The organism is Jonesia quinghaiensis DSM 15701, assembly GCF_000423205.1.
Lineage (GTDB): Bacteria > Actinomycetota > Actinomycetes > Actinomycetales > Cellulomonadaceae > Jonesia > Jonesia quinghaiensis.
In genome coordinates this window covers 1-57,490 of record NZ_AUHN01000005.1, presented here as the reverse complement: position 1 = coordinate 57,490, position 57,490 = coordinate 1, and the positions used below count along the sequence as shown (strand labels likewise).

Sequence of the window (57,490 nt, the reverse complement as noted above, 5' to 3'; positions counted from 1 at the left end):
CCGTGTACCGGTCGACGCCGAACAGAAACCCCACCGGGCCACTCAACTCGTTCATGACACCCGCGCATGGATTGATGAAGAACTCCTTGCCAATGGGCTTTTCCAATTCACCAACTCGTTGTCCGCACGGGTTCCAGCGCTAGCGGCGCCCGTCAACATTTTGGCTTCCCGCGCACTCACCGCACGCGAATACGTTGCGCCATCCCATGAGGTTTTCGTCAGCCAACGGCGTGTGAAGTTCGTGGAAATGGAATACGCCATCCCTCTTGAGGCACTCCATGACACGTTTGTTGATGTCATGCGGATCGCCAACCGGAAAGATTTTTCTGTGCAGTTCCCCGTGGAAGTCAGGACCGGCGCCGCAGATGACCTGTGGCTCTCCCCTGCACAGGGCCGCACCACCGCGTATGTGGCCATTCACCAGTACCAGCACAGTCGCTACCGGGAGTACTTCGATACGGTGGAAGAAGTGTTCCGCAGCGTTGGTGGCCGCCCCCACTGGGGGAAGATGCACACCCTAGGCAGTGAGGACTTCGCGCAGCTTTACCCTCACTTTGGCGACTTCCACGATCTACGTGCATCACTTGACCCACGGGGAACGTTCACCAACCACTACACCAATAAGGTGTTTGGCCGCGTTTCGTAGTCTTCCCCGTTATGCTGGACATCGCCGTCCTTTACCTTCGCGAACGGAACAACCATGCCACGAGTGGGTCTCACCCGTAAGAAACTTGTCACCACGGCAATGGCAATGGCTGACGAAGACGGTTTAGACTCCGTCACCCTCCACTCCCTCGCCCGGCACTACGGTGTTGCCCCACCAAGCATGTACAAACACGTCCGCAACCTCGAAGATTTGCAATGCGCCATAGCAGCAGACGCACTCGTCCTGTTTGAACGCAGCCTACGCGCAGCTGACGGCACACTCCGAGGGTTAGCTCACGCTTACCGTTCCTTCGCCACCAACCATCCCGGCCTGTACACAACAACCCAACGCCCCCACCTCTTTCGCACCGAAGAAGCGCAAGACACCGCTCACCGCATTGTTGCCATCATTGCCGCGACGCTCCCTGCTGGGTTGTCACCCACAGCAGTGGTGGATCAGGTGCGGATTATTCGCTCTGCGTTACATGGTTTTGTGTCGTTGGAGCACAGCGGCGGTTTTGGAATACCGCAAAGCCTCGACCGGTCTTTCGAGGAGTTGTGCGCCACGTTAAGTGCGCTGACGGCGCCTGAACGGTCAGTGAGCCGGTTGCGCAACAACAAGGGCAGTGGCGATCGCCGCTAAACCTTCGCCGCGGCCGGTGAAACCCAAAGCGTCTGTGGTTGTGGCGGAGATCCGTACCGGTGCACCGGCCGCCTGGGTCATGGCAGTTTCCATGTCAGCGCGTCGTGGCCCAACTTTGGGTCGGTTCCCCACAAGCTGCACCGCAATATTGCCGATCTGGTAGCCCGCCCCGGTGACACGGTTGGCGGCTTCTTCCAACAGGACAGCACCTGCGGCCCCAGCCCACTGTGGTTCACTGGTGCCAAAGTTTGAGCCCAGATCCCCCAGGCCAGCAGCTGAGAACAGTGCGTCCGCAGCGGCATGCGCGATAACGTCAGCGTCAGAGTGACCATCAAGGCCCGATTCACCAGGGAAAAACACTCCACCCAGCCATAGTTCACGGTGAGCGTCAGGTGACGCGAATGCGTGCACATCGGTGCCAATGCCAACGAGAGGGATCATGGGTGGGTCTCCTGCTGGTAGGTGAGTCGAGCGAGAACAAGATCAGCTGGTGTGGTGACTTTGGCTGCGTGGTGGTCGCCGATGACAGCCAAAACGTTGTGGCCGTGGGCCGCAACCAATGACGCATCATCAGTGAAAGCGGTAATTTCAGTGCGCCCCTCATGGTGAAAAGCGGCGTGAGCCTGAGCTAACACAGGGAACGGGAAAGCCTGCGGAGTTTGTACAATCCGCAGGTCACGGCGGTCTACCGCCCCATCGACGGGGTAGTTCTCTGTGCCGCGTGCTGCTCCCACTCGCACGATGCTGTCTGCCACTGGCAGCACAGGGATGACCGCGTCATGCCCTGCTGCAACCGTGTCAACGAGGCGTTGCATCATGGCGGTGGGTGCTAACACACGGGCGGCGTCATGCACCAACACGATCACGGGCTTAGCCGTGTCGCTGCGCGCTGAACGCGCAGCGAGAGCTTCAACACCACAAGCTACCGATGCTTGGCGGGTGGCGCCCCCAGTTACCACGGTGATGCGTTCACCGTGGTCAGGGAAGCAACGTGCCAGCAGCGTGGCACACAACGCACGATGCTCTTGCGGCGCTGTCACAACAAGCTCAGCCATCCCCTCAACACCCAGCATCCGACGCACTGCCTCAACGACCAGTGCGGTGTCGGGGTTTTCTGGGTCAAGGGGCACGAGGGCTTTAGGCATGCTGTAACCCAACCGGGTACCAGCACCTGCGGCCGTGACGATGCCCACCACAGTGTGGTGGGCATCGTCAGTATGTGGTGTGGCGTGGTGAGGTGCTTGCGTCACGAGACGTAAACCGTCTGCGCCGAAAGAATAGTGGCACGGTACCCTGGTCGCTTCGCGATCACCCGCGCCCAGATGTCATGACCGTAATCCGCTGACGTGATGGTGTAAGTCCATTCGTGTGCGCCACGGATAATGCGGTCATCACGTAGCCATTGGATATCAATACTGCGGGGTGTCTTGTCGAACAACGCGGCATCGAAACCGGTCAGGGCAAGGACATGACCGATTGATGGGGTGCCCTCAATGGTGAGGTCTGGGCCGTAATATTCTTGGGCGTCGGCGGGCAGAACGACACCGAGATTCACTTCAACAAGGGTTTGTAAGTGGCCTTCTTTGCGAGCCAAAACAGCTGCGCTCAGGACTTTACCTCGGTCTTTGGCACGGACCCGGTAGGTCTTTTTGGTTGCGCCTCGCACAGGGCGTGAGTCAACAAGCCATTGCCATGACAGTTCATCAGCGGCTGGAGAGAAATCCTCGGGGCGGATCTTCACCCGCGACTTTTCACCTACTCGCGGCTCAACAAATTGCACGCCACGTTCTGATTCCAAAGCGAGGGTGCGTCCAGCGCGGATGACGCCCACGGTGACGCGGGTGGACCCTAACTCACCGCCGCGTACCCCAGCGCTGATCTCCACCGCAGCCACCGATCCAGATGTTCCTGCTGGTGGTGTCAGGGTGGTGTGAAACATGTCCACTTCACTGCCGTCTTCTGCGAGCAGTGATACTTGGCCGCCAATGTCGTCCAGGCGCACTCGGGCAATGTTTTCTTGGCGTTGCATCACAATGCCGTTCACGACGAGTGCAACGTCGACGTGGTCTACCGGGGTGGAGAAAGCCTGTGCGTCAACTGCAACATTGACTGGCACAAGTTCCCGGACTGCTGGCCCACGTACCTCTTCTTCTGTGGCGTCATCCACAGATGGGCGCGTGCCAGGGAATGTTTGCGCAAAAAATGCTGAGGCGTCCGTTGGGGGCGTACCAGCTGCTGCAGCGGCAAGAAGAGCGTCCTTGAGCGTCTGAGTGGGTTCTTCATCAACTTCTGCAACGGAGTCATCCATTGACGCAACACTCACCAAGGATCTGTCGATGCTAGGCGCCGGAGCCGGAACGACAGCTGCTCGCTCAACTTCAACACGTAGTGGTTCTACGTGAGGTGAAGCGAAAACAGCTACCGCGCGCAGTGTGGTGCCGATGTCCTCTGGCTGCACACGGTAGGTGGGACCAACGTGACCGTTTTCCCATTGCACATGAATATCATCGGCTTGCGGAGAAACATCAAGGGCGCTGAGGTCAATGGTCAACACCTCCCCCACTGTGACGGTGCGCTCTGAAGCGTCATCCACAGGACGGTTCCCCTGGACGGTGAAGCCACGTGGCGTTACGGCCTCGTTAGGCTGCGCGTCAAAGAGGGGTTCGGACTCATAACCTTCACAGTGTGTGGTCATGAACGGTACTCCTCACAATAGTGTGGTCAGCTAGACCTTGCCGGCGTACAACTAAACGTTTGACGCTGGTGGCAAGCACAACAACAGCCGCTCTCCCGGCATTCCCGCAAACGGGGCACGGTGGCGGCTGCTGTCCCTGCGCAGGTGTGACATGCACACGCTGGACATTATGACGAAGCAAGAACCCCATCAAGCATTGTCTCTGCTTCATCTTCACTCGTGCGCTCAGCCAAAGCTAGCTCTGACACGAGAATCTGACGAGCACGGGCGAGCATACGCTTCTCCCCGGCAGAGAGCCCACGATCAGTGTCGCGGCGTGATAAGTCACGAACAACTTCAGCAACCTTGATGACATCACCGGAGGCGATCTTCTCAACGTTTGCTTTGTAGCGCCGTGACCAGTTGGTTGGCTCTTCGGTGTAGGGGGCACGGAGGACCTCAAAGACCTCGTCGAGCCCTTCCTTACCTACGACATCACGCACTCCAACGAGGTCGATGTTGTCGGCTGGAACTTCAATAATGAGATCGCCTTGAGCGACTCTCAGCTTTAAGTACGTTTTGTCTTCGCCTCGGATGGTGCGCGTCTTGATCTCTTCGATCAGTGCAGCTCCGTGGTGCGGGTAGACGACGGTCTCCCCTACTGTGAACGACATCAGCGGTTGTCCCCTTTCGCGGATACCCATCTTACCATGGTAGCCCTTCCACGAGCAGGCGAATCTTGCACTGTCTGTTGCCACACGTCAAGCGACCTGCCCATTCATGCACTCTGAAGTGGTGCAGGTCATAAGTGACCAAGGTCCCGCACAGAGGTACCCACCGGTAGAATTGAGGGCGATCTGGCCACGGCCAGCCCCGCCTACTCTGCTTCCTGGAGCTCCCCATGTTCAGCACCCAGCCCGTCCGTCGTCGCCTTTCCGCTCTCGCTGTTGCGGGTGGACTGATCGTGAGTGTGGCCGCTTGCGCTCCTGCGCAAACAGCCCATTACTACGGCGCATCGGACGGCACCCGGGTGGCCCTCGACAGTGGAACACTCGAAGTAATCAACATGATGGTTGTTGTTGACTCAGACGGCACCGGCTACCTTCTCGGTGCGGTACACAACGATTCCACACAAGACCACACCGCGACGCTCACCACGCAAGATGGTTCCCTCAACGAGGCATACCACATCCCAGCCGGTGGAACCATCAACCTCTCCACTGACACTGAGATTCCAGTTCTCGACACTGTGAGCGTACCGTCAGGCGCGAACCTCACCGTCACACTCAGTGACTCTGCTGGAGACACCCACGACATCCCCGTGCCTGTTCTTGAAGGTTCCCTTCCGGAGTACCAAGAATTCTTGGAAACGCAGAACCTCCCCTCTGAGGCATAACAACAACGTCAAGGCGCTCCTGCCTATCCCCGCGTTTCCTGCCGCATCGTCATAACCACTATGCTCGTGCCCATGGCAACGCAGCAGATGCTCTCGGGGGAACTCGACGACGTGTACTACTCCCGCATGGCATCATCACTGGGAGATAAGGTCGCAATCCTTGACCATATCCTCCCAGGCAACATTGTTGATGTTGGTAGCGGGGGTGGAGAACTTGGGGCGGCTATAGCTCAGGCATTCCCCACAAGCCGCGTCGTAGGGATCGATCCGTTCCCCTACCCACACTCAGCGATCCCTGTGCTGGAAGGATACGCTGACGAACTCCTCTCGATTGTCGAGACGCCTGTGGACACCATTGTGGCCTCCTCGATTCTGCACGAGGTGTTTTCTTACGGGAATAGGGACGCTCTACGCGGCAGTATGCGCAACATCGATCTGACATTGCGCGTCTTCCACCAAGCCTTGGCGCCTGGTGGGCGGCTTATCATCCGCGACGGGGTGACACCGGACAATCCAGAATCCCTCGCCACCATGACACTACTCAACCCTGAAGACGATGCCTGGGTTGAGCGTTACCTCGCTGAGTGCCCGTTTGCGCAACCTGGTTATGACCGCACCGTCGCGCTGGTGCGCCGTGCGCCCGGCGTCTGGGAAGGCACTATTCACTCGTTGACAGAGTTTGCTTTCACGTACACCTGGGGAGCTGAATCATTTGCCCGGGAAAGCCAAGAGTTCTACACCGCCATGAGCGAGGACGACTACGTCGGATTCGCTCATGCAGTGGGATTCACCGTCATTCATTCCCAGCAGTATGTTCAGCCTGGGTACATTGACCACCTCCACAACCGGTTGACCTTTTCGTTTCCATTCCCAGCCACTAACGCGCTGTACGTTTTGGACAAGACACGCTGACGCCGCTGCCGAGGGGGCACGAAAGATAGCCCACATGGCAAGAGCCGCCACCCTGCTTGGGTGGCGGCTCTTATCAATATGGTGTGGGTGGGCTCACCCAAAACGACCGGAGATGTAATCTTCCGTAGCTTTTTCACGTGGTGATGAGAACATCACTGTGGTGTCGTCCATCTCGATGAGCTTGCCTGGCTTGCCAGTTCCCGCAATGTTGAAGAATGCGGTGCGGTCTGACACACGAGCGGCTTGCTGCATGTTGTGCGTCACGATCACGATGGTGTAGTCGGACTTGAGCTCGTGCATGAGGTCCTCAATCGCCAACGTGGAGATAGGGTCCAGTGCAGAACATGGCTCATCCATGAGGAGAACATCTGGCTTCACTGCGATTGCTCGAGCAATGCACAAACGTTGCTGCTGACCACCAGACAGTGATGAACCTGGGCGATCGAGCCGGTCTTTGACTTCATTCCACAAGTTCGCACCGCGTAGGGAGGTCTCAACAGTTTCCTCCGCTTGCGATTTGGAGAGTCGCTTGGAGTTCAACCGCACACCAGCCAACACGTTGTCCGCAATGGACATGGTGGGGAATGGGTTAGGGCGCTGGAACACCATACCGATGTGGCGGCGCACAGCGACTGGGTCAACTTGCGGGCCGTACAGGTCTTCACCATCAAGTGTTGCTTTTCCAGTGACTCGGGCACCTGGAATGACCTCGTGCATACGGTTCAAGGTACGCAGGAAGGTCGACTTTCCACAGCCGGAAGGGCCGATCAACGCCGTGATGGCCTTGGGCTCAATGTTCATGGACACGCCCTCGACGGCGAGGAAATCACTGTAGTAGACGTTGAGGTCGTCAACATCGATTCGCTTTGACATTTCTCAGGTTACCTTTCCACGCCGGCGGTTAGCGTGATGCCTTGGGGGCGTAGTACTTAGCGATCAGGCGGGCAATAATGTTCAGCAGCATCACAATGGCAATAAGGGTCAGGGCAGCACCCCAAGCCCGGTCGACACCGATGCCCCCTTGTTGGTACTGACGGTAGGCGAAAACAGGCAAGGTAGCCATACGGCCCTCGAACAGATCCCAATTCATGTCGGCAGCTAGACCCACCGTCAGTAGCAGTGGGGCTGTTTCACCGATAACACGGGCGATAGCCAGCATCACACCGGTGACAATACCGCCGATTGCGGTGCGCAACACAACTTTGAAGATTGTTCGAGCCTTCGACACGCCCAGCGCATAGGATGCTTCACGCAACTCGTTGGGCACCAATCGCAGCATTTCTTCCACTGATCGGATGACCACGGGGGTCATCAGCACAGCGAGTGCCGTGGCCCCCATAATGCCCGCTCGGAAAGCTGGACCAAAGAGCAAAGTAAACAGGGAGAACGCAAAGAGACCTGCGACAATCGAGGGAATACCCGTCATCACATCGACAAAGAACGTCACTCCGCGAGCGAGCGCCCCACGACCGTATTCCACCAGGTAGATCGCGGTGAGAATACCAATCGGCACAGAGATCGCTGTCGCAGCAAGGGTGATGAGGATGGTTCCCCATATAGCGTGGTAGATACCACCTTCAGTCATTTCACCGTAGACACCAACCATGTTGGTGTTCAGGAAGGTGAAGTTGATGACGCGCGCTCCGTTTTGCAACACAGTCCATAGCAGCGAAATCAATGGAATCAGTGCGATACCAAAGGCTGCGGTGACGACTGTGGTAGCGGTGCGGTCAGCGGCGTACCTTGTGCCCTCAACTCGTAAGGACCACACAGAGATCGCAACAGCATAGAGAACAACTGTCAGTGCCACAACAGCTGGAATTGTCAGCGAATCTGCGAGAAAGAGAACTACTGCGGAAAGCGCAAAAGAAAACCCAATGGTTGATGGTACTGCCCAGCGAGGTAGACGGGGCCGGGAGGCAAGCAAACCGGAAGGTGCTGCCAATGACGGCTCAAGCGGAGTGGTGGCGGCCATTAGTTCGCTCCTGAGAAGTCGCTGCGGCGGCTGACAATCCAGCGGGCCGCCATGTTCACAAGCAGGGTGATCACAAACAGGGCTAGACCTGTAGCGATCAGCACGGAGACGGAAACTCCCGATGCTTCAGGGAATTTTGAGGCGATGTTCGCTGCAATTGTCTGGTGTTGCCCCGGCTTGAGAAGGAAAAAGGAGAACAGGGTTCCTGGGGACAGGATCATCAGCACTGCCATCGTCTCACCAAGAGCACGCCCTAGACCGAGCATCGCGGCTGAGATAACACCGGAACGTCCAAAGGGGAAAACAGCCATGCGGACGAGTTCCCACCGAGTGGCACCCAGCGCAAGGGCGGCTTCTTCGTGGAGACGCGGGGTCTGGAGGAACACTTCACGGGACACAGCGGTAATGATTGGCAGGATCATCACAGCCAAGACAAGTGAGGCCGTCATGATGTTTTTTGCTGGTGGCTGGTAGTCCGCAAACAATGGGATGAACCCGAGGAACGAGGTCAACCACCGGAACACAGGGTCAATCACGGGAGCTAACCAAAGCGCACCCCACAAGCCGTACACCACTGAAGGGATCGCAGCGAGCAAGTCAATGACGTAGCCCAGTGGGCCTGCAAATTTGCGCGGAGCATAGTGGGAAATGAAGAGCGCGATGCTCACTGCTAGTGGCACTGCAACAAGCAACGCAAGGAGCGAGGCGAGGAGCGTGCCGAAGATGAGCGGCGCAACAAAGGCTAAAAAGGAATCAGCGTTAAACCACGAAATTTTTTGCAGTTCGCTGATATCCGCTGTGAGTGCTGGAGTCGCTTCCCATATCAAGAAAGCTGCGACGGCTGCGAGGATCACAAGAATGATGATGCCTGCGCCGGTAGCAACAAACTCGAACCATCGTGCAGCTAGGAGGTTCATGAACGCGCCTCGGCGTTTCATGGTCAACGTGTTGCGTGGCTGCGGTGGCGTGGCAGATTCGCGAGTAGTCCTCGAGTCTGGACTGCGTTCTTCAGGAGTCACTGTCGCTGTTGCCTCTTGACTGGATGTGGATGGTGTGGGCATCGTGCGAGTCGCTTCACTAACGGTTGAGGGGGCGAACGTGGGTCAGTGGGAGACGCTGGTGCGGACCGGTGTGTTGAGACACCGGTCCGCACCCTTGCGCACGTGTTGTCTTATCCAGCAACGCTAATCGAGTCGATTGCTGCCTGCACTTCAGAGCGCAGGGCTGCTGAGATAGGTGCAGACCCGGCGACATCAGCTTCAGCTGCAACAGCCTGGCCTGCTTCGCTAGCGACGTAGGTCAGGAATGCTTTGACGTTGTTGGCGTCAGCTTCAGTCTCGTATACAGAGCATGCCACAGAGTAGGAGATGAGGACCATGGGGTATGCGCCTGATGCGGTCGTCGCACGGTCGAGTTCAACAACAATGTTTGTTGCTGATGCGTCTTCTGCTCGTGGTGACGCGTCAACAACAGCGGCTGCAGCTTCAGCTGAGAATGGAACGTATTCCTCGCCCACCTTCAAAGCCGCGGTACCGAGGCTGCCTGCACGGGAAGCATCAGCGTAGGTGATTGCACCTTCGGTTTGGGTGACTGTGTCGATGACACCAGAGGTTCCGTTACCGGACTGGGTGCCTGAACGGGGCCAGTCGCCTGATGCCTCGTGTGGCCATGCGTCACCAGCAACATCAACGAGGTACTCGGTGAAGTTCTCTGTGGTACCGGACTCATCGGAACGGTTAACAGGGATGATGTCCAAGTCAGGAAGGTCAACGCCTTCGTTCTCAGCGGCGATTGCGTCATCGTTCCACTTGGTGATGTCGCCGTTGAAGATCTTGGCAATGGTCTCTGCTGACATGTTGAGGTTCGCAGCGTCAACGCTTGGCAAGTTGTACACAACAGCGATAGGGCTGATGTACAGGGGAAGCTGGACCGCTTCGCCACCGTAGCAACGCTCTACTGCTGCTTCTTTTTCTTCTGGCTTGAGAGCAGCATCGGTTCCTGCGAACTGAACGCCGCCACCGAGGAACTGCTCACGTCCACCACCTGAGCCAACGGCTTCATAGGTGACGGTGAGGTCTGGAAGTGCGCTGGTGGCGGTGGCGATCCAGCCGCCCATTGCCTTCTCCTGGGAGGAAGCACCGGCACCAGCGATAGCGCCTGAGGCTGCTGCTGTTTCGGTGTTGTCAGAGCCACCGGTTGCTGCAGGTGTTGTTTCGGTCGCATCGGCGCCGCACGCACTCAACGTGAGGGCGAGGACACCGGCTACTGCACCGGACGCCATCAGGCGGTTGTTGAGGTTCTTCACTGTGGTTACCAATCTGGGAAGTTTTGGTCTAAGTAGTGAGGGTGGCAGGCTGCCTGCCAACACACTCGACGTTAAGAGCCCTAAGTGACCATGGATGGGTGACTAGATGAACCGCAGGTGAACAGTGAGCACACGTTGGCGCCCGGCTGGTGTCGTTGAGGTGAACGACGACGCTGGGGTTAGGAGTTCACTTCAGCGAACTTATAACCCAACCCGCGCACCGTCAGAATTAACTGTGGGCTTCCTGGGTCTTCTTCGATTTTTGCACGGATTCGTTTGACGTGGACATCAAGGGTCTTTGTGTCACCCACGTAGTCGCTCCCCCATACTCGGTCAATGAGTTGACCACGGGTCAGCACGCGCCCAGCATTGCGCAGCAGGTACTCCAAGAGGTCAAACTCTTTGAGGGGGAATGCCACGTGCTCATCTCGCACTGACACGACGTGCCGCTCGACATCCATGCGTACTGGCCCAGCAACAAGGACTTGTTCGTCGTCCTCATCATGGAATTCTGGTGCGTCAGTGGTGGAAGTGCTGTGGTGGCGGCGCAGGACAGCCCTCATTCGCGCAAGGAGTTCACGGAATGAGTAAGGTTTTGTGACGTAGTCGTCGGCGCCTAGTTCTAACCCAACAACCTTGTCGATTTCACCGTCTTTTGCCGTCAACATAATCACTGGGACGTTGCCCCGGTTACGCAGTTCCCGGCACACTTCGGTGCCTGAAAGTCCTGGCAGCATGAGGTCCAGGAGGACCAGGTCTGGGCGCTGGTCGTCATAGGCGCTTAGCGCTTCTGTGCCGGTGGCAACAGCAACAACGTCGTACCCTTCGCGGGTGAGTTGGTAGGTCAATGGTTCACGGTATGACTCTTCGTCTTCAACTACCAGGATGCGCGTCACGCGTCATTCTCCTCTTCGTGGTCAGTGTCTGCAGGGGCGCTAGGACCGGTGTGCACCACGCCATCGGCAACGGCGGGAATGCGCAAGGTAAACGTGGATCCGTGTCCCGGTTTGGACCATATGGATACGTCCCCACCGTGATCGGCGGCAACGTGTTTGACAATGGATAGCCCCAAACCTGTTCCGCCGGTTGCTCGGGAACGGGCGGGGTCAACCCGGTAAAAACGTTCAAAGATGCGTTGCTGGTGCTCGGTAGAAATCCCGATTCCTTGGTCAACGACGCTGATTTCAACGAGGTCCTCGTTGCGTTTCACACCAACACCCACGGTGGTGCTTTCAGGGGAGTACGCCACAGCGTTGTCGACGAGGTTTCGCACTGCGGTGACGAGGAGACTGTGGTCGCCGTATACGTAGACTCCGGTGTTTGTGGCGACATTGATGGTGATGTTGCGCCCACCTGCAACAACCCGGGCTCGATCTGTTGCTTCTTCTAGAACAGCATCGAGCGGGACGATTGCCAGGGGTTGCGACGAACTTTCCAGTTGGAGGCGGGACAGTTCAATGATTTCTTGGACCAGTGCACCCAACCTGGTGGATTCTTGTTGCATGCGCCCCGCAAAGTGACGCACTGCGTCTGGGTCGTCGGCAGCGTCTTGGAGGGTCTCGGCAAGTAATCCGATTGCTCCCACTGGGGTTTTGAGTTCGTGGGACACATTCACCGTGAAATCTCGGCGGATCATCTCAACGCGCTTCGCTTCGGTGCGGTCTTCCGCGAGGATCACGATGTATTCGCTGTCTAGATGCGCAACCCGCACCTGCAACATCACTCGCCCGCGCCCAACAGGGCCGCGTGGAAGCTCTAACTCTTCATCAAGGATCAGCCCCGTTTTCCGGGCTTCATCGATCATGTCTTGAATAGCCGGATGCGCAATGCGCTCCCCGCGCACGACACCCAGTGCGTAAGCGGGTGCAGATGCTCGCACGACGGTGTCATCGTGACGCACAACTACCGCCGCTGAACGCAGAATCGCCAACACCCGTATGACCCCCTCGTCGAGCTCTCGGCTCTTACGCTGGGGTAAACGGCGCTGTTGGCGCTCACTGTATTGAAAAGCAATCGTTGCAAGGACTCCAGTAACAAGACCAACTGTGCCGGCAACTATCAAGGACAAACCTTCCACGCCACAAGCGTACGATGTGTTGTCGAGTGGCGAGAGGCAACACGTTCATGGGACCGTTGCATATCGGCGTGTTTCCAGCCTCCTGCTGGAAGAATGCTGTGAAGTGTTCATGGACATGACACCACTTGTTCATCTGAGGGCTTCACAACACACACCTGAGGTTGGCACCCTGTGAAACAGTCAGGTATTGGCTGCCCTGATTCAGCCCCCAGCTGTGCCGGGCACCAAAGCCCTCAACACTGCCGTATAGACAGCCATCGTCAAGGAGTGAAATGCGAAAAATTTTCGAGGCAGAACTACAGGCCCTCGGTGATGACCTCACCCGAATGGCAGAACTCGTCGACAAAGCAATCACCGGCGCAAGCACTGCCCTGCTGAACGGTGACCTCGAAATCGCCCAGCAAGTCATTGCCGACGACCAAGCGATTGACGAGTTAGAAACCTCCCTCGACGAGCGCTGCGTCTACCTTCTTGCCCAGCAGCAGCCCGTCGCAACAGACCTGCGTCTCGTCGTCACAGCACTACGGATGAGCGCCACCTTGGAGCGCATGGGTGACCTCGCACGCCACATTGCCGAGGTAGCGCGCCGCTCCTACCCCACCAGTGCGGTTTCTCCGCAAGGCGCACCGATCTTTGAGGGGATGGCTGCAGCCGCTCAACGTGTTGCGCGGCGCATCCACGGCCTGCTGGCTTCCCACGATCTCGACGTTGCAGACAGCATTGAAAAAGATGATGAAGTTCTCGATGCCTTCCACAACGACGTGTTCACCACGTTGCTTGCTCCAAACTGGCAGGGAAGCACCCAGCAAACCATCGACGCCACACTGCTTTCCCGCTATTTTGAGCGGTTCGGCGACCACGGTGTTTCCGTTGCACGCCGTATCAACTTTGTGGTGACTGGTGACTTCCACAAAGCAGCAACCAACGACGCGTCATCCTGACCACCTAGGTTGAACGCATCAATGAAGCACACTGTGAGTTCACCAGCTTGATGAAGCGCAATAGACAGCGGGCCCCGTGGATTACTCCACGGGGCCCGCTGTCATTCATCTCACCAGGACGGTGATTACTTCTTGCCCTGCGCAGCAACAGCAGCAGCAGCTTCAGCAGCAGCCTCAGGGTCCAAGTAGCGTCCACCTGGGGTGATAGGAGCGAAGTTCTCATCCAGCTCATAAACCAGTGGCATACCTGTTGGAATGTTCAAACCGGCGATGTCGTCATCTGACACACCGTCAAGCAGCTTGACCAGCGCACGCAAGGAGTTTCCGTGTGCGGCAACCAGAACAGTCTTTCCATCCTTGAGGTCAGCCTTGATGTCGTTCTCCCAGTAAGGGATTTCGCGCTCAAGAACGTCCTTCAGGCACTCGGTGCGAACCTGCGACGCACCATCAGCAACGTAACGAGGGTCAGCGTCTTGGGAGAACTCTGAACCAGTTTCGATCACCGGTGGTGGAACATCGTATGAACGGCGCCACAGCATGAACTGCTCTTCACCGTACTCAGCAAGGGTTTGCGCCTTGTCTTTGCCCTGAAGGGCACCGTAGTGACGCTCGTTGAGGCGCCAGTTGCGCTTCACGGGGATCCAGTGACGGTCGGCAGCTTCCAACGCGAGGTTCGCGGTGGTGATCGCACGCAACAGTAGTGAGGTGTGGACAACATCGGGAAGCAAACCAGCTTCCTTCAGCATTTCACCACCACGACGGGCTTCTTCGCGTCCCTTGTCAGAGAGCTGAACATCAACCCAGCCAGTAAAAAGGTTCTTTGCGTTCCATTGGCTCTCGCCGTGGCGGAGCAGTACGAGGGTGTATGTCATGTGACCTATCCTGCCGTATCTCGTCGTTTCTCGTAGGGGTCTTTCGTCCGCTGGACGAATTGCTTCACGTAGTGTTCACCTCACAAGGCGATCACGACGCGGGCAACGCTGCTGACAGTGTTTTTTCATACACGGCCAAAGTTTGACTGGCAGCATGCTGCCAGGTGAAGTTCTCCGCATGGGCGCGCGCTCCACGGCGCAATCGTTCGCGAAGCTTACGGTTGTCCAACGCCTCACGCATGGCAACAGCCCAAGTCGCAGGCATATGGTCCGGAACAAGTACCCCAGAACGTCCATCTGCGACGGCGGTACGCAACCCACCAACGCGTGCCGCAATGACTGGCGTACCGCACGCCTGAGCCTCAATGGCGACCAGTCCAAAACTCTCATTGCGTGAGGGCATTGCCACATAGTCAGCGGCTCGCATCCACTCAGCGAGCTCTGCCCGCCCGGCAGGGGGCACAAAACGCACTGAGCCGGCCACACCACAACGGTAAGCAAGTGCCCGCAACTCACTTAAAGCAGCTCGACGCCCTGACGGGCCACCGATGACAACCAACTCAGGCAGCGGGCGATCAGGGTAAGCATCACGCATGTGAGCCAGAGCCTCAACTAAAACGTCAGGCCCCTTCAGCGGTTGGATACGTCCAGCAAAAACTATGACATCGCGATCATGCGGTAACCCCAAGGAAGTTCGGATGCTGCGCCTATCAGCAGCATCACCTGATGGAGTGAACTCATCAAGGTTGACACCTGGCGCAACAACGTGGATCTGGTCCGGTTGCGCGCCGTAAAGATGTTCAAGTTCCTGAGCCTCATGTTCAGTGTTCGCGATAATCGCGCCCGACTGTTCAATGACCTGCTCTTCACCAATAATTCGAGCACGCGGCTCAGGGGTGTCCCCCGGCGCAAGTTGAGCGTTTTTTACCCGAGCCATGGTGTGCATCGTATGGATTAACGGCACGCCCCAACGGTCTGCAGCCAACCACCCAGCTTGCCCAGACAACCAGTAGTGAGAATGGACCACGTCATACCACCCGGCACGGCGCGCAGCCTCAGTACGAAGCACCCCTTGTGTGAAGTAACACAGTTGAGCTGGCAGGTCATTTTTATCGAGGCCCTCATACGGCCCCGCTGTGACATGCCGCACGAGGACACCGTCAGCAACCTCAACAACATCGGGTTGTTGCGCGGTGGTGCGACGCGTGAAAATCTCCACGCAAGCATCCTGCTCAGCCATCGCCCGAGCAAGTTCCAACACATAAACGTTCATGCCACCTGCGTCACCAGTGCCTGGTTGGGCTAGGGGCGACGTGTGCACACTGAGCATCGCCACGCGGCGTGCGGAATGAGAACCAGACATGAACCACCTTGTATGAGGATGCCTTTTATTTTCCCACGTTTACGTGGCGTGACCAATCGAGACAACGATGGGGCCGTAGGTCCCATGCCCCTTAACATCCCACACGACATGATGAGGTTATGGATACCTCTGCCGACCCTTTTGCAGCAATCCGCGATCTTCTTGGCGGGGACGACTCGCCCAGTGAGATCATTCCCGCAAGCGCTGAAGACTGCGCGACCTTCACTGACGACGCTATGGTCTGCACCTGCAACAACGTGAACGCTGGAGAAATCCGTGGTTTGATCCAGAGCGGCGAATGCGGGTCACTTGATGACATCCAAGTACGCACCCGTGCAGGTGGCGGATGCGGTGCATGCGTACCCTTCGTGGCAGGCATTGTTCAGGTTGAGTTGAGCCGGAAAGCAGACATCGTCCACTAGTACCTTTCACACTTTCACGAACGAGCGCCGGTCAACATCATGTGATGTTGACCGGCGCTCGTTCGTTGAGTGGCTTTAGGCGTCGACTGGCCGTAATGGCATGATGCATGCCGGCGCAGGAACTGCGTGGCGGGATACTTCTTGGATCTGACCGTCACGGTGTGCACGGAGTATTTCAACTTCATCGCTGTTTTGCTGAGCAAGAATGATGAAATCTCCGCCACCCTCTGCCGAGACCACGGCAAAGTGGCGCGGCCAGCGACCGGCGAGCGAGTAGGACGTTACCAAGCTGAGGTGAGATTCTTCCTCGCCAGGCTCTACAGAGAACACATCGAGGGTGTCTGAGCCTCGGACAGCAACGTAAAGCATCGTTCCGTCGCTGCTGATCTCGATGTGCGAGGGCAACGGCCCCTCGTCTCCGTCGCTGTTCTCCTGCTTGTCGTCACCGTGCTCGCCGCCCTGAGTCGCCTGGGCACCAGTGAGAGGGTGCGATGCCCGAATGTCGCCGGTTCCGGTGCGTAGATCAAGGGCAACAACATGCACAGAACAGTCCAGCTCTCCCACCACAAACGCAGTGCCGTGACTATCGAAAGCGATATGGCGGGGACCTGTTCCACCAGGAAATTTCACCGCAGTACCGCGTGCGATGAGTCCGCGGGAACCATCTGCGCGCTGAATACCCTCATAGAGCGCTATAGAGTCGGCACCAAGGTCCGCTACCCACACATACTGAGTTGTGGGTACAGCGACCACAAAGTGGGCGTGTGGCCCCTCCTGGCGGTCGCTACGGGGTCCTGAGCCGGCATGTTGGTAGAGAGCCACTGGTGAGTGCTCATTGAGCCCGGGACCGGCTTCCACTGCAGCGAGGGAACCTGTGCCGTAATTTGCGACGAGGACTTGGTCCCCGAGCGCCATCACGTGGCACGGTTCTGAACCCATTGTTTCTGATGTTCCGCGCAGGGTGAGGGTATCTCCAGTCCGTTCAAGGGCGTGGAGCTCACCGGAGGGTACTTCACTGACCGCGTATAACGTGGCGGGGTTACGCGCTTGGGCAAGGAAAGAAGGTGAAGGAAGGTCAATGACCTGCCTTAATGCAGAAAGCTCTCCGGTATTTCGATCAAAGGCTCCAAGCCAGATACCCTCACCAGAACCCGGGTTCTCTCCAGTGGGATATGTTCCCACTGCGATATCCAGTTGTTGAGGAAAATCACTGCCAATCATGGAACTCTCTCTTCGTTGTGACGTGTCGCACGCCGCTCTTCTGATCAATCGGCCCATGGAGGACAGAATCAATCATTTCCCAGTGTGATGTGAGAATACTGAGATTAACTTTTGCGCATCGAAGCGCTTCTCAATTCTGACAGGGGCTGAAAACCTACCACAGATAAACAAATGGAGTGTAGTCCCCATAGGGGACTACACTCCATTGCTTTGGTCAGAAACTAGTCTTACTAGTTAGCTGCCTCATATGCTTCGCGAATCTCGCTAGAAATACGTCCACGCATATTCACTTCATAGCCGTTGGAACGAGCCCATTCACGGATGACGTTAGCTGATGGGCCAACCTGGGTCCGTGTGACGCGACGCCCACGTGGTGCGCGCTGGATCTTGCGTGCTACAGCAACATACTGTTCCAGGGAGCTACGCAGTTGCGCAGCGTGGTCTGTGCTGAGGTCAATCTCGTATTCAACTCCATCGAGTGAGAACGAAACTGTTTCTTCAGCCTGGCCTCCGTCGAGGTCATCAACGAGAATTACCTGAACCTTCTGTGCCATTGCGATCTCCAGAATATCGTGTTGAAAAGAATGCCCATTACGATATTACCTGAATAATCACACCGGTCAAATGAGAGACGAATCAGTGTGCTGCATTCGCTTCATCATTGCGCTGCTCTTCCTCAGCGATTCGATCTAATTCCGCGAGTTGTGCTCGTTCATTTCGATCTGCTCGCACGATGAATCGCATAGCAAAGTAGAAGAGAGCTCCGACTCCCAATGAGGGAATCAATGCGCCAAGTCCTATAAGGAAGCTGTTCATCACATGCGCCTTCCGGGCTAATAGTCCGTTTATTGGAGGGGTTTGACCAGAGGAAACAGAATTGTCTCCCGAATTCCAAGACCCGTTAGCGCCATGAGAAGTCGGTCAAGCCCCATTCCCATCCCACCACTAGGAGGCATCGCGTATTCCATTGCCGTGAGGAAATCCTCATCAAGCTTCATCGCTTCATCATCACCGGCGGCAGCCAGTACCGCTTGCGCCTCGAAACGTTGACGCTGAATCACTGGGTCAACAAGTTCGGAATATGCCGTTGCTAGTTCAAACCCTCGCACATAGAGGTCCCACTTTTCCACAACACCTGCTTGGGTTCTGTGGTCACGTGTCAATGGTGATGTCTCCACGGGGAAATCACGCACGAAGGTTGGGGCGTAGAGATCATTACCAACAAAGTGTTCCCACAGCTCTTCAACAAATTTGCCATGGTTCGCTTTTTTGGGGTCAAGTGTGATTTCTACGGACTCAGCAAGCCGGGCAAGTTCAGCCACCGACGTTTCTGGGGTGATCTCCACTCCAGCACGTTCTGACAGTGAGTGATACATCGAAAGTTCAGCCCACTGGCCGCCCAGTTCGTACTGCGAACCGTCAGCAAGGGTAACGAGGGTCTCCCCGTCATACACCTCACGTGCAGCAGTCTGCACGAGGTCTTGGGTCAAGGTTGCCATCGTGTTGTAATCCCCGTAAGCCTCGTAGGCTTCCAGCATGGCGAACTCTGGGGAGTGCGACGAATCGGCACCCTCGTTACGGAAGTTGCGGTTGATCTCGAACACGCGCTCAAGGCCACCAACAACTGCGCGCTTCAGGAACAGCTCTGGGGCGATCCGTAAATACAGGTCCAGGTCAAACGCATTCATGTGCGTCACAAACGGACGAGCCGCAGCCCCGCCGTGGATTGTTTGGAGCATCGGAGTTTCGATCTCCATGAAGTCGCGGCGGTGGAAATTATCCCGCAGCGACCGCACAACATTTGCTCGCAGACGGGCTGCATCACGTGCCGCTGGGCGGGCAATGAGGTCAACGTAGCGCTGGCGAACACGTGCCTCTTCGGACAGTTCTGCTGTTGAACCGTCCTCACGTTCGTACAGGTTTGGCAGTGGACGTAGCGCCTTAGCTGCTAACTGCCATGAGGTCGCAAAAATAGAGAGCTCTCCGCGCCGCGAGGAGATAATCCGACCTTCAGCGAAAAGGTGATCCCCTAGGTCAACAACGGCCTTGAACTCTGTGAGAGACTCAGCTCCCACCTCACCTTGAGACAGCATGATCTGGAGGCGCTGACCGTCACCATCTTGAACCGTGACGAAGCACAGCTTGCCCGTGTTCCGTAGGAATACAACACGCCCAGCAATGCCAGCAGTGTCTTGAGTTTCCTCACCGATCTCTAAGTGAGCGTAGTCCTCGCGGATAGCCTTAATGGTGTGGGTACGCGCTACGGTGACAGGGTACGCCTGCTTACCTTCGGCAAGGAGCCTGGCACGTTTTTCGTGACGGACCCGCAGCTGCTCGGGAAGATCATTGCTTGTCTCAGCCGATGGACTCGGCGTTTCTAGGTTAGAGGTCACAGCGCCCATTCTACCGACCTCAGCCGAGTCTCACGGGTGGTTCGCCTCACGTTGGTGCTATAGCTCAGCCCATGTCGAGAGCAAGATCCAAAATCCGCGCTGAATGTGTCAACGCACCCACCGACATGTAATCCACGCCTGTTTCCGCAACGCTTCGCGCCCGCTCAATGGTGAGATTTCCGGTGGCTTCAAGTTCGACCCGCCCGAACTCGGGTTCCAACGCGCGGATGCGTCGAACTACACCAGCCATGACATCGTTGGCCATGTTGTCGAGCAGTAAAAACCGGGCCCCAGCCTGCACCGCTTCCACTGCTTGCTGCTCCGTGTCCGCTTCAACCTGAATATCAACGTCAGGAAAGGTGTCACGCACCCGGTGCACTGCTGCTGTCACCGAACCGGCTGCGGCAATATGGTTGTCCTTGACCATTGCCACGTCAAACAACCCCATGCGTTTGTTGGTGCCGCCGCCAGCACGCACAGCGTACTTTTCTAGTTCTCGCAGCCCAGGCGTTGTTTTACGGGTGTCCAACACCATGGATGATGTGCCTTCTAGGGCGAGCGCCCACTGATGGGTTGCTGTGGCTACTCCCGATGCCCGTGAGACCAAGTTCAGCAGTGTTCGTTCTGCAATAAGGAGCGCCCAAACCGGTCCGGTAAGCACTGCGAGCTGTTGACCGGCTGTTACCGTCTCACCATCGGTCGCGTGGAAGTCAACCTGCACGGCGCCTAAGTCAAGGCGGTCAACCACCTGGGTCAACACCACTGGCACTAACGCTAAACCGGCAACGACTCCCTCTTCGCGGGCCACAAGGCGGGCTTGGATCTGCGCGGTTGCTGGCATTGTCGCCATGGTGGTGACGTCACGGCCAGGTTGTTCGCCAAGGTCCTCTGCGAGCGCAATATCGACGATTGACTGCATCCATGCGTCGTTGAGGCCCCGGTCACCTGGTAGTGCGGGTGAACCGGTCACGGTGACGGTCATGTGGTCTCCTTGGCTGCGTGGTGTTTCACAGTGGCTGTTGGTGGCACTGTCTGTGCTGGGTGCCTTGGTGGGGCGTTAGTTGTGTGCGGTGCGGGTGAGCGGCGCGGTGTCGGCGAGGAGGTACCCCTCATGGTCGAGCCGGATAACGACGCGGCGCAGCCATTGGTCACTGCGTTGTGGGTGGTCTGCTCGGAAGTGCCCGCCGCGGCTTTCAGTTCGAGTGTGTGCTGCAAGGGCGAGGGCGCATGCCACGGAGTGCAGGTTGGTGGTTTCCCACTCTGCTGCTTGTGGGAGTGTGGATTGGTTTCCGGGGAGGGTCTCTGGGATGTCTGCGTCGATGCGTACTCGGGAGAGGGCGTTGAGGGTGCGGCTCAGTGTTTCGTCTGTGCGGAGTACGCCTGCTCCTGCTGTCATGGCGCGCTGGATCCGGGTGCGGGTGGCGGACATGACGAGTCCGCTGTGGTTTGCACGTGGTTGCGGGTCTCGTTGTGGGAGTTCTCCGGCTGCCATGCGGTGGGCGATGTCTGCTGCTGCTCGGTGCGCGAAGACGATTCCTTCAAGGAGGGAGTTCGAGGCGAGTCTGTTTGCGCCGTGGACTCCGGTGCATGCCGCTTCACCGATGGCGTAGAGGCCACGCAGGGTGGTTCGCCCGGCGATGTTTGTCACGATCCCACCAGAATGGTAGTGCTGTGCTGGTGCTACTGGGACTGGTTCTTGGGTGAGGTCGAACCCATGTTCGAGGAGGCGCGCGTGGATGGTGGGGAACCGTGCGGCGATGAAGTCTTTCCCGAGGTGCCGGGCGTCAAGGAGGACGTGGTCTTCGCCAGTTTTTTCCATTTGCCGCACGATCGCGTGGGCGACAACGTCGCGCGGTGCGAGCTCGGCCATGTCATGCACGGCGGGCATAAATCGGTTTCCGTCAACGTCAATGAGGTAGGCACCTTCGCCGCGCACTGCTTCGGAGATGAGTGTGAGTTGGCCTTTTGCCCCTGACCCAAGCCACAGGACGGTGGGGTGGAATTGCACAAACTCCAAGTCCGCGAGGTCAGCCCCTGCGCGCAGGGCTGCTGCGGCTCCGTCAGCGGTGGTTTGGCTGGGGTTTGTGGAGGACACATACAGTTGCCCGATGCCCCCGGTGGCAAGCACGACAGCGCGTGCTAGCGCTGCACCAACTCCGTCACGGGTCCCTTCTCCGCGTACGTGGAGGGTGACGCCGCAGGCTACACGCCGATCAGCATCATCTGATTGTGGGGGGATCTCACCGGAGGACGTGAGAATGTCGATGACTTGAGCGTGTTCGATGATGTCGATGCCGGGGTCATTGCGCACTTGTTCCAGTTGAGCAACCAGGGCGCGCGAGATTTCTGCTCCTGTTGCGTCTCCACCAGCGTGGGCAATGCGGTCAGCGTGGTGTCCCCCCTCGCGGGTAAGTGACACGGTGCCGTCAGTGGATAGATCAAAATTGGCGCCACGGTCGATGAGGTCACGGACTCGCCCTGGGCCTTCGGTGACTAAGACATCTACCGCATGTGGGTCACAGAGCCCAGCGCCAGCTGTGATGGTGTCGTCTCGGTGAGCTGCTGGGGTGTCGGCTGGGTCAAGGGCTGCGGCGATACCCCCTTGGGCCCACACGGTTGATCCTGAGGACAGTACGTCCTTGGTGACCAGGAGTACTCGCCCAACCTGGGAACGTAATTCTAGGGCTGCTGTGAGCCCGGCGATACCCGACCCAACGACGATGACGTCAGCGTGAACTGTCCAGCCTGGTTCTGGTGCAGCAAGCTGCGTGGGCAGGGTGATTCCCTGCACGTCGTTCACCGTTGAAACTGCGCGATCGGCAGCCCCGAGGATTCAAGGTCATATCCGTGGGGAACCTGACCGGGCTCGTGCGAGTGGTCAACGATTCGGTTGTGTTCATCAACAAAAACCACTTGAGGCAGGTAGTGCCGCGCTTCGGTGTCAGCCATCATCCCGTAGGCGATGATGATGACAATGTCTTGTGGGTTGATGAGGTGCGCTGCAGCACCATTAATGCATACTTGCCCTGACCCTCGTTCACCGGGGATCACATAGGTTGTGAGGCGTGCACCTGTGGTGACATCGACAACATCGACCTGTTGCCCCGGGTAGAGGTCCGCAGCTTCGAGGAGATCAATGTCCACGGTAATGGAGCCAACATAGTGCAGGTCGGCTTGGGTGACAGTGGCACGGTGGATCTTGCCGATCATCATGGGACGGAGCAGAGACGTCACGGAGGTTCCTTCATCAGACTTCAGGTCATCAACTTAAGGCATCTCTCCTGCCCAGCGACTGCTACCGGCACTGGTGGCCGGGTGCATCACTGCGCGAAAGTGATACGCCTGTTGTCTATCAGTCTAGTCCTGCCGACCCGTGCCGCCACGAGGGCGAGAGCCACGCCACAGTACTGGGAATCCACTTCAGCGATGGTGTGGGGGTCAACGAGAACTAAATAATCAACATCAATGTGGGGTCGCTTGGCAAAAATGTCACGCCCTGCAGACAGCGCCTCATCAGGTGTACTACCGCGTGCAGCAACCTCAGCAATCGTGTGCAATACATGCGACAGGGTTAGTGCATCATCGTGTTCTGCCGCCGTGAGGTAGGCGTTGCGTGAGGACAGGGCCAACCCGGAAGGGTCACGCACAATCGGTACCGCTTCAATCTCCACATCAAGATTGAAATCTTTCACCATTCGACGGATCAACAACAACTGCTGGGCGTCTTTTTCCCCAAAAAAAGCTATGTCAGGTGTCGTTAATAGCAAGAGCTTCAGCACCACGGTGAGCATGCCGTCAAAGTGCCCCGGGCGAGCTGCCCCTTCTAAGATGCCACCCAAGTGTCCAGCAGTCACCCGCACCAGAGGCTCCTGGTCGGGGTACATGTCGGTGATGTCCGGGGCGAACACGAGGTCCACTCCTTCGTGCGCAAGCATGGCAAGATCTGCTTCTACGTTCCGCGGGTACGCGTCAAAGTCTTCCCCCGGCCCGAATTGCAGAGGGTTAACAAAAATTGTCACCACCACGTGATCCGCCTGCGCTCGTGCAGCACGCACCAACTCCATGTGCCCCGAATGCAATGCACCCATCGTCATCACCACCGCGCGCCGCCCTTGGGGCTTCGCAGAATCATCGGTGCCATCAGCAGATAAGACAGACGAATCTCCAACCACCCGGCTACTCAGCGCATGCAACGCATCATGGAGTTCCGCCACCGTGTGAACGGTGTGCGGGCGGGGAGGAGGGCAAACAGCAGCCGGGGAAGGCATGAACACACCTAACTTTGTTTCTCATAGTGACAACGAACAACTGTGGAACCTCGACTACGGGCGTTCCACCGAACCATTGAGAACATCAAGAATGTCCTGTGCTTGGCGTTCCGACAAACGCCCAGCTGCTAGGCTACGCACCGTCGCCCCGCGGGACAATTCTCGATAACCCGCCAACACATCGGCGGTGGCACTTGTTGAAGCAGCCTGTGCCACAACACCCAGGTGCCGGGCAACAGTACCCACATCACCACGAGCAACTGGACCAGTCAGCGTATGAATGGGGTCACTATCCGTAGCCGCGCCTCGCAACGCACCATCAAGGGCGGCACTCATCAACGGTTCCAACACGGCCCCTGGGCGGTCGATACCCGCTTTCGCCAACAACTCCGCAGCTTGGGCAACCAAAACCACGAGATGGTTCGCGCCATGAGCAAGCGCCGCGTGATACAACGCGCGCTGTTCCTCAGGGACAACGACAGGTTCAGCGCCCAATTCAACCGCCAACGCCTGACCGATCGGGAGGAACGGCCCGGGCGCTGTCACGGCACAGCAGATACCCTCTAGGCGACTGATGTCCAACGTCGTACCAGTGAAGGTCATCGCTGGGTGCAACGCGATAGGTACCGCACCGCGCCGCACAGCCGGCTCGAGAACGGAAATTCCCACACTGCCTGACACGTGAATAACGATCTGCCCGGCCTGCCACGCACCGAGCGAAGCGAGACCTTCAACCACAGGAGCCAAAGCATCGTCGGGTACCGCAAGTAACACCACCTCAGAGCGTTCCACGACCGCTTGAGGCTCAAGGCGCGGCACACCAGGAAGCAACGTATCGATGCGTTCCCGGCTTGCGTCACTATCCCCTGATGCTCCCACGATGTCGTGACCAACGGCGCGCAGCGCACTGCCCAACACCGCACCAACACGACCAGCACCCACAACGCCAATCCGCAAACGACCAGGCCGATGCGGCGGGTACCCCAAGGCAGGCTCAGACGTCATGATGCAGCCACCTGGTCTGCGCGGGCACGTGCTTCACGCGATCGGATGGCCTGCTCCTCCAACAAACGTTGCGCATCGTGCTCAGTAAGGTGACCAACGGAAGGAACAATCTCCCCCGGGGTGGAGTGCAACTCCACAGATGCCAGACCGAGGCGGCGTTGCAGGGGGCCTTGCTTCACAGCCAACGACTGGGTGCGTTCATGGGGCACAACCTCAATAACTCGGTTGAAGAACCCACTGCGGGCAATGATTGCCCGGTCGGTGAGGACATACCCGTTGCGCCGGTAGGACCATGGGTCCAACCAGCGTGCGCTACGAGGGCTGGTGATGAATCCCAGGTCCGTGCCCGAACCTGTGAGCGCAGCGTCCACGAGGGCGATGGGGTCTTCGGTTCCAAGGTCAGGCAGGACCAGCCATAGTGCATCCATAGCTTCGACGCGGCTACCGACGGGCAAAATCGTTGATTTATCTTTACCCATGTCTTGTAGGGAGAACTGACCCGCTACGTTGACAGTTGCACGCCACCATCCAAAACGCCGCCACAACAATGACTGGGAGAGACGTAACGCTTGGACACGTCCTGTGGGGATTGTTTGAGCGGTAGTTTCCAACAGGCCCTTACGGACACGTAGCCCGTCATGTGCCACGGCTGCGGTAAATCCGTACTCGGAGACCAGTCTCTGCCACACAAAGGGACCAAATCCAAAGAGGAACGGAAGTAACGAAAACGCAATCGCTGAGTTGCCGAAAGCAAAGGCCGTCACCATCACAATGATCGTGATGATAGTCAGAAATGCAGCAACTGACAGCAACGCGGACGCGACAATGCGTGGCGCAGGTATTTCGTAAATGACCCGTTCTGGTGCGTGGTTAACTGCACGGCGCGGGGCGGGTTCCGTAACAGCTTCTCTATCGGCAGAGTCTTCATAACCATCTGCGTCTTGATCAGTTGGAACGTGGCCATCAGGCCCATTGGCATCGCTGTGAGCAGTGAGCGGTTGACCCGTTGAGTCAACTGGTTCCTCAGCGTGATCAGGTGGTAGCGGAGACCGGGTTGTCTGCGGGTCGTCAGTAACTTCGTCAATGTGGTCCAGGAGCATTTCGCGCACCTGAATGGCGTCATTTTCGGTCAGGAAACCCAGTTTCACATTCGTTTCACCGCCCGCTGCGGATGCGATATCAAGCTCGGAGAGCCCCACAAAACGCGCAAGAAGTGGGCGTGTAATGTGAATCGTCTGGATCCGATCAAGGCGTACTTTGCGCTCCTGACGGAACAACACACCAGACTTTACGTACAGCGCTTGGTCACTCCAGGCGTAGCGCATGCGGCGCCAAGCGAGCCATCCATAACCAACCCACAACAGGGCGGCACCGAAAGCAATCCCGAGAGGGATGAGGACATCACGTGGCTCTATGCCTCCCTCGAGCATGTCTTGCGGGAAGTTTTGCCCCATACCCAGGAGCACAGCAACCACCACAATCCATCCACGGATAAAGGGGGTAGCTTTGTGAACGCGACGCCAGGTAAGACCGTCAGCTTCTCTCACGTCACTCACGGATTACAACCCAGCCAGTCGTGACTCACCACGGCTCGCGAGACGATCGCGTAACCGGGCCGCTTCATCTGGTTCGAGCCCTGGAACATCAGCGCTTGTTGCCATTGATGCCGTGTGAAGTGTCACCTTCGCAATCCCGAACTTGCGGTCAAACGGGCCAGCCTCAACGTCAACGAGCTGCATACGTCCGTATGGCACAACCGTCAACGACCGAAAAAGGATCCCAGAACGAATGAGGAGGTCCTCTTCACGTTCCGCATAGCCCATCGCAGGCACCTGCCTGCGAATCACGACCGCAACCCACACGAAAACACCGACAAGGACAGCCACAATGAGAGCAGTCCACCACGCCGTCCACAGAACAAGGGCAACAATGGCGGCAACCACTGGGAGGAGCATCGTTAACGTCCAGGTCAGCAAACGCACCTTCACAAGCTGCGGTGATACGCGAGTCCAGGTGACGTCTGACGGGTCAAAGAGCGTGTCAATGCGCTCACCCATGTTCACTCCTCATTCATTGTGCGCGCGGGATGCCGTTGACTTCCCTACACCTCGGGGATTGTTCCTCGAGGGCGCGCTTTCTCGGTGTCCCCGTCGTCTTCGGGCGGGATCTGGCAGTTGCCCTCTGCAATATATCCGCAGATGCACAACACTAGCGAAGCAATAACAGCCGCCCCGGCGAACCACGCCCGATGGGCCTGCGATTCAATACCAAGGTTCTCTAGTGTGAGCAGCAACTGTCCACCGTACCAGCCAACAAAAAGCGCACCACCCAAACAGGTCGCTTTAGCAAAAACCGCGATACGAGCCGCGGCCAGCCCACTGAGCTTCGGCTTTTTCCCCGCCAAATACGCTCGCACCGTGAGACCAGCCCAGGTCACGCCAACAGCCAGTCCAACAATCACGAGAATCTGTAAGACCGTGACAGCTGGAACGTGCATCCCGTAGCGCCGCAGTAGAAGCAGGATCCCCCACGTACCCCCAAGTGACAGGACACTGAGGGAAATGAGTTGAGAGATTCGGGAACGCGTCATCGTTGCACTATCCTTCAGTGCTCACCCAGTCTAGGGCGAGCCATCTGACACCGGAACGGTCCGGTGCGGTGTCGGCGAGGTCCGCAACCGGCCCTCCACCAAGCCCAGGAAGCTCAGCGTCTGGATCAATCTGAGCCCAAGGAACAAGCACAAATGCGCGCTCGTGAGCGCGAGGGTGCGGAAGTTCCAGTTCATCAGTAGATGAGATGACACCTTCATAAACCACGATGTCGATATCGAGTGTTCGCGGCCCCCAGTGCTCCTCACGGACACGCCCGTGAGCGTTTTCGATCGCCTGAGTTGCCCGGAGTAGGTCGCGCGGAGCCAGGGTTGTTTCACCGATGATGACTGTGTTCAAGTAATCAGGTTGGTCTGGGCCACCTACCGCAGCCGTGCGGGCAAGCGGTCCAATATCAACAACAGTGAACCCTTCAGTGTCATGCAACGCTTGGACAGCGCCGCTTAACGCCTGCTGGGCATCACCCAAGTTTGCCCCCAGGGCAAGAACGACCTTGGTTGGGCTCTCAGGTTCACGATCTAGTGGGTCAAGGTCGTCATCATCCATGACATCTGGAATGTGGGTTTCTTGAAGAATTGAGTTCCGCAAAGCAAGCAATTGCGGGTTGGGGGTCTCTTGACCATGATCAAGGTGATCGTTGTGGGCCAAGTCATCGAGGTCGTCTTCAACAAGTTCAGGGATATCGACGCTCAGTGGCTGCTGGCCACTGTCCGCCACCGGGGACTCGTCGTGACCGTGGTGGGAAGGCTCAGCGATCTCTGGGGCGAACGTTGGTTGCCACGCAGGCTCAACATCGTCGACAGAACGGGCAGGTGCGCTATATGCCCCGGGCTCTGGTGGGGCGAAACGTGACACAGGCGGAACGGCTTTTGCTACAACCTCTTCTGGGCTCAGTGACACAGGTGATGGGCTGCGCTGAGGCAGCCCCTCTGCGGTTTGCTGAGGCAACGCAACAGGAGGAACATCTTGCTGTTGCTGCGAGACATCGGATGCTGTTGGGGTGTTCCTTGACTCTGCCACGTGAGGTGCAGCAGTTTGGCGCGGTGCAGGTGTGTCGCTAGTCGCTCCCGTAGCCGCATTGTCTAAGAAAGGTTTAGGCAAAGGAGGTAGTTCTCTGGACTGTGTCATCGCGAACAGTGGCTTCGACATGTCCAACGGAGTATTAGCGTCACCACCCAGAAGCTCTGACAGTGTTGGCGCACGGTGCGGTTCAGCAGCAGCCTCTGAAACAGCAGGGATGGTACCGGTCATCGCAGCACCAGCGAAAAACTCGCTCGAGGTGCGAGCGGATTCTGGGCCAGAAGCAGACTGATCAGGCTGAGGAGTGTCGTGGCTGTGAGGTTCGGCGTCAACAACAGCTGACTCGCCTGCCATAGCAATAGGGGTCTCTTGCGCATCGCCGTCGCGCTGAGGCTCTTCGTCAGAGATGTACTCGTGATGAGAGTCTGGCTCATGGTCACGGTACCCGTTGCGGGCTTCCTCAAACTCGTGCGGGGCAGATGCCTCATGCGTGTTCTGCAGTGAAGCAGCGTCATGTGGTGTGGCCACATCAACGTGTGGGAACTCTGGTGAGTACGTCTCAGCAACAGTGGGGATCACGGTTTGTAGCGCTGAGGGGTGCGTTGGTGAAGTGGGCACAACAATGGGAGTCATTGTTGTTGACGTGCCAGGTTCAGTGATGGGTTCCTGAGGAGAAACCGGCACCTGTGGTGTTGGGGCTTCCGGGGTTGGGTCGTGGAGTGGTTCTGATGGGTAATCCTGGTCAACGTCAGGCTGAACCTGGACTGGGAAACCACCGACTGGTGTTTCCACACCCAAAACTATTTCATCAAAGCTGGGAAGATTACCGGCAGCAGACACCGCTGAAGGTGCGGCAGTGGGTTGTTCCTCAGGTGACGGGACCACCGGAATCATGGTGCTGCGGGGGGCGGGGTCTTCGTCAGCACGCTCCACACGATGATTGATTGCCGATTGCGGTGTGAATTGCTCGGTGGAGGTCACTTGGCGGCGCTGAATAGTCACCGCAACGTTTGAGAACGGAACACTTATAGGCGCTTGGGGTTTATGAACGGTGACAATACATCCACTCACTTGCGCGTAAGCAAGAACCCGGTCGGCGATGCGTTCCGCGACCGTTTCAATGAGGTTCACCGGCTCACCGGACAAAACACCCACCACGTCTTCAGCAATCAACGCATAATTCACTGTGTCTGTCAGGTCATCTGAACGACCAGCCTGACTAATGTCAACAAAGAGCGTGATATCCGCGAGGAAGGTTTGACCTTCTTCTCGTTCGCTCTGAAGCACACCGTGATATCCGGTTGCTTGCAATCCAGTGAGTTGGATTGTGTCGACATCATCCAGTGTGGCTCGGAATCGAGTCTCACCAGCGTTCATTACGTACCCTTCGTCGTGGCGGATGCACCGTTTATGGTGGACACCCCTGCGCCCGCAATCTTAATGGGTGAACGCACCTAACAACTAGCCCATGCGTCACCTACACGGGCTGCAGCAACTGACCGCGGCACATCGTGAACCCTCACACACCACGCACCATGTGCTGCGACCAGCGCAGTCACTGCTGCGGTTGCGTCATCACGGCCTTCGGGTGGAACTGTGATTTCTGGCCCCGGTGACAATAATCGTCCCAGAAAACGTTTACGTGACGCCCCAATAAGAAGCGGGTATCCCAGTTCTGTGAGTTGGTCTACGTGACGAAGTAGCGGCCAATTGTTTTCACCAGACTTAGAAAAACCAAGACCCGGATCGAGAACAATGTTTTCCCGGCGTACGCCACAGTCCATCAGATGTTCGGTACGGGCCAACAATTCCATGCTGACGTCGCCAACAATATCGTTGTACACCTCAAGTGAATCCATGACATCAGCGTGTCCGCGCCAATGCATGGCAATAAAAACTACACCGGTTTCAGCGGCGACACGCGACATATCATCGTCAGCCAGACCACCGGAAACATCGTTAATAATCTGAGCCCCGGCTTCAACTGCCTGGTAAGCGACCCGCGCGCGAGTGGTGTCCACAGACACCACCGCGCCGGCAGCAACAAGTTCGCTGACCACGGGGATGACCCGGGCGATTTCTTCATCTTCAGGGACACGTGCTGCCCCTGGGCGGGTAGATTCCCCGCCCACATCGACGATGTCAGCCCCCTGCGCAATAAGTTCCAGACCGTGGTTCACCGCTTCACGAGCAGTGAACCACAATCCACCATCAGAGAAAGAATCAGGCGTCACATTCACAACCCCCATAACGAGGGTGCGCTGTAACTCCGTGATGCTCTGTGGCAAAGCAGAAGGGTGCTTCCGCGTCACCGTGCTATGACCTCACAATGAGACTCATCGCCTCAGCGCGAGTCGCAGGGTCACGCATTTGACCCCGCACCGCTGAGGTCATGGTGCGGGCGCCAGGCTTACGCACACCACGCATCGACATACACAGATGCTCACACTCAACGACAACAATCACACCGCGCGGGTGGAGAGTTTCCACCAGCGCGTCCGCGATCTGGGTAGTGAGCCGCTCTTGCACTTGAGGCCGCTTGGCAAAGACGTCAACGAGCCGAGCCAGTTTCGACAACCCCGTCACCCTGCCGTCTTCACCAGGGATATACCCCACATGCGCCACCCCGTGAAAAGGCACCAGGTGATGTTCGCACGTGGAATACACCTCGATGTCTTTGACCAAAATCATTTCATCGTGGCCAATATCAAACACCGTGTTCAGAACTTCTTTGGGGTTCTGGCGAAGCCCGGAAAACACCTCAGCGTAGGCTTTAGCCACCCGGCGAGGGGTGTCTTGTAATCCTTCACGGTCAGGGTTTTCACCTACCGCAAGGAGAAGTTCCCGCACCGCAGCTGCAGCACGGTCAAGGTCAACGTCACGGTCAACCCCGTCAGGGATATCGGTCATGGTGTCACTCACTCGCCACGCGGAGCGTCGATGGGACCTGAACCGGTAGGTTCAGCACCACCAACCTCACCTTCAGTGTGCGGACCAACCTCGATTCCGCTCTGCACCTCAACGGGCTCCACAGCGGGCTGCGCTGGGGTGTCCACAGGACCAGGTGCATCGTGCAATGGGCGGTCATTTGATGAGTGCCACACTGGACGCGCCGAACGCTTCACCACAGGAGCGAAGATCTCAGCGAGTTCTGCTTCGTTGAGGGTTTCTTTCTCCAACAACTGAATCACCAGGGTATCGAGCACGTCACGGTACTCAGTGAGCACCTCCCACGCTTCTCGGTTAGCTGTGTTGAGGAGTTCGCGAACCTCAGAGTCAATGGCGTTGGCGACATCTGGTGACGGACTGCGAGCACCTTGCCCCTGTTGGAAACCATAGAGAGGTTCTCCCCCACCTTGACCGAGGTCAATGGTTCCTACCCGAGAACTCATTCCGTACTTGGTCACCATCTTGTAGGCGATGTCTGTCGCCTTTTCGATGTCGTTTGATGCCCCCGTGGTTGGGTCTTTAAAGACCAGTTCCTCGGCTACGCGTCCGCCCATGGCGTACGCCATGTCGTCGAGTAGTTCATTGCGGGTCTTAGAGTAACGGTCCTCGCTAGGCATAACCATGGTGTAACCAAGTGCGCGGCCGCGAGGCAAAATAGTCACCTTTGTGACCGGGTCGGTGTGCCGCATCGCTGCAGCAACCAACGCGTGACCACCCTCGTGGTACGCCGTGTTCTTAATCTCGTGTGCGTTCATCACGCGGGTGCGTTTCTGCGGACCAGCAATAACACGGTCGATTGCTTCATCCAGTGCACGGTCATCAATGAGTTGCGCGTTGGAACGGGCTGTCAACAACGCAGCTTCATTGAGGACGTTCGCGAGGTCGGCCCCGGAGAATCCTGGGGTTCGCTTGGCAACTGAGTGGAGGTCAACTGTTTCGACAACGGGTTTGCCCTTAGCGTGAACGTTCAGGATCGCTTCACGTCCCTTGAGGTCAGGCGGGTCGACCGAGATTTGCCGGTCAAAACGTCCTGGCCGCAGCAACGCGGGGTCGAGAATATCGGGGCGGTTGGTTGCCGCAATGAGAATCACGTTGGTTTTGACGTCGAACCCGTCCATCTCCACAAGGAGTTGGTTGAGGGTCTGTTCACGCTCGTCGTGACCACCGCCCATACCTGCTCCACGGTGGCGCCCAACGGCGTCAATTTCATCAACGAAGATAATCGCTGGTGAGTTCTCTTTTGCTTGTTGGAACAAGTCGCGCACACGCGAGGCACCCACACCAACAAACATTTCAACGAAGTCTGAACCTGATATGGAGAAGAACGGAACACCGGCTTCACCAGCGACAGCGCGCGCTAGCAGCGTTTTACCGGTTCCTGGGGGGCCGTAGAGCAGCACACCCTTAGGGATTTTTGCACCAACAGCTTGGAACTTCGCAGGCTCTGACAGGAACTCTTGGATTTCTCGCAGTTCTTCCACTGCCTCTTCAGCCCCGGCGACATCCGCAAATGTGACCTGTGGCATGTCTTTGTTGGCCATCTTGGCTTTGGATTTCCCAAAGCCCATAGCGCCACGTGTTCCACCCTGCATCCGTGAGATGAGGAAGAAGAACAACACACCGATGATGAGGAAAGGAATGATGATGGACAGCATGGACACAAGGAAGTTCGCACGGGCGATCTCCGCGTTGTAGCCGTCCTTGAGTGTGGCATTTTCGATGGCCTCAACGACCCCTGGGCCTTGTGGTGCCACGTAGTAGAACTCAACGAGTTTTCCGTAGTCTTCACCGTCTGCAGAGAATTCCTCTGACAACGTGAGACGTACCCGCTGGTCGCCGTCAACAATCAACGCTTGAGTGACTGTGTCACCCGAGAGAAGGTCGAGGCCTTGGGAGGTGTCGATCCGTCCAACTCGCTCACCGAAGAACATGGAGCCCGCAATGGCGAGCAATACGACGGCGAGCACGATCCAGACGATCGGCCCACTGAATAAACGCTTCTTTTTCATCGGCGGCCGGGTAACCCCGAATCCTTCCACTCAGATAGCAGCACATGCAGATAGAAGAAAACTACACTCAGATCTGCTTGAACCGCTCATGTATTCACCTTTGTTCGCCAAGGGCGCGAAGACAAGGTCTTTCACTGTCGCCCTGCGGATCACGAGATCACCCTAGCGGGACCGCCTGACAGTTGTCTGAATCCCCGCTGGATCCCCTACTGGTCAGTGTTGGTGGCCTTCCCAGCGCTGCGGTTAGGCGTACAGGTGGGCGGAAAGTGTCGCGACATATGGCAAGGTGCGGTACTTCTCAGCCCAGTCCAAGCCATATCCCACGAGGAACTCGTTGGGGAGGTCAAACCCGACGTATTTCACATCAACTTGAGCGACTGCGGCTTCGGGTTTGCGGAACATCGTCGCTACTTCGAGGGAAGCAGGGCCACGGGAACGCAAGTTGGTGATGAGCCATGACAGGGTGAGCCCGGAGTCAATGATGTCCTCAACGATCAACACGTTGCGCCCGGACAAGTCCGTGTCGAGATCTTTCAAAATGCGGACAACACCTGAGGAGCGAGTCCCAGAACCGTAGGAGGACACTGCCATCCAGTCCATTGCCACGGTTTCGTGTTCGAGGGCGCGGGAGAGGTCTGCCATCACCATGACGGCGCCTTTGAGGACACCGACCAAGAGCAGGTCACGGTCTGCGTAATCTGCGTCAATCTGCTGCGCCATCTCGCGCAATCGCTGCTGAATCTCCTCTTCAGTCAGCAGTACGCGTTCAATGTCTTCGGGTCGGGCTGAACCCACAGGAATCTCCTTGACGAGGTGGTGGAGGGATTGCTACTTCACACAGTAGGACGTGTGAAGACCAACATGCTACTTTGCCTGGCGACTGCTATGGCAGTCGGCAGGTGAGTCTCGCCTTGGCCACGCCATTGCGTGACCAGAGCGTCCATAGCGTCGATGTGGCGCATCGACAGTTCACCGGCGGGAGCGCCAGCTTCCCGTGCTGCGGCGCGCAATGCCCGATGCCGCACGGCAGCGGGCACATCACACAGCGTAGGAATATCAAGGGCGACAACCACATCGCAATGGTTAGGTGGCGCCGTGAGTGACAGGTGTGCTGCTTCTTGGGATGCCGTAAGAGTGCGTTCTGCCCACTGTTCGAGGGCGTGCGCATCGTCATGGAGTTGGCGGGCTGTCCGGGCCAGGGTGCGGGCGATTCCTGGCCCCAGCACGTCATCCAGGAGTGGGAGAACTCGTCCCCGCACTTGGGAGCGGAGTGGGCCGTTGGGGCTGTGGTCAAGGTTTGTGGGGTCCACCCAGTAAGGGATACCGAGTAGTTCGCAGATCGCTTCGGTGTCGCGGCGGGTGATGTCCAGAAAAGGTCGCAGGTACCGGCCAGTGTGGGGGCGGATCCCGGCTAGTGATCGGCTACCAGAGCCGCGCGCTAACCCCAGGAGTACTGATTCGGCTTGGTCGTCTAGGGTGTGGCCAAGCAGGATGTTGTCAACGTTGTGGGTGTCCGCTAGGTGGTCGAGGGCTGCGTAGCGTGCTGTTCGTGCAGCGTTTTCTGGGCCACCGTTGCCTGCCCCTTGGGCCACGGAAACGCGCTGGATAACAACATGTTCAATGCCGATGCGGTTGAGGGTGTCAGCTGCTGTTTGGGCGACCGCGTCGGAGCCTGGTTGCAGTGCGTGGTCGATGACAAATGCGCTGAGTTGCCAGTTGTGGCGTTGGGCAAGGAACTGGGCAGTTGCGGCTAGTGCGAGTGAGTCAGCTCCGCCTGAGCAGGCAATGGCGAGGTGATGTGAGCTGGAGTTGGGGGGAAGTGCTGCTCTGATGGCGTCGCGGGCTTGGCGGATCGGACGCGGGACGTGCGCCACTAGTCGAGGTTTTCGATTCGTTGGATCCAGTCGGCGGGGTTGTGGAGCTCAACGCGGCTGGGCAGGTATTGCGGCCCGGTCCATACTCGGTTCATGGTGTCGTGGCCTGCGGCGCTGATGACATCGCGCACAAACCCTGCCCCTAACCGGTACTGGTCGCTTTTGAGATTTGCGCCTAGCAGCCGGCCAATGATTTCTTGGCGGCGGGTGAGATCTGAACGGCGAGCGTCAAATCTGCGTCGTAACGATCGAACGGAGGCGATCTGGTCGTCTGTCACTGCGTCCATGACGGTGTCTGCGTAGCCTTCGAGGAGCGCCATCATGGCGAGGACAGATTCGAGGGTTTGGTGTTGCTGGTCATCGAGCACGGCTTCGAATACTGATTGCCCACCGCGTAGGACGTTGGCAACTGCTCTCACCCATTGAATGAGTGATGTTTCACTGCTGAACCCGTTGATGAGGGCTCGGGCATTGTCTTTCATGTAGTCGACAAGCCAGGGTGCGTGGGCAAATTGGAGTGCGTGTGTTTGTTCGTGGATGGCGACCCACAGGGCGAAGTCGTCGAGGTCAACGGCCATGGACCGTTGTGTTGCCAGCACGTTCGGGGCGACAAGGACGAGGTTGCCGGTCGCTGGTGTAGTTGTTTCCGGTCCGATAGCTGGCCCAAAGGGGTCAAATTGGCCCAGTATCCGTTGTGACAGGAATGTCAGTGTCGCCATAACTTCGACACCAGAGGTGACATCTGTTGGGTCTGGTTTCCCGTCAATGGGGGTGCTGTGCGACAACTCAAGAAGTTCGTCCATGGAGCGTGCGGCGGCAAGTGTCCATCCACGGCGGTCGAGAACTGACACCCGTGAGAGTGTGCCCTGCGGTACAGGCAGGTGAGCTAACTCTGGGACGAGGTCTGCGGCTAGTGCTGCACTGCTGCGCAGAACGTCAACAACTTCTTGGGCTTTGGCTGGGGATACTTGCGGTCCTGGTCGCACGATGCGCGCCGCGAGTTGGGCAGATTTCATCCACTCTTGGGAGGGGTTACGTGCTGTCATGAGCATCCACATTCTGAGAGTTTCTCAACAAAAGCGTCCATGCGCTGACGGGGGCCCCATTGGCCGCCGTCGGGAATGTCGTCGGCGATGATGGTGAATGTCAGGGTGCGTCCGTCGAGTGTCATGAGAGTCCCAGCAAGCGCTGTCACCCCGGGCAATGAACCTGTTTTGGCTCGTACTAGGCCCCGCCCGTTGCGTTGGGTGTAGCGGTCATCGAGGGTTCCATCGTAGGCAGCAATGGCCATTCCGCGCACAGCTTGGCGGTAGGAGGGGTCGTTAGCCATATCGTTTATCACAGAATCGATCAGTGAAGCGGTGACTCGTGAGGTGTCGCCGAGCCCTGAGCAGTCCACAAGTTCAACGCCTGTGGTGTCAAAACCCATGCCGTCGAGTGTTGCGATCACTGCAGTGGTGGCCCCATCAAATGTTGCGGGCAGGCCACGTTCCACGGCAACGAGGTGCCCCATGACTTCGGTGATGGTGTTGTCTGACGTTTTGAGGAAGTAGTCAACGATCTCACCAACGGGCGCTGATTCCACACGGGCGATGACGCGTTCGTCGTCGATTTTTGCTGCGTATCCGTCTTGTTCGATGACTCGCCGTTCAGGGGAGTTACCTACCGAAATTCCAGCTTCTTCGAGTTGGTCAGCGAACTGTTTGACGGCTTCTTGAGCTGGATCTGAGTAGCGCGGAGCATAGGTGCCCTCTTCTTTACGCCCTACGTCAACACCGATAGCTTGCACGGGAGCGGCGTAACCCAACGGGGGAATGTCATCAGCCCACGGGCCGGTTGTTGAACCGGTGAAGAGGGAGTCATCAAGGTACAGGTTGATCGTTGTTTGACCGGTGAGTTTAAGTTGCGCAGCCACCTGGGTGGCGAGGTCCCGCAGACCTGCACGTCCGTTAATGGCGTCCGGGTCGCCGTGAGTCGCAGAGAGCATCATGTCTCCCCCACCTACGAGGTACACCGTGTCAGGGGCAGTTTGCACCACGGTGGTGGGGAGTGTGGCGTGGGGGTCTAGAACTTCCATTGCGGCCAGAGCGGTGAGGATTTTTTGAACGCTGGCGATCACAATGGGGCGGTCAGCGTTAACTGCTGTGATTTGTTCTGAGGTGAAAGTGTCGCTGATAACAACCGCCACTGACTTACCGAGAGTGTCTTCATCGGCGGCGAAGTCTGCGGCGAGCTCTGCGATTTTGGCGCTGGAGGGGACTTCTCCCTCACCATCTGCTCGGGTTAATAGGGTGGAATTATCAGGGGTGGTTGTTGCCGCGGTCACTGTGGGGAAGGGACGCGCCGGGTCGATGGGAGCACTGTTGGTGAGGTATCCCGGTACGAGGTCGTTGATGTCTGCCCACACATACCCGCCCACGGCGACAAGCGCAAACGCAACTGTTGCGCTGACGATTTTTGACATGAGGCTCATTCGAACCCAACCTTTCGCACCCACCGGCTTTGACCGCATCTGCCCTGATGTAAGGGTACCTGCCACAAGGGTGCAGATGAGACGCGGGACACGGATCACAGCGACTCGATGACTCAGTCACGTCAAGAGTCGTCTACCCTAGAAAGTGGTCAAACCGACCAGATACCAGTCTATGGAAGACACCTCCTAGGCGCGTAACCCGCCAAGGCCAAGGTGCAATGGAGGAGACGCAGTGGAATTCGACGTCACTATCGAGATTCCGAAAGGTCAACGGAACAAGTACGAAGTTGACCACAAGACGGGTCGGATCCGTCTGGACCGCATGCTCTTCACGTCAACTCGGTATCCGGACGACTACGGTTTCATTGAGGGCACCCTTGGTGAAGACGGAGACCCGTTGGACGCATTGGTGCTGCTGGAGGAACCCACGTTCCCTGGCTGCTTGATCCGATGCCGCGCTCTGGGGATGTTCCGCATGGCTGATGAGGCTGGCGGAGATGACAAGGTGTTGTGCGTGCCGTTGGGGGACCAACGTGCGGCATGGCGTCAAGACATCGATGATGTCTCTGACTTCCACCGGCTTGAAGTTCAACACTTCTTTGAGGTGTATAAGGACTTGGAGCCTGGAAAGTCAGTGGAGGGGGCACACTGGGTCGGTCGTACGGAAGCCGAGAAGGAGATCGTGCGGTCGTTCCAGCGCGCTAAGGACGCTGGCTACGATTACACACTCCCTGAAGAACACTGACGGTAGCACTGTTACAACAAACGAGGTGGTGAGCAGAGTCGCTCACCACCTCGTTTGTGTATCAGGAAGCTGTGCACAGTGGGCGCTCAGCAGCCTGCGTCAGTGATGTTCTCCGTTGCGGGCTCAGGGGCGTCCCGCGTAGGGGAAGAGTTGGGAGTCCCATCGCACTGAGGTGATTTTTACGGGAATGCCTGGGCGCGCGGCTTCAATCATTTGACCGTTTCCGATGTACATCGCAACGTGGTAAATGCTCGATGGGTTTGAGGTGTCACTTCCCCAAAAGAGGAGATCGCCGGCCCGCATAGAGTTGAGGTTGATCTTTTTTACGCGCTGGTACTGCGAGCGCGATGTTCGGGTGATGGAAACGCCAGCTTCACTCCATGCCACGGAGGTTAGCCCGGAGCAGTCGAAGAGGTTTGGTCCTGCTGCGCCAAGTTGGTAGCCCTTCCCGATGCGTTTTTTTGCTGCTGCGACGGCATTGCGTCCTTGCGCCGCGGATCCAACGGATATGCCTTTGCCCAGGTCGGAGCTTGGTGGAGCGGGTGCTGGTTCTGGGTCAGGTGTGGGGGTTGGGGTGCGAGTGGGGGTTGGCGTGGGTGTCGGTGTTGGGGTCCGCGTAGGCGTTGGGGCTGGGGCGGTGGTTCGGGTTGGTTCTGGGTCTGGGGCAGGTGTGCGGGTGGGTTGGGGTGCAGGGTCAGGGGTGCTGGTTGGTGCTGGCGCAGGGTCGGGGTTGTTGTCGTTTTCGCGGGGCACTTCGCCAACGGTGACGCCGTCTTCTTCGTCTTCTTCTTGTTGGCGGATGCGTTCGCGGGCTGCTTCTTCTTCGCGTTCTTGGCGTTCTTGTGCGAGTCGTTCTTGGCGTTCTTGTTCTTCGGCTATGGAGGTTTGCCGGGCTTGAGCTAGTTCTTCAAGGAGTGCTGAGCGTTGTGTTTGCGCTTCGGCTGCTTGGGCTTCTGCTTGTGTTTGGAGGAGTTGAGTGTTTTGCATTGCCGCCGATGCTTCGTCCCGTTTATTGCGGGCTTGTTCGGCTGCGTCGGATGCTGCTCGTTCGAGGACTTCTGCGACGACTTTGTCTGCTTGGAATTGTTGGATGCGCTGGTCGGCTTTGCTGGACACGGCTGAGATGGCGTTTGTTTCGGTGATTGCTTGGTCAAGACCATCTGCGGTGAGTAGTGCGCTGAGCCCGTCGAGGGCGTAACTGGAGCGACTGGATTCTCGGGCGAGGCGGGCGACGAACACTCGTGATTCTGCTGCGCGGTCGTGGGCGTCGTCTGCCGTTGCACGAGCGGTGTCGGCGAATTCTTGGAGTTCGCGGTATGCCTCTTCGGCTTGGAGGTAGTCTTCTCCAGCGGCGATGACGGCGGTGTAGGCGGAGTCAACGCTTTGTTCAAGTTGGGCGATCTCTACATCGAGTTCAGCGACGTTGCGTGCCCGCTGTGACACGGCACTGTCTGTGTCGGTGTCCTCGGGGTCAGCTATGGCGGGTTGCGCGAGGGGCACTGTCAGGGCGATGACGAGGGCTGTAATAATCCCTGCTCGTCGGTGGTGCGGCTGGCGGGCTGTCATCATGATGGTCTTCCTGCAGGATGGGGAGATCTCCCACAAGCCTACCCACACTATGGGGAGTTCTCACGTATTTGCTGTTGGCAGTTTCGCTCACAGTGGTGCGTCCAGAACATGAGAACTTACCCAGCGTGATCTTCTCAGCGTCACGCAACCGTGCCATGGTTATCTCATGACCAAGCGAATGTGTTGTTGAGCAGCCCCATCAGCGCTGCGGCCACCTCCTTCGCCGTCCTCTTGTGCTCCCCGCCTGCCTCACGGCCTCCGCATCGCTGCGGAGAGTTCACCGTGGACATCGCATTCCGGTGAACCAGCGCTCCTTACCTGCACACCAAGCCAGTCCCACACTTCAGGAGCTCTCCATGTCAGAAAATTCATGGTCTTTCGAAACCCGCCAAATCCACGTTGGGCAAACCCCTGACGAGCAAACCGGTGCCCGCGCACTTCCTATCTACCAGACAACATCGTTCGTGTTTCCTAGCGCTGAGGTCGCTGCGGATCGTTTTGCGCTCAAAGATCTCGGCCCGATCTACACCCGCATCGGGAACCCCACGCAGACCGCTGTTGAGGACCGTATCGCTTCGCTTGAGGGCGGTGTTGGGGCGCTACTTGTTGCATCAGGTCAGGCAGCAACAACGTTGGCGATTCTCAATATCGCTGAAGCTGGGGACCACCTTGTTGCCTCCCCGTCCCTGTACGGAGGGACCTACAACCTGCTGGCTCACACGCTCCGCAAGCTGGGGGTTGAGGTGACCTTTGTGAATGACCCGCATGACATGGGCCAGTGGGCTGCTGCCGTCAAAGACAACACGAAGTTGTTCTTCGCAGAATCTATCCCTAACCCGCAGGCAGACATTCTCGATATTGAAAGCGTTGCCGCCACCGCCCACGAGGCTGGTGTGCCACTCCTGATCGACAACACGGTAGCCACCCCGTACCTGCTGCGCCCATTTGAGTGGGGTGCGGACATCGTTATTCACTCCGCAACCAAGTACCTGGGCGGTCACGGGTCAGCGATTGGTGGCGTCATCGTGGACTCCGGGAACTTCGACTTCGCGAAACACCCGGAACGGTTCGCGAACTACAACCAGCCAGATCCCACCTACAACGGGCTGGTGTACGCACGTGACTTGGGTGTGGGTGGGATGCTGGGCGCGAACCTTGCGTTCATTCTTAAAGCGCGTGTGCAACTTCTGCGTGACATGGGTGCTGCTATTTCCCCGTTCAACGCATTCTTGATCGCTCAAGGGTTGGAAACACTGTCGCTACGGGTTGAGCGGCACGTAGAAAACGCGGAGAAAGTTGCCCGCTGGTTGGAGCAACGCCCTGAGGTCACTGCCATTCACTACGCCGGTTTGGAATCCTCACCGTGGCACGAACGCGCCGTGAAGTACGCCCCGAAGGGCGCCGGTGCGATCGTTGCGTTTGATCTTGGTGGTGGCGCTGAGGCTGGGCAAGCGTTTGTGTCCGCGCTGAAACTCCACTCCAACGTGGCAAACATTGGTGATGTGCGGTCTTTGGTTATCCACCCAGCATCAACAACTCACTCCCAACTCAACGAGGCAGAACTTGCCCAAGCCGGTATCACTCCTGGGTTGGTTCGCCTCTCAGTAGGGATTGAGCACATCGACGACATTCTCGCTGACCTTGACCTTGGGTTTGCGGCACTGTAAGCCGACAACACTTGTAACGTCTGCTCGTGGTGTCTCACATGCGAGGCACCGCGAGCGCCCCAGCACAGATTTGGGCAAGATCGAATTACCATGACGAACATCCCTGCCTCCCCCACCTCGTCGTGGACGCGACTGTCGCACCCGTTGCGTCCATCGTCGCGGCGCGCCCAGGATATAGCTGCTACTGCGGCGTGGCGTGATGGGGATGAGTTGGGGGCACGGCGGGTGGAGTACATCGGGGACCTGCAATTAGAAGCAGGCGGTGTTTTGCCTTCTGTTACGGTCGCCTATCAAACGTGGGGGACGTTGAATGAGGCTGGAGACAACGCGATCTTGGTGTTGCATGCCTTAACTGGTGACACTCATGTCACACGCAACGTTGATCACCGTGACCCGGCGGTAGCGGCGTCTGCTGCGGCTCGGGCTTCAGCGCGTTCCCGTGACGGGTTACCTCCAGAGGATGCGCCTGGGTGGTGGGAGCCGATGGTTGGGCCGGGTGCCCCTATCGACACGACCCGGTATTTTGTGGTCGCACCCAATGTGTTGGGCGGTTGTCAGGGAACAACCGGCCCGGCTTCGACCGCCCCTGATGGGCGGCCTTATGGTTCACAGTTCCCGGTCATTACGATTCGTGATCAGGTTGCTGCAGAGGTTGCTCTCACGAAGCTGTTGGGTATTTCGCAGTGGCGTGTTGTTTTGGGCGGGTCGATGGGTGGATTGCGCGCTTTGGAGTGGGCAATTATGGGCCCCGAAGCAGGTATCGATGTGGGGGCTGCCGGGGTTATTGCGGCGTCGTCGCAGACCACTGGTGACCAGATCGCGTGGGCGCACCCGCAGATCGCTGCTATTGAAGCTGACCCGTATTTTTTTGGTGGCGACTACTACGACCAGCCGGCAGGTTTTGGTCCGCACCGCGGGTTGGGTATTGCCCGGCAGATTGCGCACACCACGTACCGCAGTGCACGCGAATTGGACCGAAGGTTTGGTCGTATTCCTCAGCATGCTGAGGACCCCATGTTTGGTGGGCGTTTCGCTGTGCAGTCGTATTTAGATCACCACGGTGACAAGTTGGCGCGTCGTTTTGATGCGAACTCTTATGTGGTTTTGACCCAAGCGATGTTGACCCATGACATTGGGCGTGACCGTGGCGGTGTCGCCACGGCGTTGCGTTCTATTTCTTGCCCGATGCTTGTGGTTGCGGTTGATTCTGATCGGCTGTTTTTGCCCCGTGAGTCACAGCGTGTTTGTGCGCACGCCCCTGGGGCAGAACCGTTGGAAACGATTTATTCTGACTACGGGCATGATGGTTTTCTTCTTGAGTTTGATCAGTTGGCACCTATGATTGCAAGGTTCCTTCGTCAATTGCCTGCCGTGCGTTCACCGAAGTAACCCGGCACAGTCGCCCCATCATAGGAGTGTGTATGCCTCACCACCTGACAACTTTGACGACGTTAACGTCCCTGTTGGAAGCATCCACCACACGGGTTGTGACCTGGCTGGAACCCTTGGGTGAGCACCTGATGCACAGTGCAGGTAAGGAATCTGCGCTGCCTGGGTGGACTATCCGGGAGTTAGCGGTCCACGTGGCAAAGTCAATGGACGCAATCATCCTGTCTGAGCAGGCCCCACCTGGTATCGCACCCATGACGTTGGCCGAGTATTTAGGTACTTACCCGGGGCGGGCGCAAGAAATAGCTGTTTCCGCTCGTGAGGCATCGGCGCAGGTGGAAGAAGGTTCCTTGTTTGCGTACATGCGGTCACAGTTCGCCGCTGCGGGGCGAACTATCGCCGCGTACCCCGCCGATGGGGACACTGTTGTTGCTGCGCGCCGCGGCCCAGTGACATTGCATGACCTGGTCATTTCCCGCCTCATTGAAGTGGTGGTGCACGCCTCTGATCTGCGCCGTTCCTTCACCGGGATCGTTGATATGTCGGCGGGGAACGTCCCCGACCACGCAGAAGCCCAACGAGTGGTTGCCAACGAACTCCTTGACATCATCATCACCCGGGGCGGGTATTCATTAGAGGTCTCTGACGTCTCAATGTGGATTGACTTGGCTACTGGGCGGCGCCCTTACAACACTGCTGAGCTCGCCCAAGCGCTATCGCCTAAGTTCACGGCCGGTGGTATCCCTGACCTTGGGCGCATGCTGCCCATCGTGTGACACCTGGCCGTGTTGCGCATGGCAACTCTGGGCACCTCAGCATAGATTGGTGCCATGCGTGCTGCACAAGTAACTTCCTTTCACCCTGACCGTCCCGTTGCCGGGTTGTCCCTCAATGAGGTTGACCCGCCACACGCCCCAGAGCACTGGAGCGTGGTGGATGTGCACGTGGCGGCCTTAAACCACCACGATGTGTGGTCATTGAAAGGGGTGGGGTTATCCCCTGATGCTTTGCCCATGACGTTAGGAACGGACGCTGCCGGGGTGACCGCTGATGGGCGGCGCGTCATGGTGCATGCGGTGGTTGGTGGGGACGGTCACGGAGTTGGTCCTCAAGAGCGGCGGTCCATTCTGTCGGAAAAATACGCGGGCACCCTCGCTGAACAAGTCATTGTTCCGACCGCGAATCTCGTAGACGTTCCAGCCACCATGTCGTTGGAAACTGCAGCATGCTTACCCACCGCCTGGTTGACCGCCTATTCGCTGGTGTTTCGCGGTGCGCAGTTGACCCCGGGGCAGTCTGTTTTGATCCAAGGTGCCGGTGGTGGGGTGTCCTCCGCTGCGATGCTCCTCGCCCTTGCCGCTGGTATCACCGTTCACGTGACGTCACGCGACCCTGCGAAACGTGAACGCGCCGCACAATACGGTGCCCAAGCGTGGGAACCAGGTGCCAGGCTCCCCCACCGTGTGGATGCAGTCATTGAGACGGTTGGCAAAGCGACTTGGGGGCACTCAGTGCGGTCCTTGCGCCCCGGTGGGGTGATCGCTATCGCTGGCGCAACAACAGGTGACCCAGATGTTGCCGAACTGACCAGGGTGTTCTTTCAAGAACTTCGTATCCAAGGTGTCACCATGGGCACGCGTGAAGACCTCGCAGCATTAGCGCAGTTTGTTGCAACCCGCGACATTCAGGTACCTATTGATTCGCGTTTCCCACTAGCTGAAGTGGATCAAGCGATAGCACGCCTAGCAGGCGGGGAACACTACGGAAAGATCCTCCTCGACATGCGCGGCGGTCATGCCGCAGCGTGACGACTGGCAACCAGACGTCTTGGGGGAAGGGTTCGAGCAGTTAACACTGTCCCTCCCGCCAGATGATGAGGGAGAGGTCGTAGCAACCATCGTCGCTGCCCGCCCGTCTGGTTTTGTGCACAGTGCACGTGCGGTGCTGTACATGCACGGGTGGAGTGACTACTTTTTCCACACCGAAACAGCAGCCTTTTGGCACGCACAAGGGGCAGCGTTCTACGCGCTGGACTTACGAAAATACGGGCGAAGTTTACGCCCCGGGCAAACCCCCGGCTACGTTGATGCGCTGGCAATATATGCCGCTGACATTAACGCCGCGTTAGAGGTGATCCGTTCCGAGCATGGACCTCACGTGTCGGTGATGCTCATGGGACATTCCACCGGTGGGCTGGTAGCCAGCTTGTGGGCACACTACAACCCAGGCAAAATCTCGGGGCTAGTACTGAACTCCCCGTGGCTGGAATTGCAAGGGTCCTCCGTGGTCCGCACGCTATCCACACCGGCTTTGCAACAGTTAGCGCGGTTCCAACCGAAAACGCCACTGCCTAACTTGGATGCCGGGTTTTACGCCCGCACCATCAACAAAGACATGGGTGGCGAGTGGGAACCCAACATCACCTGGCGCCCCAACCCCGCGTTCCCGGTGCGCGCCGGGTGGTTGCGTGCCATCACCGCTGGTCACGCAAAAGTAGCCCGCGGTTTAACCATTGACGTGCCCATTTTGATGCTGGCCTCAACAAAAACCACCATCCTGCCAAGGTGGAGTGAGGACATGCGTACCAGCGACAGTGTCCTCGACGTTGAAGTCCTCGCCAGGAGGGCCCCACAACTCGGCGCAAATGTCACCATCAACCGGATCAAAGATGGCATCCACGACCTCGCTTTATCCCGGGCAGATGTGCGCGCCCACTACTACGAACGCATCCGCCAGTGGACCATCGGTTACGGGTGGTCCGGGTAGCAGCACTGTATCGATGCTGTAGCAACCTTGCGCTCAAACCAAAGAGATGCTGGACTTCCGAACATATTCCGAATATGGTGAGTCTATGACCATCGCAGCAGATTCCTTCACGCGAACACGCCGCTCCTCAGACCTGAGCAAACACTCAGCAGAGGTTTTTGCCGAGGCTGAGGTACACCCTGTCACGGTGACCCGCCGCGATGGTGAATCGCTGGTACTGATGTCACAACGAGAAGCCGATGGGCGCGCGCACCTGCTCAACTTCGCCGCGCAACTCATCACTGTCACCCTTGACACTCAAGGGACACTTGCCGAGCGCATGGCTAAATCTTTCCCTTGGATGCTCGCTCTCTCACCCACAGACCAAGAGTCCTGCGCCCAAAATCTTGTCGACGCAGCTCGAGCATCGTTCTCGACCGATCAACCTCACCTTGCGCTCGCAGAGTTAACAAGTTGGAAGGAAACGGCTACAGCCGTCGCTGCCGGGCTCGGCCACACCAGTGATCTGGAATGGCTTGAAGACGAGTCAGTTAACAGCCTCGTTGAGCGCCCGTAGCCCATGGCTGCAGCGAAAAAGGGCGAGTTGGTATCGCGCCCACCGAAAAAGGCTGAATATGAGATCCGTTTCGCGACATCGGATGCCCGCAAAGGGTGGCAGGATCTCGTGGCAACAATTCGAAATTCCATGACCGACACATGGGATTTCCTCACGCAAACACCTTTATCAACGACACCGACAAACTATCGCCTGAAGGGTGATCTCGGGATAATTTCGCGTGGCGGCAAAACATTCGAACGCTGGCAGCACAAGCCGACGATGAAAGGTACAGCCCGAGTTTGGTACTACGTCGAGGGGCGCACTGTGTTCCTCGAGCAGGTACACACGAGCCATCCCAACGAAACGAAGTAGCAACGTCACGTTGTGGCGGCGCGTGAGGTTAGTCGGTGAGGCGCGCTTCGACGCGCTGAACTTTCCCGTCGATTTCGCCACTGTGGCCAGGGCGAATGTCAGCTTTGATCACCAACGACACCCGGGCATCGCCCTCACCAACAGCTTCGGTGGCACGCTTAATCACGTCCATGCACTCATCCCACTCACCTTCGATGGTGGTGAACATCGAATCGGTGCGGTTTGGTAACCCGGAGTCGCGAACAATCTTCACCGCTTTAGCGACCTGTTCAGTCACTGACTCTCCCGCACCAAGTGGGGCAACGGAAAAAGCAAATAGTGCCATGAGTGTGTCCTTTAGTTAAGGTGGTCGGCTAGTACCTCAGACAGGGACCTGCCGTTAATGTCCATGAGGTCTTGGACTTGGGTGCGGCAGGAGAAACCGTCAGTCATGAAGATATCTCCCTCACTGGCTTCTCGCAGGGCGGGGAGCAGCATGTTCTCAGCAACAGCAACGGACACCTCGTAGTGGCCCTTTTCCATGCCAAAGTTCCCGGCCAATCCGCAGCACCCAGACATCGTGCGCACTGTTGCGCCACCTTGTTTGAGGAGGTTTTCATCAGCGGTAAACCCCATCACGGAGTGTTGGTGGCAGTGTGGTTGCACCACGGCGGTGACATCTGAGAGGTCAGGGATGTTCCAGTTCTCAGGTTTGGTGTCTTCGCTGGTGAGGAGTTCCGCGAGGGTGTGGGTGGCGGTTGATACTGCGTGGGCGCGTGGGTCGTCGGGGAAGAGGTCAACGAGGTCTGAACGCAGCACGGCGGTGCAGCTAGGTTCCAACCCCACAATGGGGATGCCGTTCACCGCGAAGGGGCCAAGCACTGATAGCAGGTTCGACAGTTGACGTTTCGCGCCGTCGAGTTGCCCTGTGGTGATCCAGGTCAGCCCGCAGCAGGCGTCGTCTTCGGGGATGATCACGTTGTACCCGGCTGCGGTGAGGACTTTCAGGGCCGCTTTGGGGACAGCTGGTGCCAGCGCATCGGAGAAGGAATCTGTCCACAGCACAACGGTTGGTCCCCCGCGTTCCGCAACAGTGGTGGGTGCGCTCGCTTGGGTGACGGAACCAGCCAACTGGGTGTGGCCCTCTTTTTTCCACCAGGCGCTAAAGGACTGGTTGGCGAATTGCGGGAAGGAACGACGGGTGTCCATTCCCCCGGTGACCGCTGCTAGGCGGGCGATGGGCCGGAATTTGAGCATGAAGTTCGCGATGCTTGGTATGCGTTTGATGAGCCGCAACCAGCGGGGCAGCCACCCCAGAATGTAGTGGCTACGTGGCCGCAACCGTCCCTTGTAGGAGCGGTACAGCACCTCTGATTTGAACTGTGCCATGTCCACACCGGCTGGGCAGTCACTGGAGCACGCTTTGCAGGACAGGCACAGGTCGAGCGCTTCGTGGACTTCAGGGGAACGCCACCCACCGGTGACCAGTGACCCGTTGGCCATTTCTTGCAGTACGCGGGCGCGGCCACGGGTGGAATCTTTTTCGTCTTTGGTGGCCTGGTAGGAGGGGCACATGAACCCGGCGTGGGTGGACATGTTGTCTGCCCGGCATTTACCAACCCCCACACACCGGTGGATGGCTTTGGTCATGTCACCGTCGTCGTGCATAAACGAGAACCCGGAGGTGGCGGGCAGTGGTGCGGCTGCTGGGCGGCGCAGATGGGCATCAATGGGGTCAGGGTCCACGAGCACACCGGGATTCATCATCCCCTTGGGGTCAAACAACCCTTTCACAGTGCGGAATAGCCCAATAGATGCAGGTGAGTACATCACCGACAGCAACTGCGAGCGCGCCCGGCCGTCGCCGTGTTCTCCGGAGAGTGAGCCGCCGTATTGGGCGACGAGGTGCGCGGCGTCGGTCATGAAGCGTTTGAGGGTGTTGCCGTCGTCGTTGAGGGGCAGGTCGATGCGCAGGTGGACGCAGCCGTCGCCGAAGTGCCCGTAGGGCATGCCGTCGACGTTGTAGTCCTGCATGAGGTCGTCGAGGTCGCGAAGGTAGTCGCCGAGGCGTTCTGGGGGGACAGCGGAGTCTTCCCAGCCTGGCCAGGCTTGTGCGCCCGATGCGGTGCGTCCGGCGAGGCCGGCGCCGTCGGCTCGGATTTGCCACATTTTGGTGGCTTCTGGGCCGGCGGGGTAGATGGTGTAGGCGGTGGTGCCGGAGTCGCGGGCAATGACGCGGGCGTTGTCCATGGCTTCTTCGGCGGTTGATCCGCCGACTTCGACCATCATCCAGCCGCCGCCTGGTGGGAGGTCGGGGACGTTGTTGGCGCCTTTGGCGCGGCGGACAACTTCGACGAGTCGGGCGTCGAGCCCTTCGACGGCGAGGGGGCGGTGTTTGAGGAAGCCGGGGACTGCGTCGGCGGCGGTTGCCATGTCTGGGTAGCCCAGGACTACGAGGGTGGGGGCGTCTGCGATGGGGACGAGGCGCACGGTCGCTTCGAGGATGGAAACGAGGGTGCCTTCGGTTCCGGCGAGCATTTTGGCGAGGTTGCGGTCGTTTTCGGGGAGGAGGTGTTCGAGTGAGTACCCGGATACTTGGCGTCCGAACCTGCCAAATTCTGTGCGCAGGGTGGCGAGGTTCGCGGTGACGAGTTCTCCGAGCCCGGGGATCCGGTCGATGCCTTGCCCGTTGGTGCCTGCGGTGTAGGACTGTCCGCGCCCGTCGATGACGTCGAGGGATACGACGTTGTCACTGGTGCGCCCGTAGGCGACGGCGTGGGGGCCGCAGGCGTTGTTGCCGATCATGCCGCCGAGTGTGGCGCGGTTTTGGGTGGAGGGGTCGGGTCCGAACCTGAGCCCGTGGGGTTTCGCTGCTTGTTGCAGTGTCCCCATGATGGTGCCGGGTTCGACGCGCGCGATGCGTTGCTCTGGATCGATGTCGAGGACTTTGTTGACGTGGCGGGAGAAGTCGATGACAACGCCGGGGCCGATGGAGTTACCTGCGCACGATGTGCCAGCGCCGCGGGTGGTGAGGGGTACGCCGTGTTGTTGGGTGGTTTCGATGGCTGCTCGGGCGTCGTCGGTATCCTTCGGTATGACGACAACCTGGGGAACCACGCGATAGTTTGAAGCGTCGGTGGAATATTCTGCTCGGCGTATGGAAGTGTCTGACACTTCGCCGCGGACGGCTTTGCGTAGGGCGTACACCAGTTCTGTGCGCGCATTGATGTCGTCGCGGGGTGTTGGTCCCGGACCTGACTGCTGTGCATCCACCAGATTCGTCACTTCAGTATTGTCCCACTAGTACCCCAGGACCCTTGGCACTTTCCCATTTCTCGGACCGCGCTGGTGCTCACCGCACGTTCAGTCCCTGCTCATGGGATGTTCAGGGAAGAATCAGGGTCATCCCCCACGACGGCGTTGTCATGCATGTGAGAACGTGAATACGACAAGTTAACAGCTCATCACTGAAAGAGCGAGACCATGACTACTGCACAATTAGACACCGCGCAGGTTGACTCTTCTGTCATTGCCAGCGCCCGGAATTTGAAGAAAGTTTATGGGCGGGGCAGTACCACTGTTCATGCCTTAGATGATGTTTCTGTTGACTTTGAACGCGGGAAGTTCACCGCGATTATGGGCCCTTCAGGGTCTGGTAAGTCGACTCTGATGCACTGCATGGCAGGGTTGGACACTGTCACGAGCGGTGAGGTATTGGTCAATGGTGAGGCGGTGTCCTCCATGAGCCAACGCCAACTCACGAAGCTGCGCCGCACCCAGTTGGGGTTCATTTTCCAGTCGTTTAACTTGGTTCCTACGTTGAGCGCGGAGGAGAACATCACTTTGCCGCTTGATATCGCCCGTCAACGGGTGGACCGAGAGTTTTTCAACAAGGTTGTCCAGGCGGTTGGGTTGGATAATCGCCTGCGTCACCGTCCAGCTGAGTTGTCTGGTGGGCAGCAGCAGCGTGTGGCGTGCGCTCGTGCACTTGTTTCCAAACCGTCGGTGGTTTTTGCTGACGAACCCACCGGTAACCTCGATTCCACGTCGTCCCGCGAGGTGCTGACCTTTTTGCGCAGTTCTGTGGACGACTTGGGGCAAAGCGTTGTGATGGTCACCCACGACCCTGTTGCGGCGTCGTACGCCCACCGTGTGTTGTTCCTTGCTGATGGCAAGATCGTCAAGGAAATCACCGAACCAACCCCTGATTCGATCCTCACTGTTCTGTCGCAGTTGACCAACGCCGCAGGAGAAAAGCACTGATGTTACGAGTCGCACTGCGCAATGCGCGCGCGGGGCTCCTTAAACTTGCCATGTCAATTATTGCCGTGGCGCTGGGGACTTCGTTCATTGTTGGGACGTTCGCTTTACGTGACGTCCTGTCTTCCACGTTCAACGACATCGTCGATACCGGTTTAAATGGGGCCACGTATGTGCGGCCCAATGATGCTGACGCTACCGGACTTGAAGGTGGCGGTGGTGACCGTGTCATCCCTGCTGCTCTCGCGCAGGAAATCGCCCCACTGGATGGTGTGGCCGCAGCGATCCCTGATTATTCGGGGACTTTGGTTCTGGTGGGCTCTGACGGCACCGCTGTGGGGGGTGGAGGCGGCGCCCCCACTCTGGCTTTCGCTTACCTGGCTGATGACCCGTCGCTGCGGGTCACTGACGGGGTGGGGCCTGCGTCGGCTGCTGATATTGCTTTAGATACTGGTACCGCTGAATCTGCGGGGCTTGCCATTGGTGATGAAACTACCGTCATTGTTGCTGGTCAAATCCGTGAGGTCACGGTCACCGGGTTGGTGACTTTCGATGCGTCACTTGCTGGTGCGTCACTGGTCCTCCTTGACGGCCAAACGGCGATGGATACCTTCGCCCCTGACGGTATGGTCTCCACCATCGCGGTGTATGCGGCTGACTCAGCAGGTAACCCAGTTACCTACCCTGACCTAGACGAAGACACTGAAAAATCACTGACTGACGCGGTGCGCTCTACTGTCGCTGCCAGCGATCTTGCCGGTGATGACTTTGAAGTGGTGAGCGGCACCACGATGCGTGATGATTCGCAAGCACAGATCGACTCGATGCTGGGCTTCTTGTCAACGTTCTTGCTCGTCTTTGCAGGCATTGCCCTGTTTGTTGGCGGGTTCGTCATTGCGAACACGTTCGCCATGACGGTGCGGCAAAAGCAGCGAGAATTTGCGATGCTTCGCGCTATTGGCGCATCGCCTGGGCAAGTGTTCCTCACCGTTACGATTCAAGCGGTCATGGTGGGAATTATCGGTGGCGCTGTCGGTATCGCTGGTGGGTACGGGTTAGTGCACGCCATCCGTGCAGTGTTTAACACCATGGGTATGGAACTAACTGACCAGATCCCCGTGACTGTCCCCATTATTGCGTTGGGGTTGGCCACTGGTGTGTTGGTGTCTGCTATTTCTGCGGCCATTCCAGCGCGACGTGCCGCACTAACCGCACCTGTTGAGGCGATGCGCGAAGAAGCCGCACCTGTGTTGCGGCCCTCGTGGTGGCGCATCGGCATTGGGACGGTTTTGGCGCTTGGTGGTGCCGGTATGGTCACCGCTTCAGTGGTTATTGCCCGCAACGATGACGATGCGTCCATGGGCGCGCTTCTCGGGTACGGGGCTGCGCTAGTCATTATTGGGTTGCTGATTCTGTCACCCATTTTGGCGAAACCCGTTGTGCACATCACCGGGGCACCTTTTGCTGCACTGTTTAAACCGTTGGGTTCACTGGCTCGCGGTAACGTCATCCGCAACCCTAAGCGCACCGCAAACACCGCCAGTGCGTTGATGATCGGTATGGCTTTGGTTGCTGCGGCATCGGTGTTAGCTAGCTCCGTGACACTGGCAATGAAAGCTGTCGTAGCGGAAGAATTAGCGGCAGATGTCATTGTTCAGTCACAAAGCTTTGAAATCTCCGCTGACGCTGTCACCGACTTGAACAATCTTGACGAAACAGCTGAGGTCAATAGTTTTGTTGTTGCACCAGTTTCTTTAACCTGGGATGCCCGTGAAGCAACCGACGGTGAAGAACTCACTGAACCACCAGCGGAACTCAACGTCGGTGGTACTGAGGAAAACACCTTCCCCGACCTGTGGTTCACTGACCCTGTTGCTGGTGACCTAGCCGCCGTGGGGAATGGTGAGCTTGTTGTTCAAGAGTCCACCGCTGACACCTATGGCTGGGAACTTGGGGACACCATCACGGTGACTGGTTCAGAGGGCAGCGTTGATGCCCGCATCGGCGCGATTATCAATTCCCAAGCGTTGGGTATCCCGCTGTTGATGTCCACAGATCTACTCGCTGACGTTGCACCTGCCAACGAAACAGTGATCGTGAACCTGCTCATCAACGCAGCTGACGGTGTGAGTGACGCGCAACTGCGTGACGCACTTGCTGAAGCAGCGAAACCCTACTACGTGCTGAGCATCTACGACCAAGAAGAGTTCACGTCGATGCTTGCCTCCCAGGTGAATCAGATCCTCACGATCCTGTATGCCTTGTTGGGCTTGTCCATCGTCATCGCGGTGCTGGGTATCGTCAACACCTTGGCGTTGTCCGTCATTGAACGCACCCGTGAAATCGGGCTGATGCGCGCTGTGGGCTTAGGCAAGGGGCAACTCACCGCCACCATCATGATCGAGTCAGTCTTAACTGCCTTGTTCGGCACCCTCCTTGGGTTGGGCGCTGGGGTCGCTATCGCTGCGGCGATGCCATCAGTGTTCGCTAACCAAGGGTTCACGGAACTATCCATCCCGTGGGGCGCCCTGATGTCCATGGTGGGGTTGGCAGTAATTGTTGGGGTACTGGCTGCAGTATGGCCTGCGTGGCGCGCCACGCGAATGCCAGTCCTTGAGGCGATTGCCGCCGTAGAATAAGAGGAAACCTGAGCGTAAATGGCGGGTAACGGCATGGGGTTCGCCCCGAGCCGTTACCCGCTGTGACTAGGGAAGATGTCCACGGGCAGAACTAGCCACGGCGAAGATGCCCACCCCCCTTGAACCTCATGCCATTCAGCCCAACAATGAAGGTAGAGTGGCGCTACCGCCCGCAAGTAGCGCAAACAGTGACACCCGGGGAGACACCCCGGCCACCGAGAACACTTAAAAAGTACACGTGACAGGCCGATAAACGAACCATGTATGAAATGCAGTACCCTGCCGGGGAAGAGGTCGTGACCGACCGCCCCCTTACTCGGCGAGCACTGCACCAGAATTACCGGGCATCAGCGGCAACTGTCGCCAGCGCATTATCGGCCCCCTCAGCAACGTCGCCAGGGAACGCCGCGAACAGCCAGCCACAACCACGCACCGCCGCTTCACCAGAAGTACCAGCAACCCGGGCTCAACTGCGCACACGAAACTACCGCAGCGCACATACCGCCACCGACCTCACCCCGGTCCCCGACACGAAGAGCGCAAAAAGCGCCTCTGAAGCCCCGCAGTACCGTCGTGCTCACAGTACGCACAGTGCGATGACAGCACCCTCAGTGGCCTCCGCACACACGGGCACTTACCCGATGCTTTTCAACATCGAAGAACACGGTCCGCTGTCCCCCGAGTCAGGGGACATCACATCCCTGGACGCAGTCCACCCCCTGAACCTCCGTGAACTCGAACTCCACGAACACATGTGGCTCCAAGAGATGCGCCACCACCTGCGTAACCCTGGTAGCCCGCTTTTGACGGTAGATCAGTTGTCCCAGATGTACGACAAATACTGCACTGCTTGGCACACCCATTCACGGCGCAACAAATGGGACCACACTTACGTGACTAACGCGTTGGGGGTGACTCTTGGTGACCTTCTTGTCGAACAGGGTGAGGAAAGCTCGTGGATGGTGTCACAAAATGGAGAGTCCACCACTTTCGCGGTTCGCGACAACCGTCACTGCGCCACGTTTTTTCCCATTGACGCAGTGACTCGACGTTGGCTCAAAGGCCACCTTGGGTGGGTTCCTACGTTCCTGTTGAACGTTCACGAGAACTTTGGAGCAGAGAAAGCTAAAACTGCAAGTGACGATCAGCGATAGCCATGACGCTGTACTGACTGCCCGATTCTGCGGTTAACACCCACACGGGTAGGACTAGGTACGTGCCATCATCAAGCGTGTAAGGGCTGTACGTGAGTGACGCCTCAGTGATGACTTGCTCAGTGACTGTCCACGCCAGATCATTACCTGGTTCGGGGGCTGACTGAGGTTCTGGGGCAGTGTCTTCATCAACAACGTTCGGTGGCGATGACACACTTGTATCCGGCGACAGGGACACTGATGGTGACGCCGGATCAGTTGAGTCCTGGACCCCACCTTCAGGCATGACCTGAGAAGACTCATTGATCGCGCGGGTTTCCGCAAGTGGCATCATGCCCCATGGAGATGAACCAAATCGCGGGTCCGTCAACCGGTCAACAGCCGCCTGTGGTGACACGACATCATAGTCGCCAAGTTCAACAACTTCCCCCAGTGGCCCTTGCGCGGACAGCAACGTTGGACCGTTGTACACAAAGAACCACGACAACGCTTCAGCAATGGGCGGGTCCGTGAGTGTTATTGCAACTGCCACCACGTCACGCTCAGAGTCGTTGTAGTAATACGTTGTTTCGGTGGAGTCAGCACTCAACGCCCCGGCATCAAACCCAAGGGAGGCAACGACGTCGATTGCTGCGTCACTGGCCTGATCGACAGCGCGTGGCTGTGGATCCTGCAGCATTGCGTTGTCTTGGAAGGAGAAGTGTGCAGGGGCACCACCACTCAACGTCAATGTGAGTTCATTGCCGTCCCCGGTAGCGAACGAACCCCACTCTGTGCGGGTTTCTCCCTGCACAGAGAACAACGTTTTGAGAGTGTCGAACATCGATTCACTGACAGCTTCAGTGGTGTCTACGGAGTAGACCATCGATGTGGACTCGTCACCGCTGAGCCCTTGAGCAGTGAATACTTCACGCCCACGCTGACTTGGCCAGATCTCAGGCATCGAATCCGCCGAGGTATCAGAGTTACCAGAAAGTCCAGGCTCAACGACGGAAGCGCTTTCATCACCTTCGCTTCCCACAGTGGAATAGTGGTCTTCTGTGAAAGGAGATTCCGCTCCAAGAAGATAACCGCCTGTCCCTCCAACCATGGCACATGCTGCTGCAACAGCCGCAACGGAGAGCCACTGACGACGCGGGGAGCGTTGCCGACGCTCCGACAAGGAGATTGGTGTGGTTACTTCTTCGTCAGGGGCGGCACTATTGCGGATACGCGCTAAGAGCTCAGCAGCATCCGGCGTGACATGATGGCGCGCCGGATCAGCGGCTCGTAGCCTCTCAAATGTCTCGTCCTCATCCATGATGTCCTCCAGTGCCTCCAGGCGTTCCTGTACCCCCTACATGTTGACGCCTCAACTGTTCTTACATGTTGTCGTCATGATTTTCATCGGCAGCCGTCACTGCTCGGTGTAGCCGAGTTCGCGCCCGTGACAGTGCAACAGCCGCGGCATTGGCGTTTGTTCCTTGGACCTGCGCAATCTCTGTGGCAGTCAGGCCTTCCCAAGCTGCCAGCATGAGAATTTCCCGGTCACGTTCCGCGAGTGAGGCGAAGGCCACACGCAATATTTCATCCTCAATGACTCCAGCATATGGATCCGCTGCCCCTCCGTGGTCAGGGACAACCTCCACCGGTACGGGATGTTTCTTCCGATGATGGTTAGCGACAGTAAACCCAGCAGTGCGGTAGAGCCATTGCAGTTCAAAGCCTTCTGGGATGTCGCTGCGTCGACGCCATGCCGTGGCGAAAGTTTCTGACGTGAGATCGTCAACATCTTCGTGTTGTGCACGGCGAACGATGAAGCGGTGAACTGCGCTGAGGTGATTGTGAAAAAGGGTGGTAAACCAGGCGTCGCCCCGATCATGCTTCTCGGGGTCACCCGAGGTCATCGGTTCGCACGATTCTGGCATGACGGTCCTTTTCCCCGGCAACTGGTCACTGACCATTATGGTGCGTGACTCTGACACTCGGGGCACAAGAAACACCCTGTCATCGAACTGTGATCTCACAGTAATTCCACAAGACAGCACTATGGGTGACACAGAGAGTCTCTGTGTCACCCATAGTGGAGTGAGTTACTAGTTGCGACGCTTCACGCGCTGCAACCCAAAACCTGCAGCTACGAGGCCAAGGGCTAGCACTGACAGCCCGATGACGATAGGGGCTACACCGGTTTCAGCAAGGCCAGAATCAGTAGTGGTTACTGTTCCTTCTTCTTGCTGTTCGCCAGCGACCTCTGGGGTTTCCTCGGAGGTTGTTGGGTCTTCGTTGTCTCCTGCTTCGACGACAGGGTCAACGTCTTCTACAACTCCGCTGACGCCTTCATCAACTGGTTCCTCAGGAGTCACCGGGGTCTCAGGCTCAGTTGG

General features: G+C 57.9%; 56 protein-coding genes (1 of these 56 cut by a window edge). 18 read left to right on the top strand and 38 right to left on the bottom strand.

The annotated features are described in order from the left end of the window. Together G538_RS14890 and G538_RS14885 are read left to right on the top strand one after the other, a co-directional pair. On the top strand, positions 1-646 hold the 3' end of the coding sequence (locus G538_RS14890; protein WP_051196547.1) for a D-arabinono-1,4-lactone oxidase. 791 nt of this gene lie to the left of the window's left edge; 646 of the gene's 1,437 nt are visible here — the last part of the coding sequence; its start codon lies beyond the left edge, outside the window; its stop codon occupies positions 644-646. Between the two features lie 54 nt (positions 647-700). Further along, entirely contained in the window at positions 701-1,288 is a 588-nt protein-coding gene (locus tag G538_RS14885) for a TetR/AcrR family transcriptional regulator (protein WP_051196546.1), read from the top strand. Here the strand turns inward: G538_RS14885 and ispF are convergent. From ispF to G538_RS0103445, 4 genes are all read right to left on the bottom strand, one after another. Next, the gene (gene ispF, locus G538_RS0103460; protein WP_029068217.1) at positions 1,241-1,729 is read right to left on the bottom strand and encodes a 2-C-methyl-D-erythritol 2,4-cyclodiphosphate synthase; all 489 of its coding nucleotides are present in this window, start codon (positions 1,727-1,729) and stop codon (positions 1,241-1,243) included. The two genes, G538_RS14885 and ispF, sit on opposite strands and share 48 nt — an antisense overlap. Continuing rightward, positions 1,726-2,538 carry an IspD/TarI family cytidylyltransferase gene (locus G538_RS0103455; protein WP_051196545.1) on the bottom strand — a complete coding sequence of 271 codons (813 nt, stop codon included), beginning with the start codon at positions 2,536-2,538 and terminating at the stop codon, positions 1,726-1,728. The genes ispF and G538_RS0103455 overlap by 4 nt, the downstream gene beginning before the upstream one ends. After that, complete coding sequence (locus G538_RS0103450) at positions 2,535-3,983, bottom strand: hypothetical protein (RefSeq protein WP_029068215.1); 1,449 nt, start codon at positions 3,981-3,983, stop codon at positions 2,535-2,537. The genes G538_RS0103455 and G538_RS0103450 overlap by 4 nt, the downstream gene beginning before the upstream one ends. Positions 3,984-4,150: 167 nt before the next feature. Beyond that, positions 4,151-4,636, bottom strand: coding sequence for a CarD family transcriptional regulator (locus G538_RS0103445; protein WP_029068214.1), 486 nt, complete (start codon positions 4,634-4,636; stop codon positions 4,151-4,153). 227 nt (positions 4,637-4,863) lie between these two features. Here G538_RS0103445 and G538_RS0103440 point away from each other — a divergent pair, with 227 nt between their 5' ends. Together G538_RS0103440 and G538_RS0103435 are read left to right on the top strand one after the other, a co-directional pair. Further along, a complete protein-coding gene (locus tag G538_RS0103440; protein ID WP_029068213.1) occupies positions 4,864-5,358 on the top strand; it encodes a hypothetical protein in 495 nt (164 codons plus the stop codon). Between the two features lie 72 nt (positions 5,359-5,430). Beyond that, a complete protein-coding gene (locus tag G538_RS0103435; RefSeq protein ID WP_157544286.1) occupies positions 5,431-6,270 on the top strand; it encodes a methyltransferase in 840 nt (279 codons plus the stop codon). A gap of 93 nt (positions 6,271-6,363) precedes the next feature. Here the strand turns inward: G538_RS0103435 and pstB are convergent, their stop codons facing one another. The 3 genes from pstB to pstC are packed head-to-tail and all read right to left on the bottom strand — an operon-like array spanning position 6,364 to position 9,162. Beyond that, the gene (pstB, locus tag G538_RS0103430; RefSeq protein WP_029068211.1) at positions 6,364-7,143 is read right to left on the bottom strand and encodes a phosphate ABC transporter ATP-binding protein PstB; all 780 of its coding nucleotides are present in this window, start codon (positions 7,141-7,143) and stop codon (positions 6,364-6,366) included. A 28-nt stretch (positions 7,144-7,171) separates the two neighbouring features. Continuing rightward, positions 7,172-8,245, bottom strand: a complete 1,074-nt coding sequence (gene pstA, locus G538_RS0103425) for a phosphate ABC transporter permease PstA (RefSeq protein ID WP_029068210.1) — start codon at positions 8,243-8,245, stop codon at positions 7,172-7,174. Continuing rightward, positions 8,245-9,162 (bottom strand): phosphate ABC transporter permease subunit PstC, encoded by a 918-nt coding sequence (pstC, locus tag G538_RS0103420; RefSeq protein ID WP_342664637.1) that lies wholly within the window; start codon positions 9,160-9,162, stop codon positions 8,245-8,247. Before pstC ends, pstA begins: the two co-directional genes overlap by 1 nt. Between pstC and G538_RS18415 the strand changes: the two genes are divergently transcribed. After that, the gene (locus G538_RS18415; protein ID WP_281170254.1) at positions 9,161-9,283 is read left to right on the top strand and encodes a hypothetical protein; all 123 of its coding nucleotides are present in this window, start codon (positions 9,161-9,163) and stop codon (positions 9,281-9,283) included. The genes pstC and G538_RS18415 overlap by 2 nt on opposite strands. Before the next feature lie 133 nt (positions 9,284-9,416). Here G538_RS18415 and pstS read toward each other — a convergent pair whose 3' ends face one another. The 3 genes from pstS to G538_RS14880 form a co-directional block, all read right to left on the bottom strand. Beyond that, complete coding sequence (gene pstS / locus G538_RS0103415) at positions 9,417-10,526, bottom strand: phosphate ABC transporter substrate-binding protein PstS (protein WP_035833269.1); 1,110 nt, start codon at positions 10,524-10,526, stop codon at positions 9,417-9,419. Positions 10,527-10,729: 203 nt separating this feature from the next. After that, positions 10,730-11,446 (bottom strand): response regulator transcription factor, encoded by a 717-nt coding sequence (locus tag G538_RS0103410; RefSeq protein ID WP_029068207.1) that lies wholly within the window; start codon positions 11,444-11,446, stop codon positions 10,730-10,732. Further along, positions 11,443-12,627: a sensor histidine kinase gene (locus tag G538_RS14880; RefSeq protein WP_035833166.1), complete on the bottom strand. Its 1,185-nt coding sequence runs from the start codon at positions 12,625-12,627 to the stop codon at positions 11,443-11,445. Before G538_RS14880 ends, G538_RS0103410 begins: the two co-directional genes overlap by 4 nt. Before the next feature lie 272 nt (positions 12,628-12,899). Between G538_RS14880 and phoU the strand changes: the two genes are divergently transcribed. Further along, positions 12,900-13,568 carry a phosphate signaling complex protein PhoU gene (phoU, locus tag G538_RS0103400; RefSeq protein WP_029068206.1) on the top strand — a complete coding sequence of 223 codons (669 nt, stop codon included), beginning with the start codon at positions 12,900-12,902 and terminating at the stop codon, positions 13,566-13,568. 125 nt (positions 13,569-13,693) lie between these two features. On the opposite strand, the gene G538_RS0103395 is transcribed toward phoU, so the two are convergent. Together G538_RS0103395 and mshA are read right to left on the bottom strand one after the other, a co-directional pair. After that, complete coding sequence (locus G538_RS0103395) at positions 13,694-14,440, bottom strand: phosphoglyceromutase (protein WP_029068205.1); 747 nt, start codon at positions 14,438-14,440, stop codon at positions 13,694-13,696. A 91-nt stretch (positions 14,441-14,531) separates the two neighbouring features. Next, complete coding sequence (gene mshA / locus G538_RS0103390) at positions 14,532-15,803, bottom strand: D-inositol-3-phosphate glycosyltransferase (protein ID WP_029068204.1); 1,272 nt, start codon at positions 15,801-15,803, stop codon at positions 14,532-14,534. A 119-nt stretch (positions 15,804-15,922) separates the two neighbouring features. Between mshA and G538_RS0103385 the strand changes: the two genes are divergently transcribed. Then, positions 15,923-16,225 carry a (2Fe-2S)-binding protein gene (locus G538_RS0103385; RefSeq protein WP_029068203.1) on the top strand — a complete coding sequence of 101 codons (303 nt, stop codon included), beginning with the start codon at positions 15,923-15,925 and terminating at the stop codon, positions 16,223-16,225. A gap of 75 nt (positions 16,226-16,300) precedes the next feature. Here G538_RS0103385 and G538_RS0103380 read toward each other — a convergent pair whose 3' ends face one another. The 20 genes from G538_RS0103380 to dacB all read right to left on the bottom strand — a co-directional run bounded on the left by G538_RS0103380 (position 16,301) and on the right by dacB (position 38,037). Beyond that, complete coding sequence (locus G538_RS0103380) at positions 16,301-17,446, bottom strand: lactonase family protein (RefSeq protein WP_029068202.1); 1,146 nt, start codon at positions 17,444-17,446, stop codon at positions 16,301-16,303. Between the two features lie 230 nt (positions 17,447-17,676). Continuing rightward, complete coding sequence (locus G538_RS0103375; RefSeq protein ID WP_029068201.1) at positions 17,677-18,000, bottom strand: histone-like nucleoid-structuring protein Lsr2; 324 nt, start codon at positions 17,998-18,000, stop codon at positions 17,677-17,679. An 82-nt stretch (positions 18,001-18,082) separates the two neighbouring features. Beyond that, positions 18,083-18,262, bottom strand: coding sequence for a hypothetical protein (locus tag G538_RS0103370; protein ID WP_029068200.1), 180 nt, complete (start codon positions 18,260-18,262; stop codon positions 18,083-18,085). A 29-nt stretch (positions 18,263-18,291) separates the two neighbouring features. Next, positions 18,292-19,848 (bottom strand): lysine--tRNA ligase, encoded by a 1,557-nt coding sequence (gene lysS / locus G538_RS0103365; RefSeq protein WP_051196544.1) that lies wholly within the window; start codon positions 19,846-19,848, stop codon positions 18,292-18,294. A 55-nt stretch (positions 19,849-19,903) separates the two neighbouring features. After that, positions 19,904-20,821 carry a carboxylating nicotinate-nucleotide diphosphorylase gene (gene nadC / locus G538_RS0103360; protein WP_029068198.1) on the bottom strand — a complete coding sequence of 306 codons (918 nt, stop codon included), beginning with the start codon at positions 20,819-20,821 and terminating at the stop codon, positions 19,904-19,906. 75 nt (positions 20,822-20,896) lie between these two features. Beyond that, complete coding sequence (locus tag G538_RS0103350; RefSeq protein WP_245566781.1) at positions 20,897-22,630, bottom strand: L-aspartate oxidase; 1,734 nt, start codon at positions 22,628-22,630, stop codon at positions 20,897-20,899. A 5-nt stretch (positions 22,631-22,635) separates the two neighbouring features. After that, entirely contained in the window at positions 22,636-23,073 is a 438-nt protein-coding gene (panD, locus tag G538_RS0103345; protein ID WP_029068196.1) for an aspartate 1-decarboxylase, read from the bottom strand. An 86-nt stretch (positions 23,074-23,159) separates the two neighbouring features. Next, positions 23,160-24,107 (bottom strand): pantoate--beta-alanine ligase, encoded by a 948-nt coding sequence (gene panC / locus G538_RS0103340; RefSeq protein ID WP_084618050.1) that lies wholly within the window; start codon positions 24,105-24,107, stop codon positions 23,160-23,162. Positions 24,108-24,161: 54 nt separating this feature from the next. After that, the gene (locus G538_RS0103335) at positions 24,162-25,112 is read right to left on the bottom strand and encodes a Rossmann-like and DUF2520 domain-containing protein (RefSeq protein WP_029068194.1); all 951 of its coding nucleotides are present in this window, start codon (positions 25,110-25,112) and stop codon (positions 24,162-24,164) included. Continuing rightward, entirely contained in the window at positions 25,109-26,668 is a 1,560-nt protein-coding gene (locus G538_RS14875; protein ID WP_051196543.1) for a PH domain-containing protein, read from the bottom strand. The genes G538_RS0103335 and G538_RS14875 overlap by 4 nt, the downstream gene beginning before the upstream one ends. 3 nt (positions 26,669-26,671) lie before the next feature. Beyond that, positions 26,672-27,169, bottom strand: coding sequence for a PH domain-containing protein (locus tag G538_RS0103325; RefSeq protein ID WP_029068193.1), 498 nt, complete (start codon positions 27,167-27,169; stop codon positions 26,672-26,674). Positions 27,170-27,213: 44 nt separating this feature from the next. Next, entirely contained in the window at positions 27,214-27,702 is a 489-nt protein-coding gene (locus G538_RS14870) for a DUF3180 domain-containing protein (RefSeq protein WP_051196542.1), read from the bottom strand. A 7-nt stretch (positions 27,703-27,709) separates the two neighbouring features. After that, positions 27,710-30,118, bottom strand: coding sequence for a 2-amino-4-hydroxy-6-hydroxymethyldihydropteridine diphosphokinase (gene folK, locus G538_RS18275; protein ID WP_084618048.1), 2,409 nt, complete (start codon positions 30,116-30,118; stop codon positions 27,710-27,712). Positions 30,119-30,195: 77 nt separating this feature from the next. After that, positions 30,196-31,053, bottom strand: coding sequence for a dihydropteroate synthase (gene folP / locus G538_RS0103310; RefSeq protein ID WP_029068191.1), 858 nt, complete (start codon positions 31,051-31,053; stop codon positions 30,196-30,198). 4 nt (positions 31,054-31,057) lie between these two features. Further along, positions 31,058-31,651 (bottom strand): GTP cyclohydrolase I FolE, encoded by a 594-nt coding sequence (gene folE / locus G538_RS0103305; protein ID WP_035833163.1) that lies wholly within the window; start codon positions 31,649-31,651, stop codon positions 31,058-31,060. Positions 31,652-31,659: 8 nt separating this feature from the next. Further along, positions 31,660-33,699: an ATP-dependent zinc metalloprotease FtsH gene (ftsH, locus tag G538_RS0103300; RefSeq protein ID WP_029068189.1), complete on the bottom strand. Its 2,040-nt coding sequence runs from the start codon at positions 33,697-33,699 to the stop codon at positions 31,660-31,662. Between the two features lie 243 nt (positions 33,700-33,942). Continuing rightward, positions 33,943-34,494 (bottom strand): hypoxanthine phosphoribosyltransferase, encoded by a 552-nt coding sequence (hpt, locus tag G538_RS0103295; protein WP_029068188.1) that lies wholly within the window; start codon positions 34,492-34,494, stop codon positions 33,943-33,945. Between the two features lie 38 nt (positions 34,495-34,532). Next, positions 34,533-35,573, bottom strand: a complete 1,041-nt coding sequence (gene tilS / locus G538_RS14865) for a tRNA lysidine(34) synthetase TilS (protein ID WP_051196541.1) — start codon at positions 35,571-35,573, stop codon at positions 34,533-34,535. Then, positions 35,573-36,619: a zinc-dependent metalloprotease gene (locus G538_RS0103285; RefSeq protein WP_029068187.1), complete on the bottom strand. Its 1,047-nt coding sequence runs from the start codon at positions 36,617-36,619 to the stop codon at positions 35,573-35,575. Before G538_RS0103285 ends, tilS begins: the two co-directional genes overlap by 1 nt. After that, positions 36,616-38,037 carry a D-alanyl-D-alanine carboxypeptidase/D-alanyl-D-alanine endopeptidase gene (dacB, locus tag G538_RS0103280; protein WP_245566780.1) on the bottom strand — a complete coding sequence of 474 codons (1,422 nt, stop codon included), beginning with the start codon at positions 38,035-38,037 and terminating at the stop codon, positions 36,616-36,618. The genes G538_RS0103285 and dacB overlap by 4 nt, the downstream gene beginning before the upstream one ends. 241 nt (positions 38,038-38,278) lie before the next feature. On the opposite strand from dacB, the gene G538_RS0103275 reads away from it, so the two are divergent. After that, positions 38,279-38,791, top strand: coding sequence for an inorganic diphosphatase (locus G538_RS0103275; protein WP_029068185.1), 513 nt, complete (start codon positions 38,279-38,281; stop codon positions 38,789-38,791). Between the two features lie 123 nt (positions 38,792-38,914). On the opposite strand, the gene G538_RS14860 is transcribed toward G538_RS0103275, so the two are convergent. Next, positions 38,915-40,360: a C40 family peptidase gene (locus tag G538_RS14860; RefSeq protein ID WP_051196540.1), complete on the bottom strand. Its 1,446-nt coding sequence runs from the start codon at positions 40,358-40,360 to the stop codon at positions 38,915-38,917. Between the two features lie 356 nt (positions 40,361-40,716). On the opposite strand from G538_RS14860, the gene G538_RS0103260 reads away from it, so the two are divergent. The 7 genes from G538_RS0103260 (at position 40,717) to G538_RS0103230 (ending at position 47,092) form a co-directional block, all read left to right on the top strand. Then, on the top strand, positions 40,717-42,027 hold the full coding sequence (locus tag G538_RS0103260) for a bifunctional o-acetylhomoserine/o-acetylserine sulfhydrylase (protein WP_029068184.1): 1,311 nt from the start codon (positions 40,717-40,719) through the stop codon (positions 42,025-42,027). Positions 42,028-42,117: 90 nt separating this feature from the next. Further along, a complete protein-coding gene (gene metX, locus G538_RS0103255) occupies positions 42,118-43,416 on the top strand; it encodes a homoserine O-acetyltransferase MetX (protein ID WP_084618044.1) in 1,299 nt (432 codons plus the stop codon). A 32-nt stretch (positions 43,417-43,448) separates the two neighbouring features. Then, positions 43,449-44,192, top strand: a complete 744-nt coding sequence (locus tag G538_RS0103250) for a maleylpyruvate isomerase N-terminal domain-containing protein (RefSeq protein ID WP_029068182.1) — start codon at positions 43,449-43,451, stop codon at positions 44,190-44,192. Between the two features lie 54 nt (positions 44,193-44,246). After that, positions 44,247-45,224, top strand: a complete 978-nt coding sequence (locus tag G538_RS0103245) for a quinone oxidoreductase family protein (protein WP_029068181.1) — start codon at positions 44,247-44,249, stop codon at positions 45,222-45,224. Further along, on the top strand, positions 45,211-46,182 hold the full coding sequence (locus G538_RS0103240) for an alpha/beta hydrolase (RefSeq protein ID WP_029068180.1): 972 nt from the start codon (positions 45,211-45,213) through the stop codon (positions 46,180-46,182). Before G538_RS0103245 ends, G538_RS0103240 begins: the two co-directional genes overlap by 14 nt. An 85-nt stretch (positions 46,183-46,267) precedes the next feature. After that, positions 46,268-46,738: a prevent-host-death protein gene (locus G538_RS0103235; RefSeq protein WP_029068179.1), complete on the top strand. Its 471-nt coding sequence runs from the start codon at positions 46,268-46,270 to the stop codon at positions 46,736-46,738. 3 nt (positions 46,739-46,741) lie between these two features. Further along, positions 46,742-47,092, top strand: a complete 351-nt coding sequence (locus tag G538_RS0103230; protein WP_029068178.1) for a hypothetical protein — start codon at positions 46,742-46,744, stop codon at positions 47,090-47,092. A 28-nt stretch (positions 47,093-47,120) separates the two neighbouring features. On the opposite strand, the gene G538_RS0103225 is transcribed toward G538_RS0103230, so the two are convergent. Continuing rightward, complete coding sequence (locus G538_RS0103225; protein WP_029068177.1) at positions 47,121-47,417, bottom strand: MTH1187 family thiamine-binding protein; 297 nt, start codon at positions 47,415-47,417, stop codon at positions 47,121-47,123. An 11-nt stretch (positions 47,418-47,428) separates the two neighbouring features. Then, a complete protein-coding gene (locus G538_RS0103220; RefSeq protein ID WP_425402176.1) occupies positions 47,429-50,347 on the bottom strand; it encodes an FAD-binding and (Fe-S)-binding domain-containing protein in 2,919 nt (972 codons plus the stop codon). Positions 50,348-50,554: 207 nt separating this feature from the next. Here G538_RS0103220 and G538_RS0103215 point away from each other — a divergent pair, with 207 nt between their 5' ends. The 3 genes from G538_RS0103215 (at position 50,555) to G538_RS0103205 (ending at position 55,124) form a co-directional block, all read left to right on the top strand. After that, the gene (locus tag G538_RS0103215; protein WP_029068175.1) at positions 50,555-51,334 is read left to right on the top strand and encodes an ABC transporter ATP-binding protein; all 780 of its coding nucleotides are present in this window, start codon (positions 50,555-50,557) and stop codon (positions 51,332-51,334) included. Beyond that, positions 51,334-53,970, top strand: coding sequence for an ABC transporter permease (locus G538_RS0103210; RefSeq protein WP_029068174.1), 2,637 nt, complete (start codon positions 51,334-51,336; stop codon positions 53,968-53,970). Before G538_RS0103215 ends, G538_RS0103210 begins: the two co-directional genes overlap by 1 nt. Positions 53,971-54,230: 260 nt before the next feature. Then, entirely contained in the window at positions 54,231-55,124 is an 894-nt protein-coding gene (locus G538_RS0103205; protein ID WP_084618042.1) for a DUF3806 domain-containing protein, read from the top strand. Here G538_RS0103205 and G538_RS0103200 read toward each other — a convergent pair. The 3 genes from G538_RS0103200 to G538_RS18120 form a co-directional block, all read right to left on the bottom strand. Beyond that, a complete protein-coding gene (locus tag G538_RS0103200; protein WP_029068172.1) occupies positions 55,096-56,424 on the bottom strand; it encodes a hypothetical protein in 1,329 nt (442 codons plus the stop codon). The two genes, G538_RS0103205 and G538_RS0103200, sit on opposite strands and share 29 nt — an antisense overlap. Before the next feature lie 61 nt (positions 56,425-56,485). Next, positions 56,486-57,031 carry an RNA polymerase sigma factor gene (locus G538_RS0103195; RefSeq protein WP_051196539.1) on the bottom strand — a complete coding sequence of 182 codons (546 nt, stop codon included), beginning with the start codon at positions 57,029-57,031 and terminating at the stop codon, positions 56,486-56,488. A gap of 168 nt (positions 57,032-57,199) precedes the next feature. Beyond that, the coding region (locus tag G538_RS18120; protein ID WP_029068170.1) for a hypothetical protein at positions 57,200-57,490 on the bottom strand (291 nt) is incomplete at its 5' end.

What these genes read in the sequence shown, in the direction of transcription:
- G538_RS14885 (WP_051196546.1), top strand. Translation starts at nt 701, where the DNA reads ATGCCACGAGTGGGTCTCACCCGTAAGAAACTTGTCACCACGGCAATG.
- ispF (WP_029068217.1), bottom strand. Translation starts at nt 1,729, where the DNA reads ATGATCCCTCTCGTTGGCATTGGCACCGATGTGCACGCATTCGCGTCA.
- G538_RS0103450 (WP_029068215.1), bottom strand. Translation starts at nt 3,983, where the DNA reads ATGACCACACACTGTGAAGGTTATGAGTCCGAACCCCTCTTTGACGCG.
- G538_RS0103445 (WP_029068214.1), bottom strand. Translation starts at nt 4,636, where the DNA reads ATGTCGTTCACAGTAGGGGAGACCGTCGTCTACCCGCACCACGGAGCT.
- G538_RS0103440 (WP_029068213.1), top strand. Translation starts at nt 4,864, where the DNA reads ATGTTCAGCACCCAGCCCGTCCGTCGTCGCCTTTCCGCTCTCGCTGTT.
- G538_RS0103435 (WP_157544286.1), top strand. Translation starts at nt 5,431, where the DNA reads ATGGCAACGCAGCAGATGCTCTCGGGGGAACTCGACGACGTGTACTAC.
- pstB (WP_029068211.1), bottom strand. Translation starts at nt 7,143, where the DNA reads ATGTCAAAGCGAATCGATGTTGACGACCTCAACGTCTACTACAGTGAT.
- pstA (WP_029068210.1), bottom strand. Translation starts at nt 8,245, where the DNA reads ATGGCCGCCACCACTCCGCTTGAGCCGTCATTGGCAGCACCTTCCGGT.
- G538_RS18415 (WP_281170254.1), top strand. Translation starts at nt 9,161, where the DNA reads ATGAACGCGCCTCGGCGTTTCATGGTCAACGTGTTGCGTGGCTGCGGT.
- pstC (WP_342664637.1), bottom strand. Translation starts at nt 9,162, where the DNA reads ATGAACCTCCTAGCTGCACGATGGTTCGAGTTTGTTGCTACCGGCGCA.
- pstS (WP_035833269.1), bottom strand. Translation starts at nt 10,526, where the DNA reads ATGGCGTCCGGTGCAGTAGCCGGTGTCCTCGCCCTCACGTTGAGTGCG.
- phoU (WP_029068206.1), top strand. Translation starts at nt 12,900, where the DNA reads ATGCGAAAAATTTTCGAGGCAGAACTACAGGCCCTCGGTGATGACCTC.
- G538_RS0103395 (WP_029068205.1), bottom strand. Translation starts at nt 14,440, where the DNA reads ATGACATACACCCTCGTACTGCTCCGCCACGGCGAGAGCCAATGGAAC.
- mshA (WP_029068204.1), bottom strand. Translation starts at nt 15,803, where the DNA reads ATGTCTGGTTCTCATTCCGCACGCCGCGTGGCGATGCTCAGTGTGCAC.
- G538_RS0103385 (WP_029068203.1), top strand. Translation starts at nt 15,923, where the DNA reads ATGGATACCTCTGCCGACCCTTTTGCAGCAATCCGCGATCTTCTTGGC.
- G538_RS0103380 (WP_029068202.1), bottom strand. Translation starts at nt 17,446, where the DNA reads ATGATTGGCAGTGATTTTCCTCAACAACTGGATATCGCAGTGGGAACA.
- G538_RS0103375 (WP_029068201.1), bottom strand. Translation starts at nt 18,000, where the DNA reads ATGGCACAGAAGGTTCAGGTAATTCTCGTTGATGACCTCGACGGAGGC.
- G538_RS0103370 (WP_029068200.1), bottom strand. Translation starts at nt 18,262, where the DNA reads ATGAACAGCTTCCTTATAGGACTTGGCGCATTGATTCCCTCATTGGGA.
- lysS (WP_051196544.1), bottom strand. Translation starts at nt 19,848, where the DNA reads ATGGGCGCTGTGACCTCTAACCTAGAAACGCCGAGTCCATCGGCTGAG.
- nadC (WP_029068198.1), bottom strand. Translation starts at nt 20,821, where the DNA reads ATGACCGTCACCGTGACCGGTTCACCCGCACTACCAGGTGACCGGGGC.
- panC (WP_084618050.1), bottom strand. Translation starts at nt 24,107, where the DNA reads ATGCCTTCCCCGGCTGCTGTTTGCCCTCCTCCCCGCCCGCACACCGTT.
- G538_RS0103335 (WP_029068194.1), bottom strand. Translation starts at nt 25,112, where the DNA reads ATGACGTCTGAGCCTGCCTTGGGGTACCCGCCGCATCGGCCTGGTCGT.
- G538_RS0103325 (WP_029068193.1), bottom strand. Translation starts at nt 27,169, where the DNA reads ATGGGTGAGCGCATTGACACGCTCTTTGACCCGTCAGACGTCACCTGG.
- G538_RS14870 (WP_051196542.1), bottom strand. Translation starts at nt 27,702, where the DNA reads ATGACGCGTTCCCGAATCTCTCAACTCATTTCCCTCAGTGTCCTGTCA.
- folK (WP_084618048.1), bottom strand. Translation starts at nt 30,118, where the DNA reads ATGAACGCTGGTGAGACTCGATTCCGAGCCACACTGGATGATGTCGAC.
- folE (WP_035833163.1), bottom strand. Translation starts at nt 31,651, where the DNA reads ATGACCGATATCCCTGACGGGGTTGACCGTGACGTTGACCTTGACCGT.
- ftsH (WP_029068189.1), bottom strand. Translation starts at nt 33,699, where the DNA reads ATGAAAAAGAAGCGTTTATTCAGTGGGCCGATCGTCTGGATCGTGCTC.
- G538_RS0103285 (WP_029068187.1), bottom strand. Translation starts at nt 36,619, where the DNA reads ATGACAGCACGTAACCCCTCCCAAGAGTGGATGAAATCTGCCCAACTC.
- dacB (WP_245566780.1), bottom strand. Translation starts at nt 38,037, where the DNA reads ATGTCAAAAATCGTCAGCGCAACAGTTGCGTTTGCGCTTGTCGCCGTG.
- G538_RS14860 (WP_051196540.1), bottom strand. Translation starts at nt 40,360, where the DNA reads ATGATGACAGCCCGCCAGCCGCACCACCGACGAGCAGGGATTATTACA.
- G538_RS0103260 (WP_029068184.1), top strand. Translation starts at nt 40,717, where the DNA reads ATGTCAGAAAATTCATGGTCTTTCGAAACCCGCCAAATCCACGTTGGG.
- metX (WP_084618044.1), top strand. Translation starts at nt 42,118, where the DNA reads ATGACGAACATCCCTGCCTCCCCCACCTCGTCGTGGACGCGACTGTCG.
- G538_RS0103250 (WP_029068182.1), top strand. Translation starts at nt 43,449, where the DNA reads ATGCCTCACCACCTGACAACTTTGACGACGTTAACGTCCCTGTTGGAA.
- G538_RS0103245 (WP_029068181.1), top strand. Translation starts at nt 44,247, where the DNA reads ATGCGTGCTGCACAAGTAACTTCCTTTCACCCTGACCGTCCCGTTGCC.
- G538_RS0103240 (WP_029068180.1), top strand. Translation starts at nt 45,211, where the DNA reads ATGCCGCAGCGTGACGACTGGCAACCAGACGTCTTGGGGGAAGGGTTC.
- G538_RS0103235 (WP_029068179.1), top strand. Translation starts at nt 46,268, where the DNA reads ATGACCATCGCAGCAGATTCCTTCACGCGAACACGCCGCTCCTCAGAC.
- G538_RS0103230 (WP_029068178.1), top strand. Translation starts at nt 46,742, where the DNA reads ATGGCTGCAGCGAAAAAGGGCGAGTTGGTATCGCGCCCACCGAAAAAG.
- G538_RS0103225 (WP_029068177.1), bottom strand. Translation starts at nt 47,417, where the DNA reads ATGGCACTATTTGCTTTTTCCGTTGCCCCACTTGGTGCGGGAGAGTCA.
- G538_RS0103215 (WP_029068175.1), top strand. Translation starts at nt 50,555, where the DNA reads ATGACTACTGCACAATTAGACACCGCGCAGGTTGACTCTTCTGTCATT.
- G538_RS0103210 (WP_029068174.1), top strand. Translation starts at nt 51,334, where the DNA reads ATGTTACGAGTCGCACTGCGCAATGCGCGCGCGGGGCTCCTTAAACTT.
- G538_RS0103205 (WP_084618042.1), top strand. Translation starts at nt 54,231, where the DNA reads ATGTATGAAATGCAGTACCCTGCCGGGGAAGAGGTCGTGACCGACCGC.
- G538_RS0103200 (WP_029068172.1), bottom strand. Translation starts at nt 56,424, where the DNA reads ATGGATGAGGACGAGACATTTGAGAGGCTACGAGCCGCTGATCCGGCG.
- G538_RS0103195 (WP_051196539.1), bottom strand. Translation starts at nt 57,031, where the DNA reads ATGCCAGAATCGTGCGAACCGATGACCTCGGGTGACCCCGAGAAGCAT.